Source organism: Kitasatospora sp. NPDC001547 (genome assembly GCF_042894165.1).
GTDB lineage: Bacteria > Actinomycetota > Actinomycetes > Streptomycetales > Streptomycetaceae > Kitasatospora.
Window position 1 is genome coordinate 1 of the sequence record NZ_JBIAVL010000012.1, and the last position, 57,671, is coordinate 57,671.

At 73.5% G+C, this 57,671-nt stretch carries 46 protein-coding genes, 1 other RNA gene and 1 pseudogene (1 of these 48 running past the window's edge); 33 read left to right on the top strand and 15 right to left on the bottom strand.

Annotated features, from left to right (window positions below; translation table 11 throughout):
• Nucleotides 1-248: 248 nt before the first annotated feature.
• Nucleotides 249-656, top strand: a complete 408-nt coding sequence (locus tag ACFY0X_RS21840; protein ID WP_387756832.1) for a YciI family protein — start codon at nucleotides 249-251, stop codon at nucleotides 654-656.
• An 8-nt stretch (nucleotides 657-664) separates the two neighbouring features.
• Nucleotides 665-1,822, top strand: coding sequence for an RNA polymerase sigma factor (locus ACFY0X_RS21845; RefSeq protein ID WP_387757049.1), 1,158 nt, complete (start codon nucleotides 665-667; stop codon nucleotides 1,820-1,822).
• 9 nt (nucleotides 1,823-1,831) lie between these two features.
• On the opposite strand, the gene ACFY0X_RS21850 is transcribed toward ACFY0X_RS21845, so the two are convergent.
• The 5 genes from ACFY0X_RS21850 to ACFY0X_RS21870 form a co-directional block, all read right to left on the bottom strand.
• Nucleotides 1,832-3,142 (bottom strand): DUF58 domain-containing protein, encoded by a 1,311-nt coding sequence (locus ACFY0X_RS21850; protein WP_387756833.1) that lies wholly within the window; start codon nucleotides 3,140-3,142, stop codon nucleotides 1,832-1,834.
• A 111-nt stretch (nucleotides 3,143-3,253) separates the two neighbouring features.
• A complete protein-coding gene (locus ACFY0X_RS21855) occupies nucleotides 3,254-4,264 on the bottom strand; it encodes an AAA family ATPase (RefSeq protein ID WP_387756834.1) in 1,011 nt (336 codons plus the stop codon).
• Nucleotides 4,261-5,499: a DUF4350 domain-containing protein gene (locus ACFY0X_RS21860; RefSeq protein ID WP_387756835.1), complete on the bottom strand. Its 1,239-nt coding sequence runs from the start codon at nucleotides 5,497-5,499 to the stop codon at nucleotides 4,261-4,263. Before ACFY0X_RS21860 ends, ACFY0X_RS21855 begins: the two co-directional genes overlap by 4 nt.
• Nucleotides 5,496-6,197 carry a DUF4129 domain-containing protein gene (locus ACFY0X_RS21865; protein ID WP_387756836.1) on the bottom strand — a complete coding sequence of 234 codons (702 nt, stop codon included), beginning with the start codon at nucleotides 6,195-6,197 and terminating at the stop codon, nucleotides 5,496-5,498. The genes ACFY0X_RS21860 and ACFY0X_RS21865 overlap by 4 nt, the downstream gene beginning before the upstream one ends.
• Nucleotides 6,198-6,202: 5 nt before the next feature.
• Nucleotides 6,203-7,375, bottom strand: a complete 1,173-nt coding sequence (locus ACFY0X_RS21870; RefSeq protein WP_387756837.1) for a hypothetical protein — start codon at nucleotides 7,373-7,375, stop codon at nucleotides 6,203-6,205.
• Nucleotides 7,376-7,672: 297 nt separating this feature from the next.
• On the opposite strand from ACFY0X_RS21870, the gene mtrA reads away from it, so the two are divergent.
• Genes mtrA through ACFY0X_RS21885 form a run of 3 tightly spaced genes read left to right on the top strand, consistent with a single transcriptional unit; the run spans nucleotide 7,673 to nucleotide 12,285 of the window.
• Nucleotides 7,673-8,350 (top strand): MtrAB system response regulator MtrA, encoded by a 678-nt coding sequence (mtrA, locus tag ACFY0X_RS21875; protein WP_030247322.1) that lies wholly within the window; start codon nucleotides 7,673-7,675, stop codon nucleotides 8,348-8,350.
• Nucleotide 8,351: 1 nt separating this feature from the next.
• Nucleotides 8,352-10,451, top strand: a complete 2,100-nt coding sequence (gene mtrB, locus ACFY0X_RS21880; RefSeq protein ID WP_387756838.1) for an MtrAB system histidine kinase MtrB — start codon at nucleotides 8,352-8,354, stop codon at nucleotides 10,449-10,451.
• Complete coding sequence (locus tag ACFY0X_RS21885) at nucleotides 10,426-12,285, top strand: LpqB family beta-propeller domain-containing protein (RefSeq protein WP_387756839.1); 1,860 nt, start codon at nucleotides 10,426-10,428, stop codon at nucleotides 12,283-12,285. Before mtrB ends, ACFY0X_RS21885 begins: the two co-directional genes overlap by 26 nt.
• Nucleotides 12,286-12,330: 45 nt before the next feature.
• Here ACFY0X_RS21885 and ACFY0X_RS21890 read toward each other — a convergent pair whose 3' ends face one another.
• Nucleotides 12,331-13,086 (bottom strand): ComF family protein, encoded by a 756-nt coding sequence (locus ACFY0X_RS21890; protein ID WP_387756840.1) that lies wholly within the window; start codon nucleotides 13,084-13,086, stop codon nucleotides 12,331-12,333.
• Nucleotides 13,087-13,455: 369 nt separating this feature from the next.
• Here ACFY0X_RS21890 and hpf point away from each other — a divergent pair, with 369 nt between their 5' ends.
• Entirely contained in the window at nucleotides 13,456-14,151 is a 696-nt protein-coding gene (hpf, locus tag ACFY0X_RS21895; protein WP_387756841.1) for a ribosome hibernation-promoting factor, HPF/YfiA family, read from the top strand.
• Nucleotides 14,152-14,353: 202 nt separating this feature from the next.
• A complete protein-coding gene (locus tag ACFY0X_RS21900) occupies nucleotides 14,354-15,106 on the top strand; it encodes a response regulator (RefSeq protein ID WP_387756842.1) in 753 nt (250 codons plus the stop codon).
• A 24-nt stretch (nucleotides 15,107-15,130) separates the two neighbouring features.
• Here the strand turns inward: ACFY0X_RS21900 and ACFY0X_RS21905 are convergent, their stop codons facing one another.
• The gene (locus tag ACFY0X_RS21905; RefSeq protein WP_387756843.1) at nucleotides 15,131-16,342 is read right to left on the bottom strand and encodes a winged helix-turn-helix domain-containing protein; all 1,212 of its coding nucleotides are present in this window, start codon (nucleotides 16,340-16,342) and stop codon (nucleotides 15,131-15,133) included.
• A gap of 37 nt (nucleotides 16,343-16,379) precedes the next feature.
• Nucleotides 16,380-16,934, bottom strand: a complete 555-nt coding sequence (locus ACFY0X_RS21910; protein WP_387756844.1) for a GNAT family N-acetyltransferase — start codon at nucleotides 16,932-16,934, stop codon at nucleotides 16,380-16,382.
• A gap of 266 nt (nucleotides 16,935-17,200) precedes the next feature.
• Between ACFY0X_RS21910 and secA the strand changes: the two genes are divergently transcribed.
• The gene (secA, locus tag ACFY0X_RS21915) at nucleotides 17,201-19,963 is read left to right on the top strand and encodes a preprotein translocase subunit SecA (RefSeq protein ID WP_387756845.1); all 2,763 of its coding nucleotides are present in this window, start codon (nucleotides 17,201-17,203) and stop codon (nucleotides 19,961-19,963) included.
• Between the two features lie 101 nt (nucleotides 19,964-20,064).
• Here secA and ACFY0X_RS21920 read toward each other — a convergent pair whose 3' ends face one another.
• Nucleotides 20,065-20,541: an Rv3235 family protein gene (locus tag ACFY0X_RS21920; RefSeq protein WP_387756846.1), complete on the bottom strand. Its 477-nt coding sequence runs from the start codon at nucleotides 20,539-20,541 to the stop codon at nucleotides 20,065-20,067.
• A gap of 335 nt (nucleotides 20,542-20,876) precedes the next feature.
• On the opposite strand from ACFY0X_RS21920, the gene ACFY0X_RS21925 reads away from it, so the two are divergent.
• The 13 genes from ACFY0X_RS21925 to ACFY0X_RS21985 all read left to right on the top strand — a co-directional run bounded on the left by ACFY0X_RS21925 (nucleotide 20,877) and on the right by ACFY0X_RS21985 (nucleotide 38,343).
• Nucleotides 20,877-22,034 (top strand): patatin-like phospholipase family protein, encoded by a 1,158-nt coding sequence (locus ACFY0X_RS21925; RefSeq protein WP_387756847.1) that lies wholly within the window; start codon nucleotides 20,877-20,879, stop codon nucleotides 22,032-22,034.
• Between the two features lie 116 nt (nucleotides 22,035-22,150).
• Nucleotides 22,151-22,660 carry a DUF6912 family protein gene (locus ACFY0X_RS21930; RefSeq protein ID WP_387756848.1) on the top strand — a complete coding sequence of 170 codons (510 nt, stop codon included), beginning with the start codon at nucleotides 22,151-22,153 and terminating at the stop codon, nucleotides 22,658-22,660.
• A 63-nt stretch (nucleotides 22,661-22,723) separates the two neighbouring features.
• Nucleotides 22,724-23,380 (top strand): HAD family hydrolase, encoded by a 657-nt coding sequence (locus ACFY0X_RS21935; RefSeq protein ID WP_387756849.1) that lies wholly within the window; start codon nucleotides 22,724-22,726, stop codon nucleotides 23,378-23,380.
• A gap of 201 nt (nucleotides 23,381-23,581) precedes the next feature.
• Entirely contained in the window at nucleotides 23,582-25,207 is a 1,626-nt protein-coding gene (pruA, locus tag ACFY0X_RS21940) for an L-glutamate gamma-semialdehyde dehydrogenase (protein WP_387757050.1), read from the top strand.
• 284 nt (nucleotides 25,208-25,491) lie between these two features.
• Complete coding sequence (locus tag ACFY0X_RS21945; protein WP_387756850.1) at nucleotides 25,492-30,438, top strand: NAD-glutamate dehydrogenase; 4,947 nt, start codon at nucleotides 25,492-25,494, stop codon at nucleotides 30,436-30,438.
• Nucleotides 30,439-30,847: 409 nt separating this feature from the next.
• Complete coding sequence (locus ACFY0X_RS21950) at nucleotides 30,848-32,134, top strand: ATP-binding protein (RefSeq protein ID WP_387756851.1); 1,287 nt, start codon at nucleotides 30,848-30,850, stop codon at nucleotides 32,132-32,134.
• Nucleotides 32,131-32,532, top strand: coding sequence for a roadblock/LC7 domain-containing protein (locus tag ACFY0X_RS21955; RefSeq protein ID WP_387756852.1), 402 nt, complete (start codon nucleotides 32,131-32,133; stop codon nucleotides 32,530-32,532). The genes ACFY0X_RS21950 and ACFY0X_RS21955 overlap by 4 nt, the downstream gene beginning before the upstream one ends.
• Nucleotides 32,529-32,903 carry a DUF742 domain-containing protein gene (locus tag ACFY0X_RS21960; protein ID WP_387756853.1) on the top strand — a complete coding sequence of 125 codons (375 nt, stop codon included), beginning with the start codon at nucleotides 32,529-32,531 and terminating at the stop codon, nucleotides 32,901-32,903. The genes ACFY0X_RS21955 and ACFY0X_RS21960 overlap by 4 nt, the downstream gene beginning before the upstream one ends.
• Nucleotides 32,878-33,468: an ATP/GTP-binding protein gene (locus ACFY0X_RS21965; RefSeq protein WP_387756854.1), complete on the top strand. Its 591-nt coding sequence runs from the start codon at nucleotides 32,878-32,880 to the stop codon at nucleotides 33,466-33,468. The genes ACFY0X_RS21960 and ACFY0X_RS21965 overlap by 26 nt, the downstream gene beginning before the upstream one ends.
• A gap of 73 nt (nucleotides 33,469-33,541) precedes the next feature.
• The gene (locus ACFY0X_RS21970) at nucleotides 33,542-34,930 is read left to right on the top strand and encodes a cytochrome P450 (RefSeq protein WP_387756855.1); all 1,389 of its coding nucleotides are present in this window, start codon (nucleotides 33,542-33,544) and stop codon (nucleotides 34,928-34,930) included.
• A gap of 345 nt (nucleotides 34,931-35,275) precedes the next feature.
• Nucleotides 35,276-36,478 (top strand): cytochrome P450, encoded by a 1,203-nt coding sequence (locus ACFY0X_RS21975; RefSeq protein ID WP_387757051.1) that lies wholly within the window; start codon nucleotides 35,276-35,278, stop codon nucleotides 36,476-36,478.
• Complete coding sequence (locus ACFY0X_RS21980) at nucleotides 36,475-37,377, top strand: enoyl-CoA hydratase/isomerase family protein (RefSeq protein WP_387756856.1); 903 nt, start codon at nucleotides 36,475-36,477, stop codon at nucleotides 37,375-37,377. Before ACFY0X_RS21975 ends, ACFY0X_RS21980 begins: the two co-directional genes overlap by 4 nt.
• Nucleotides 37,378-37,494: 117 nt before the next feature.
• On the top strand, nucleotides 37,495-38,343 hold the full coding sequence (locus ACFY0X_RS21985; protein ID WP_387756857.1) for a hypothetical protein: 849 nt from the start codon (nucleotides 37,495-37,497) through the stop codon (nucleotides 38,341-38,343).
• On the opposite strand, the gene ACFY0X_RS21990 is transcribed toward ACFY0X_RS21985, so the two are convergent.
• The 4 genes and pseudogenes from ACFY0X_RS21990 to ACFY0X_RS22005 form a co-directional block, all read right to left on the bottom strand.
• On the bottom strand, nucleotides 38,330-39,169 hold the full coding sequence (locus ACFY0X_RS21990; RefSeq protein WP_387756858.1) for a hypothetical protein: 840 nt from the start codon (nucleotides 39,167-39,169) through the stop codon (nucleotides 38,330-38,332). The two genes, ACFY0X_RS21985 and ACFY0X_RS21990, sit on opposite strands and share 14 nt — an antisense overlap.
• Nucleotides 39,170-39,359: 190 nt before the next feature.
• A complete protein-coding gene (gene cyaB, locus ACFY0X_RS21995; protein WP_387756859.1) occupies nucleotides 39,360-39,923 on the bottom strand; it encodes a class IV adenylate cyclase in 564 nt (187 codons plus the stop codon).
• A gap of 16 nt (nucleotides 39,924-39,939) precedes the next feature.
• A pseudogene (locus ACFY0X_RS22000) lies at nucleotides 39,940-40,041 on the bottom strand (NUDIX hydrolase); the annotation flags it as partial.
• A gap of 27 nt (nucleotides 40,042-40,068) precedes the next feature.
• Entirely contained in the window at nucleotides 40,069-40,824 is a 756-nt protein-coding gene (locus ACFY0X_RS22005; RefSeq protein WP_387756860.1) for a helix-turn-helix domain-containing protein, read from the bottom strand.
• Nucleotides 40,825-41,026: 202 nt separating this feature from the next.
• Here ACFY0X_RS22005 and ACFY0X_RS22010 point away from each other — a divergent pair, with 202 nt between their 5' ends.
• The 3 genes from ACFY0X_RS22010 to ACFY0X_RS22020 all read left to right on the top strand — a co-directional run bounded on the left by ACFY0X_RS22010 (nucleotide 41,027) and on the right by ACFY0X_RS22020 (nucleotide 43,025).
• Complete coding sequence (locus ACFY0X_RS22010; protein WP_387756861.1) at nucleotides 41,027-41,449, top strand: ATP-binding protein; 423 nt, start codon at nucleotides 41,027-41,029, stop codon at nucleotides 41,447-41,449.
• 14 nt (nucleotides 41,450-41,463) lie between these two features.
• Entirely contained in the window at nucleotides 41,464-42,015 is a 552-nt protein-coding gene (locus ACFY0X_RS22015; RefSeq protein ID WP_387756862.1) for a hypothetical protein, read from the top strand.
• A gap of 191 nt (nucleotides 42,016-42,206) precedes the next feature.
• The gene (locus tag ACFY0X_RS22020) at nucleotides 42,207-43,025 is read left to right on the top strand and encodes a class I SAM-dependent methyltransferase (protein ID WP_387756863.1); all 819 of its coding nucleotides are present in this window, start codon (nucleotides 42,207-42,209) and stop codon (nucleotides 43,023-43,025) included.
• Between the two features lie 173 nt (nucleotides 43,026-43,198).
• Here ACFY0X_RS22020 and ACFY0X_RS22025 read toward each other — a convergent pair whose 3' ends face one another.
• The gene (locus ACFY0X_RS22025; RefSeq protein WP_387756864.1) at nucleotides 43,199-46,036 is read right to left on the bottom strand and encodes an FtsK/SpoIIIE domain-containing protein; all 2,838 of its coding nucleotides are present in this window, start codon (nucleotides 46,034-46,036) and stop codon (nucleotides 43,199-43,201) included.
• 380 nt (nucleotides 46,037-46,416) lie between these two features.
• Between ACFY0X_RS22025 and ACFY0X_RS22030 the strand changes: the two genes are divergently transcribed.
• The 3 genes from ACFY0X_RS22030 (at nucleotide 46,417) to prfB (ending at nucleotide 51,056) form a co-directional block, all read left to right on the top strand.
• A complete protein-coding gene (locus ACFY0X_RS22030) occupies nucleotides 46,417-48,351 on the top strand; it encodes a protein kinase (protein WP_387756865.1) in 1,935 nt (644 codons plus the stop codon).
• 269 nt (nucleotides 48,352-48,620) lie between these two features.
• The gene (locus ACFY0X_RS22035) at nucleotides 48,621-49,874 is read left to right on the top strand and encodes a serine/threonine-protein kinase (protein ID WP_387756866.1); all 1,254 of its coding nucleotides are present in this window, start codon (nucleotides 48,621-48,623) and stop codon (nucleotides 49,872-49,874) included.
• A gap of 69 nt (nucleotides 49,875-49,943) precedes the next feature.
• Nucleotides 49,944-51,056, top strand: coding sequence for a peptide chain release factor 2 (gene prfB, locus ACFY0X_RS22040; protein ID WP_387756867.1), 1,113 nt, complete (start codon nucleotides 49,944-49,946; stop codon nucleotides 51,054-51,056).
• Between the two features lie 66 nt (nucleotides 51,057-51,122).
• On the opposite strand, the gene ACFY0X_RS22045 is transcribed toward prfB, so the two are convergent.
• A complete protein-coding gene (locus ACFY0X_RS22045) occupies nucleotides 51,123-51,317 on the bottom strand; it encodes a hypothetical protein (RefSeq protein ID WP_387756868.1) in 195 nt (64 codons plus the stop codon).
• A gap of 350 nt (nucleotides 51,318-51,667) precedes the next feature.
• On the opposite strand from ACFY0X_RS22045, the gene ftsE reads away from it, so the two are divergent.
• From ftsE to ACFY0X_RS22075, 6 genes are all read left to right on the top strand, one after another.
• Nucleotides 51,668-52,357, top strand: a complete 690-nt coding sequence (gene ftsE / locus ACFY0X_RS22050; RefSeq protein ID WP_188307673.1) for a cell division ATP-binding protein FtsE — start codon at nucleotides 51,668-51,670, stop codon at nucleotides 52,355-52,357.
• A 79-nt stretch (nucleotides 52,358-52,436) separates the two neighbouring features.
• Nucleotides 52,437-53,348 (top strand): permease-like cell division protein FtsX, encoded by a 912-nt coding sequence (ftsX, locus tag ACFY0X_RS22055; protein ID WP_387756869.1) that lies wholly within the window; start codon nucleotides 52,437-52,439, stop codon nucleotides 53,346-53,348.
• A gap of 113 nt (nucleotides 53,349-53,461) precedes the next feature.
• Entirely contained in the window at nucleotides 53,462-54,598 is a 1,137-nt protein-coding gene (locus ACFY0X_RS22060; protein WP_387756870.1) for a S41 family peptidase, read from the top strand.
• A 44-nt stretch (nucleotides 54,599-54,642) separates the two neighbouring features.
• A complete protein-coding gene (smpB, locus tag ACFY0X_RS22065) occupies nucleotides 54,643-55,119 on the top strand; it encodes an SsrA-binding protein SmpB (RefSeq protein WP_045695776.1) in 477 nt (158 codons plus the stop codon).
• Between the two features lie 86 nt (nucleotides 55,120-55,205).
• Nucleotides 55,206-55,587: a transfer-messenger RNA gene (gene ssrA, locus ACFY0X_RS22070) on the top strand.
• Nucleotides 55,588-55,737: 150 nt separating this feature from the next.
• On the top strand, nucleotides 55,738-57,671 hold the 5' portion of the coding sequence (locus ACFY0X_RS22075) for a HelD family protein (protein WP_387756871.1). 370 nt of this gene lie beyond the right edge of the window; the window shows 1,934 of its 2,304 coding nt (coding positions 1-1,934); the start codon lies at nucleotides 55,738-55,740; its stop codon lies beyond the right edge, outside the window.

Below are 57,671 nucleotides of genomic sequence, written 5' to 3' on the forward strand. Positions count from 1 at the left end.
GCTAAGCCTTACAGCGCCGATGGTACTGCAGGGGGGACCCTGTGGGAGAGTAGGACGCCGCCGAACAATCATTGCTGAAGAACCCCCATCCGGGACCCGGATGGGGGTTCTTCGCGTTTACGGGCCGGCGCGGTCCCGGAGGGTCACCAGAAAAAATCTTGGTCGGTCGTGTCGAGAACCCGTGACCGGCGTCGTCCCCGGGGTGGACGCGGCCACAATGGGTCGCACCAGGCTCCGAGGAGAAGACGATGGCCAAGTACCTGCTGCTGAAGCACTACCGGGGCGCCCCGGAAGCGGTCAACTGCGTGCCGATGGACCAGTGGACGCCGGAGGAGGTCACGGCGCACATCGCGTACATGCAGGAATTCGCGGCCCGGCTGGAGAAGACCGGCGAGTTCGTCGACGGTCAGGCGGTCGCGCCGGAGGGGACCTGGGTCCGGTACGACGGTGAGGGGCGTCCGCCGGTCACCGACGGTCCGTTCGCCGAGACCAAGGACCTGATCGCAGGCTGGATGGTGATCGACGTCGACAGCTACGAGCGCGCCGTCGAGCTGGCCGGGGAGCTGTCGGCGGCCCCCGGCGCCGAGGGGAAGCCGATCCACGAGTGGCTGGAGCTGCGGCCGTTCCTGGCGATGCCGCCGACCGTCACGGAGTGACCTCTCCGATGAACGAGGCCCTGCTGAGGAGCCTCACGCCGAGCGTCATCGGCGTCCTCGTCCGCCGCGGAGCAGACTTCGCGGCGGCCGAGGACGCCGTTCAGGAGGCGCTGGTCGAGGCGATCCGGGTCTGGCCGGCCGACCAGCCGCGCGATCCCAAGGGCTGGCTGATCACCGTGGCCTGGCGCAAGTTCCTGGACGCGACCCGGTCGGACGCCGCCCGCCGGCGCCGTGAGGACGCGGCCGACCAGGAGCCGGAGCCGGGGCCCGCGGCCGCCGTGGACGACACGCTCCAGCTCTACTTCCTTTGCGCCCACCCGTCGTTGACGCCCTCGTCGGCGGTCGCGCTGACCCTGCGCGCGGTGGGCGGGCTGACCACCCGCCAGATCGCCCGGGCCTACCTGGTGCCCGAGGCGACCATGGCGCAGCGGATCAGCCGGGCCAAGCGCACCGTCTCGGCCGTCCGGTTCGATCAGCCGGGGGACGTCGCCACCGTGCTCCGGGTGCTCTACCTGGTCTTCAACGAGGGCTACTCCGGTGACGTCGACCTGGCGGCGGAGGCCGTCCGGCTGACCCGGCAGCTCGCGGCGGTGATCGACCATCCGGAGGTGGCGGGGCTGCTGGCCCTGATGCTGCTGCACCACGCCCGGCGGGCCGGCCGGACCGGGCCGGACGGCGCGCTGGTGCCGCTGGCCGAGCAGGACCGCGGTCGGTGGGACACCGGGATGATCGCCGAGGGCATCGGGATCCTCCAGGCGGCCCTGGCCCGGGACCGGCTGGGGGAGTTCCAGGCGCAGGCGGCCGTGGCGGCGCTGCACGCCGACGCGCCCACCGCCGGGGAGACGGACTGGACGCAGATCGTCGAGTGGTACGACGAGCTCGTCCAGCTGACCGGGAGCCCGGTGGTGCGGCTGAACCGGGCGGTGGCGGTCGGCGAGGCCGACGGTCCGCGCGCCGGGCTGGCGGCGCTCGCGGAGCTGGATGACACCCTGCCCAGGTACGCGGCGGTGGCGGCCTACCTCCACGAGCGTGACGGGGACCTGGCGGCGGCGGCCAGGCTGTACGCGCAGGCGGCGCACCGCGCGCCGAACCTCGCCGAGCGCGAGCATCTGACCCGTCAGGCCGCCCGGCTCAACACGTTGCTGAAGCGCCGTCGGCCGACGTGACGCCTCGGCTCAGAGCCGGCCGGCCGCCTTCAGCGCCAGGTAGGTGTCGGCCAGGGCGGGGGCGATCCGGGTCGGCGGGGCGTCCAGGACGGTGACGCCGTGGCGGGTGAGGCGCTCGGCGGTGGCCCGGCGGTCGGCCCGGGTCTGCTCGGCGGCCGCCGCGCCGTAGACCGCCTCCACGGTGCCCCGCCCGGTGGCGAGGACGTCCAGCCGGGGGTCGGCGACCGAGGCGAGGACGACCTCGTGGCGCTTGGTGAGCATCGGCAGCAGCGGGCGCAGGCCGTCCTCGACCGGGGCCGCGTCGAGGCCGGTGAGCAGCACGATCAGCGAGCGCTGCGGCGCCATCTTGAGGGCCGTGGCGACCAGCGAGCGCATGTCGGTCTCGTGCAGCGCGGGTTCCAGGCCCGCCATCGCGTGGGTGAAGGCGGGCAGCACCTCGTGGGCCGAGCTGCCGGCCACCGCGACCCGCTTGCGGGAGTCGTGGGCGAGCAGGTCGACCCGGTCGCCGGCCCGGGTGGCGAGGGCGGTGAGCAGCAGTGCGGCGTCGAGGGCGGCGTCCAGGCGGGGCGCGTCGCCGACCCGGCCGGCCGAGGTGCGGCCGGTGTCGAGGACGACGAGAATGTGCCGGTCGCGTTCGGGGCGCCAGGTGCGGACGGCGACGGTGTTCCGGCGGGCGCTGGCGCGCCAGTCGATGGAGCGGACGTCGTCGCCGGGCAGGTACTCGCGCAGGGAGTCGAACTCGGTTCCCTGGCCGCGGGTCAGGACCGAGGTGCGGCCGTCGAGTTCGCGCAGCCGGGCGAGCCGGGAGGGCAGGTGCTTGCGGCTGGCGAACGGGGGCAGCGCGCGGACCGTCCAGGGGACGAGGTGGGAGCCCTGGCGGCCGGCCAGGCCGAGCGGGCCGAGGGAGCGGACCGTCACCCGGTGGGCGTGGTGGTCGCCGCGGCGGGTGGGGGTGAGCACGGTGGTGATCCGGCGCCGTTCGCCGCCGGGGAGGGCCAGGGTGTGGCGGGAGGCGGTCTCGGCGGTGCCGGGGCGCCAGGCGGACGGGGCCCAGGCGTCGCGGACCAGGCCCCGGAGCGGTCGGGCGGACGGGTTGGTGACGGTCAGCTCGACCGTGGCGGGTTCGCCGAGCCGGACCGTGGTGTCGCCGCCGCGCGCGAACCGCAGGCCGCGGACCGGGGCGGCGAGCACCAGGTCGACCGCGACGGCGACCAGCACCGCACCGGTGACCAGGCCGATCCCGGTCCGGGACGGCAGCAGCAGGCCCACGACGAGCGCGCCGAGTGCGGCGAGCAGGGCGGTTCGCCCGGTGAGGGCCATGCGGTGCGCTCCTTCGGAAGCCCGTGAGTCGGAGACCGGTGGGTCGGAAGCCCGTGGGCCGGAGGGCCGAACGGGGGCGGTGCGGTGCGGGTGACGGTGCGGTGGGCCGGGTCAGCGGGGGGCGGGCGTCTGGGCGAGGACGGCCTGGATGACGGAGTCGGCGGTGACGCCCTCCATCTCCGCCTCGGCGCGCAGCGCGACCCGGTGCCGCAGGGTGGGCAGGGCCAGCGCCTTGACGTCGTCCGGGGTGACGTAGTCGCGGCCGGCCAGCCAGGCCCAGGCCCGGGAGGCGGCCAGCAGGGCGGTGGCGCCGCGCGGGGAGACGCCGATCGACAGCGACGGGGACTGCCGGGTGGCCCGGCAGAGGTCGACGATGTAGGCGAGGACCTCGGGGGCGACGGTCAGCCGGGCGATCTGCTCGCGGGCGGCGGCGAGGTGCTCGGGCCCGGCGACCGGGCGGACGCCGGCCGCGCCGAGGTCGCGCGGGTCGAAGCCGGCGGCGTGCCGGGAGAGCACCTGGAACTCCTGGTCGCGGTCGGGCAGCGGCAGGATCAGCTTGAGCAGGAAGCGGTCCAGCTGGGCCTCGGGCAGCGGGTAGGTGCCCTCGTACTCGACCGGGTTCTGGGTCGCGGCGACCAGGAACGGGACGGGCAGCGCGCGCGGCTCGCCGTCCACGGTGACCTGGTGCTCCTCCATGGCCTCCAGCAGGGCCGCCTGGGTCTTCGGCGGGGTGCGGTTGATCTCGTCGGCGAGCAGCAGGTTGGTGAAGACCGGGCCGGGCTGGAAGGAGAACTCGGCGGTGCGGGCGTCGTAGACGAGCGAGCCGGTGACGTCGCCGGGCATCAGGTCGGGGGTGAACTGGATGCGCTTGGTCTCCAGGCTCAGGGCGGTGGAGAGGGTGCGCACCAGCAGGGTCTTGGCGACGCCGGGGACGCCCTCCAGCAGCACGTGGCCGCCGCAGAGCAGGGCGACGACCAGGCCGGTGACTGCGGCGTCCTGGCCGACCACGGCCTTGCCGATCTCGGCGCGCAGGGCGGTGAGCGCGGTGCGCGGGTCGGTGGCGGGGGTAGCGGGTGCCGTGCCGGGGACGGGGCGGAGCTGGGCGGTTGCCTGGTCGGTCACGGGTTCCGTACCTGCCTTTCGAGGGCGTCGAGGTCGTCGGCGAGCCGCAGCAGTGCGGCGTCGTCGGTGGGGGGCGGGCCGTACAGCAGGGCCCGGACGTCCCCGGCGGGCCGTTCGGGCAGTCGGCCGGCCACGGCGACGCAGAGCGCGTCGGGGTCGGGGGCGCCGGCCTGGAGCGGGACGCCCAGGGCGGGGGCGAGGCGGTGGGCGGTGGCGCCGCGCAGCGCCTCGGCGGCGCGGCCGCGGGCCCTGGCCCGCCGGTAGAGCCGGGCGCGGCCCTCGGTGGTCTCGGCGGCGCGGACCACCACCGGCAGGTTCTCGCTGACCACCGGGCCGAGCCGGCGTCCGCGCCAGAGGGCGGCGAGCACGGCGGCGACGGCGAGCTGGTAGCCGGCCCAGTGCCAGCCGCTCGGCAGGTAGTCGCCGAAGGTCTTGGTGCGGGCGCCCTCGGGGGCGGGGACGGAGTAGTCGGGCAGGTGCCAGCTGAGGCGGGGCTGCGAGCCGAGCAGGCCGAGCGCGAGGGAGGCGTTGCCGTCCTTGGCCAGCTCGCCGTTGTGCAGGAAGGCGCCGCTGCCGAGCACGATGACGTCGCGGCCGCCGTCGCCGACCGGGAGGCTGACCAGCGGGTAGCCGTGGCCGCGCGGGTAGCAGCCCTGGCCGCGGCTGCCGCTGGTGTAGAGCATGCCGCCCTGCTGGGCGCTGCCGGCCCGGACGGCCTCGGTGAGCGAGCACTCCGCCGTGCTGGAGCGGACGGCGGCGTACGGCAGCCCGCCCGCGTCGTCGGACAGCCGGATGCCGGGGGCGAGCGCGGTGAGCGCGGCCGGGCCGGGGGCGACCAGCACCAGCCGGCGGTGCCGGGCGGCGGCGACGGCGCGCAGCTGGTCCGGGCTGAGCAGGTCGGGTTCGGGCAGCACGAGGGTGTCCGGGCCGTCCGGGGCGGCGGCCGGATCGGTGCTGAACCCGGTCTTCAGGCCCTGGCGTTCGAGCAGGGCGACGACGGCGTGGGCGCCGTCGCGGTCGTACGAGCGCGGGTCGAGCGCCGGGTAGCGGCGGTCCTGGCCGAGCGCGGAGACGGCGGCGGCGCCGATCAGCAGGGCGGCGAGGACGGCCAGGTACCAGCGGGCCCGGCGCCACAGGCCGCGCGTGGTGGGGGCGAGGCTGGTCGGGACGGCGGGCGCGGTCGCGGGTGCCCCGGCGTCGGGCGGGGTCGCGGGGGCGGGGACGGTACCGGTCATGCCGCTCCTCCCGGGGTCGGGGCCGGGACGGGGGCTTCGGCGGCGTCGGGCGCGAGGACCGGGCGGGTGCGCTCCAGCGTCCGGTCGAGTTCGTGCAGCAGCCGGTAGGCGTCCTGGTCGGCGGTGCGCTCGCCGTACGCGATGTCGTCGAAGGTCCGGGCGGCCGCGGCCAGGGTGGCGGCGTGCTCGGGCAGGGCCCGGCCGGCCTCGGCGGCGGCCTCGTCGGCGGTGCGGCCGGGGCGGGTGTCGAGCAGGGTGCGCTCCTCCAGGCTGCGCACCAGGGCGCGCATCTGCTCGCGGACGGCCTCGGTCCAGCGTCCGGCGGCGGCGTGTCCGGCGGCGTCCGCCCGGTACTGGTCGGCGCTGCGCGGGCCCTCGGTGCCGTACACGTCCTGGACGGTGCGGGCGGCGCGGCGGGGCGCGCCGAGGCGCCACCAGAGCGCGGCGCCGATCAGCACCGCGACGATGACGAAGAGGACCAGTCCGGTGGTGCCGGTGGTGCCGTCGCCGGAGATGCTGTCGAGCGCGCCGGCGATGCGGTCGTAGAACCAGTCCGTGATCCGCTGCAGCACGGACGGGTCGTGCTTGTGGTACTCCGCGTCGAGCAGCTCGTCGCGGGCGGCCTCGCGGGCCGGGTCACGTGGCACGGTGACCGGTGCTCCGCCCGCGGCGAGGAGCCTGTCCCCCCAGTCAGACATCCGGCTCAGCGCCTCGCCGCGGTCGGGTCGCCCGGCCCGGCCGGGCCGGTGCCGCCGTGTTCGGGCAGGCCGGCCGCGCGGGCGAGCTCGATGTCCAGGGCCTCGCGGCGGATCCGCTGGTCGATGTAGACCAGCACGCCGACGGCGGCGATGAACGGGGTGGTGAAGGTGCCGGCGATGATCCCGGCGACCGCCAGCAGGAGCAGCATGGCGACGCCCCGGTCGGCGGAGTCGGGCAGGCCCTGGCTGTCGAGGCTTTCGAAGCCCAGCGCCAGGCCGATGAACTGGGCCGGGACGGCGATGACCAGCGCGACGACGAGCGCCAGCACGTGGCCCAGCAGGGTGATGCCGAGGATCCGCCACCAGGCGCCGCGGGCCAGGCGCCGCGCGCGCGACAGCGCCGTCAGCACGCCCTGCTTCTCCAGCATCAGGGCGGGGGCGGCGAGGCTGAAGCGGATCCACAGCCAGACGGCGACCGGCACGATCAGCAGGGCGACCAGCGCCAGCAGGCCCTTGATCGCGGGTGAGCCCGCGCCGCCGGCCTCGTAGCCGAGCAGCGGGACGAAGCCGAGCAGCACCACCCCGGGGCCCATCAGGGCGGTGATCAGGGTCAGCCCGAGCAGCTGCAGCAGCCGGGGGCGGGCGTCGCGCCAGGCCTCCCCGGCGGTCGCCGACCGGCCGAGGACGGCGCGGCTGACCACGATGGTGAGCAGCGCGGTGGCGAACACGTTGAGCAGCAGGTCCAGCGGCAGGCCGGCCAGCAGCCGCAGGACCTGGGTGGCCTCGCCGGTCCTGCCCTTGACCGTCAGGTCGACCAGGACGGTGCCGGCCTGGGAGAGCACGGCGAGGCCGAGCGAGAGGGCGAGCACGGTGCGCCAGTTCCGGCGGACGGTGGTGACGGCACCGTCCAGCAGTTCGCCGGTGTTCAGCGGCCGCAGCGGGATGACGCCGGGCTTGGGGCTCGCGGGGGCGCCCCAGCCGTACGGGCGGTGCCCGCCGGAGGGCTGTCCCCACTGCTGTCCGCCGCGGGGGGCGCCGGCCGGGCCGGTCCAGCCGGGGGCGGCCTGCGGTGGTGCCGACGGCCCGGGCGCGGCGGCGGTCGCGTCGGCCGGGGGCCGGGCGTCGTCGCGGGGCGGCTCGGACGAGCTGGGCGAGGCCCAGCCCGGGGTGTCGGTCATCACTGCTCCTCGGAGGGCGTCACGGGCGCGACTGCGAACGGATCTTCCGCCCGCGCGCAGCGCCCATCGTGCCATGGGCCGGAAACCGGCCCCAGCGCGATCCGGTTGCTGATCGGCAACGGGCGTCCGCGGCGGGGCGGGTGGTGGTCCGCGGTGGGGCGGGAGGGAGTCCGGAGGTGTTCCCGGCGGGGGTATTCGCCCGGTATGGCCGGAATGCACCGGTGGGGGAGTTGGCCGTTCTGGAGCAATGGCACTGCTGTGCGGCAGGTCACAATCCGGTAATGAGAAGATGGACGCATGAAGGGACGCGTCCTCGTCGTTGATGACGACTCCGCACTGGCCGAGATGCTCGGCATCGTGCTGCGTGGTGAGGGTTTTGAGCCGTTTTTCGTCGCGGATGGGGACAGGGCGCTAGCCGCGTTCCGGGAGACCAAGCCCGACCTGGTCCTGCTCGACCTGATGCTGCCCGGCCGGGACGGCATCGACGTGTGCCGGCAGATCCGGGCGGAGTCCGGCATCCCGATCGTCATGCTGACCGCGAAGACCGACACGGTCGACGTCGTGGTGGGCCTGGAGTCGGGTGCCGACGACTACGTCACCAAGCCGTTCAAGCCCAAGGAGCTGGTGGCCCGGGTGCGTGCCCGGCTGCGCCGTGCCGAGGAGCCCACGCCCGAGCAGCTGACCATCGGCGACCTGGTGATCGACGTGGCCGGCCACTCCGTGAAGCGGGACGGGCGGGGCATCCCGCTGACCCCGCTGGAGTTCGACCTGCTGGTCGCGCTGGCCCGCAAGCCCTGGCAGGTGTTCACCCGCGAGGTGCTGCTGGAGCAGGTCTGGGGCTACCGCCACGCGGCGGACACCCGCCTGGTCAACGTCCACGTGCAGCGCCTGCGTTCCAAGATCGAGAAGGACCCGGAGCGCCCCGAGATCGTGGTGACCGTCCGCGGCGTCGGCTACAAGGCCGGACCCAGCTGACGTGACGGACCGGGCAGACGACACCCCGTCGGGTACCGCGACCGACGGGGCCGGGGCCGTGCGCGGCGACGTGCTCAGCTCGACGACCCGCCGCCGGCGCCCGTCCGGCGTGGTCGCGCTGGTGAAGCGTCAGCTGCGCCGCCCCGTGCACCGGACGGCCGCGCTGTACCGCCGGTCGATCCAGCTGCGCGTGGTCGCGGTGTCGCTGCTGGCGTCCATCGCCGTCGTCCTGGTGCTCGGCGTGGTCGTGGTGGCCCAGGTGCGCAACGGCCTGCTCGACACCAAGATGGACGCCGCCCGGGCGCAGGCCAGGATCGGCTTCCAGGTCGAGCAGAAGAAGATCGACGAGGCCCGGGACCAGAAGCTGCGGGGCACCGCGGACCCGACCCTCGACGAGACCGGCACCTGGCTGCTGCGGCAGGTCAACGACCTGGCCGGGAGCGGGCAGACCGTCTACTCGGTGATCGCGATGGCCCCCGGCACCGGCGCCGTCGTCCCGGACACCGCCGGCTTCGCGCCGCGCTACTCGGGCGACATCCAGCCCAGCAGCATCCCCGACTCCCTGCGGGCCAAGCTGCTCGCCGAGCCCAACCAGATGTTCGACCAGCCGACCCGGATCCACCGCTCGCCCGAGAGCAGCGGGAAGTCCGAGCCCGGGCTGGCCCTCGGCATGCAGTTCATGGGCCCGGCCGACAAGAGCTACCAGCTGTTCTACGTGTTCTCCTTCGGGCAGGAGACCGACACCCTCAACCTGGTCACCGGCACCCTGGCGACCGCCGGCGTGTTCGTGGTGATCCTGATGGGCGGCATCGCCTGGGTCGTGGTGCGCCAGGTGGTCACCCCGGTCCGGATGGCCGCCGGGATCTCCGAGCGGCTCGCCGACGGGCACCTGGAAGAGCGGATGAAGGTCACCGGGACGGACGACATCGCCCGCCTCGGGGAGTCCTTCAACCGGATGGCCAACGCCCTCCAGGCGCAGATCCGCCAGCTGGAGGAGCTGTCCCGGGTGCAGCGCCGCTTCGTCTCGGACGTCTCGCACGAGCTGCGCACCCCGCTGACCACGGTCCGGATGGCCGCCGACCTCATCTACGACAGCCGCGAGGACCTGGACCCGATGGCGGCCCGCTCGGCGGAACTGCTCCAGGGCCAGCTGGACCGCTTCGAGTCGCTGCTCGCCGACCTGCTGGAGATCAGCCGCTTCGACGCCGGCGCCGCGATCCTGGACGCCGAGCCGGTCGACCTTCGCGAGATCGTCGCCCGCGTGGTGGAGGCCGCCGAGCCGCTCGCCGAGGCCAAGGGCAGCACCGTGCTGATCCGCGGCGACGGCGAGCCGGTGCTCGCCGAGGTGGACTCCCGCCGGATCGAGCGCATCCTGCGCAACCTGGTGGTCAACGCGCTGGAGCACGGCGAGGGCCGCGACGTGGTGGTCCGGCTGGGCTCCGCGGACGGCGCCGTCGCGGTCGGCGTGCGCGACTACGGCATCGGCCTCAAGCCGGGCGAGGCGTCCCGGGTCTTCCACCGCTTCTGGCGGGCCGACCCGTCCCGGGTGCGGACCACCGGCGGCACCGGCCTCGGCCTGTCCATCGCGGTCGAGGACGCCCATCTGCACGGCGGCTGGCTCCAGGCCTGGGGCGAGCCCGGCGGCGGCTCGCACTTCCGGCTGACCCTGCCGCGCACCCGTGGCGGCGAGATCACCCGGGCGCCGTTCCGGCTGGAGCCGGAGGACTCCCGGAACAACCGGGGCCTGGGCGCGCAGGGCACGCCGTACCGGCGGGCGATCAGCCCGGCCGGCGCGACGGCGACGGCCGCCGTCGACGACCAGGCGGAGACGCCGGAGGCCGTGGGCAACGGCCTCGGCAGCGGGCTCGGCGGAGTGCTGAACATCGGCCCCGGGCTGGGCCGGCGCCGGCTGCCCGAGGGGCCGCGCGCGGACCCCTCGGACGTGTGGACGGCCGCCGGGTACGGGACCACCGGCGCCCAGGTCATGGTGGACCCGACGCCGGGACGGCCGTCGGTGGCACAGCGGACGGCGGAGCCGGACGTGACGGGTGGGACGACGGCGGAGGGGCCGCAGCGTGCGAAGGACGAGCAACAGGACTGAGCCGCGGCTCCTCGCGGCGGTCGGCGGGCTGCTCGGCGCCCTGGTGGCGAGCGGCTGCGCGGCCATGCCGGATTCCGGCGGCATCACCAAGGTGGAGCTGTCCCAGGGCTCGGCCGACAAGAACCTGCAGGCCCGGGTCTACCCGATGGCGCCCGGCCGGGGCGCCAAGCCGCGCGAGCTGCTGACCGGGTTCCTGGACGCGGTGACCGCCGACGAGGGGTACGACACCGCGCGCAAGTACCTCACCGAGAGCGCCGCCGCCACCTGGAACCCGGACGCCGGGACCCAGGTGCTCACCGCCACCGCCACCACGGCCGGCCAGGACGTCACCGACACGGACACCGTGGTCTCCGCGACGGTGACCGGGCAGCTGGTCGCCACCGTCGACGAGCGGCACTCGTACCTGCTGGTGGCCGGGCAGAACAACGTCTCCTCCGACTTCACCTTCGTCCGGGAGGGCGGCGAGTGGCGGATCGACAAGCTGCCGCCCGGCGTGATCATGAACGAGACCAACTTCCGGAACAGCTTCCGGCAGGTCGAGCGGTTCTTCTACACCGCGCCGGACCCGTCCTCGGCGGTCGCCGGGAACACCGGCCAGGAGGTGCTGGTCGCCGACCCGATCTACCTGCGGCGCCGGATAGACCCGCTCGCCTCGGCCGCCCGGGCGCTCGTCCAGGGCCCGTCCACCTGGCTCTCGCCGGTGGTCGGCACGGCGTTCCCGTCCGGCACCACGGTCGAGGAGGTCGGCATCGACGACAACCGGGGCGCCCACGTGCGGCTCGGCGGGGCGGACACCGGCGAGCCGACGGGCTGCCGGCGGATGGCGACCCAGCTCTTCTACACCCTCGCCGACCAGGGCAAGGGGCTCGACCGCCTGGAGCTGAAGGGGCGGCACGGCACCTGCACGGCCAGCCGGAACGACGGACCGGCCACCGGGCCAGGTTCGCTGGCCGGGAGCGCCTCCACCCAGCAGTACTACCAGCGCGCCGACAACGGCGTGCTGATGAAGATCGACGAGGGGCGCACCGGCGACCCGGTCCGCGGCCCCCTCGGCAAGCCGCAGCCGAACGGCACCCCGCCGCTGGGCACCGTCGCCGTCAGCCGGGACGGCGGCTGGGCCGCCGCGGTCAGCGGGGACGGCCGCCAGGTCTTCTCGGTGCCGCTGTCGGACAGCACGGCGAGCATGGGCGAGCCGGTGCTCAGCGCGCCGGCCAAGGGCGGCGACAAGGACGACGGCTTCGCCTCGCCCAGCTGGGACGGCCGCGGCGACCTCTGGGTGGTGGACCGCGGCAAGCAGAACCCGCGGGTGGTGATGGTGCGCGGCAACAAGTCGTACACCGTGCCGGTCGAGGGGCTGACCGGGCAGACCGTGGAGTCGCTCAAGATCGCCTCGGACGGCGCCCGGGTCGCCCTGGTGGTCAAGACCCCGGGCGTGGCCACCAGCTCGCTGGTGTTCGGTCTGGTGGTGCACGGCGGCACCAAGGAGGCGCCGACCGCGAAGATCACCGGGATCCGCCGGGCGGCCCCCACCATCACCGACGTCGCCTCGGTGTCCTGGGTGGAGACCGACCAGCTGCTGGTGCTCGGCAAGGAGGTCGACCGGACCCAGCAGCTGCACTACATCAGCACCGACGGCTCGCAGAGCTCGGACACCCGGCTGGGGATCGGCGAGAGCATGCGGACCGTCTCCGCCTCGGAGTCCCGCGGGGACGTGCTGACCCAGGCGCCGCCGGTGCTCGCGGTGTCGGACACCAAGGTCTACCGGCTGCTCAACAACCAGTGGCGGGAAGCCCAGTTGATCGACAAGCCGCGCTCGTTCTTCTACCCGGGCTGACCGGCGGCCGGTTGACGGCCCGGTGGGTCGGCGCGCGCGCCGGGCTCAGCGGGCCGGGTGCGCCGTGGCCGCGACCGTGGCGCCGGCACGGGCCGGCAGGCCGGCGTCGGCCAGTGCCCGGGCGGCCTCGGCGAGGCTGGCCCCGGTGGTCACCAGGTCGTCCACCAGCACCGGGTGACGGCCCGCCAGGCCTGCCAGGCCCGCCAGACCCGCGAGGCCCGCCCGTCCGGTGCGGGCGCGCGGCAGCACGGTGAGCGCGCCGTGCAGGTTGCGGCGCCGCTCGGCCGCGTTCAGCCCGGCCTGGTCGGCCACCGGCCGGGCGTGCCGCAGCAGCGGCGCGGCCCGGACGTCCAGGCCGGCCCGGCGCAGCGAGCGGGCGGCCGCCCCGGCCAGCCGAAGCGTCGGGTCGTGCCCGCGGGCGCGGACGGCCGGGCGCGCCGAGGGCATCGGGACCAGCAGCAGCGGCGCCGCCCCGGCCCGCGCCCCCAGGGCGGAGCGCACCGCCCGGCCGAGGGCCTCGCCGAGCGGCCCGGCCAGCCGCAGCGCGCCGCGCTCCTTGTGGGCGAGCAGCAGCTGCCGGACCGGACCGGTGTACGGCGCGGCGGCGTGCGCCCAGGGCAGCGGGGTGGGGGCCGGCCGGGCGGTGGCCAGCACGTGCCGGCAGGCCGGGCAGAGCTGGGTGCGTTCGCTGCCGCAGCCCGCGCAGTCGGCGGGCAGCAGGACGTCCAGCAGCCCGGCCAGTGCGTGGCCGAACGGCCCTTGGGCGGACGGCGGAGGAGCGGGGGAGAGGGAGGGCGGCACGGCTGCTCCTGGCGGCGGCAGGCACGGAGAGTCAGCAAAGGATGCGCCGTATGGGGGGCGTTGTCCAGGTATTTACCCTTACTTCACTCGCGGGAGGGTAGACAGGGTGCACCAGCTTGACCGCCCGGTCGCAGTATCGGGTCATACCCTCCTTGTCGCCTGAGGAGGCGAAAAACCCGTGTGAGGTGTTCGATAAGGCCCAGGGGGTTTCAACCGTCCCTGGTGGGGAGGAAGTGAGGTGAGGGCCAGTCGTTTCCCGCCGCTGGCGGCGGGGGCGGGGGGCCGGCAGTGGATGGGCTGGTCCAGCTGGGTCTCAGTCCGGTCCGGTAGCACCCGGATCGGCGTCAGCACGAGGGATCGGAGTTCTGCGTGGACATCGTCGTCAAGGGCCGCAAGACCGAGGTGCCCAAGAGGTTCCGCGAGCACGTGGCCGAGAAGCTGGAGAAGGTCCAGAAGTTCGACGCCAAGGCCATCAGCCTCGACGTCGAGGTGTCCAAGGAGCACAACCCGCGGCAGGCCGACCGGTCCGATCGGGTGGAGATCACTCTCCGCAGCCGCGGCCCCGTGATCCGGGCCGAAGCCGCCGCCGGCGACCCGTACGCGGCGCTCGACCTGGCTTCGGCGAAGCTCGACGCGCAGCTGCGCAAGTCCGCGGACCGGCGTCGGGTGCACAAGGGCGGCGCGAACGGCCGCACCCCGATCAGCGTCGCCGAGGCGACCGCGGCCCTGGCCGCGCTGCCGGACACGACGGCGCCCGAGGGCGAGACGAACGGCGCCGTCCGCAAGACCATGATGGGCTCCCTGGAAGTGGAGGGCGAAGGCCCGCTGGTGGTCCGGGAGAAGACGCACCCGGCCGCCCCCATGGCGCTGGACCAGGCGCTCTACGAGATGGAGCTGGTCGGCCACGACTTCTACCTCTTCGTGGAGAAGGACAGCGGCCTGCCGAGCGTGGTCTACCGCCGGCACGGCTACCACTACGGCGTCATCCACCTGCAGACCGACCTCGCGGCCGGGCCGGGCGGCGGGGCGGGCGGCGCGATCGGCGGGGCCGACGACGAGGACTGACCGTCCGAGCAGCGATGGAGGGGTGACCCCGGCGGCCCGTGGCCGCCGGGGTCACCGGCGTTCGGGGGAAGGGCGGTTCGAACGCGTCGCGTCCCGGGCGAGGGGTCACCCGATGCGGGGGAATCGGCATCGGAGGGTGACCGTGGCGGGGTCGGAGCGTGGAATGATTGGCGTACGACGACCCGCGAAGGGGGAGGAGCGGATGGGGGATCACTTCGGGCTGGGGCCCGGGGCAGGGCCCGGGCTGCCGTTGGGGGCGGAGGACGAGCCCGCGTACGAGCCGCACCGGGGTGAGCCGATCCGCGTGTTGGTGGTGGACGACCACGCGCTGTTCCGCCGGGGGCTGGAGATCGTCCTCGCGGAGGAGCCGGACATCAAGGTCGTCGGCGAGGCGGGGGACGGCGCAGAGGCCGTGCTGAAGGCCGCCGACCTGCTGCCCGACATCATCCTCATGGATGTCCGGATGCCGCGCCGCAGCGGGATCGAGGCCTGTACGGCGATCAAGGACGTGGCGCCCAGCACCAAGATCATCATGTTGACGATAAGCGACGAGGAGGCCGACCTCTACGAGGCGATCAAGGCGGGGGCCACCGGCTACCTGCTCAAGGAGATCTCCACCGACGAGGTCGCCACCGCGATCCGCGCGGTCGCCGACGGGCAGTCCCAGATCAGCCCGTCGATGGCCTCCAAGCTGCTCACCGAGTTCAAGTCGATGATCCAGCGCCGCTCCGACGACCGGGACCTGGTGCCCGCGCCCCGGCTCACCGACCGGGAACTGGAGGTGCTCAAGCTGGTGGCGACCGGGATGAACAACCGGGAGATCGCCAAGGAGCTGTTCATCAGCGAGAACACCGTGAAGAACCACGTGCGCAACATCCTGGAGAAGCTCCAGCTGCACTCCCGGATGGAGGCCGTGGTGTACGCGATGCGCGAGAAGATCCTCGAAATAGGCTGAGCCCTACGGGACTTGGGCCGGCCGCTAGCGGCCGGCCAGCAGCTTCTCCAGGGCCGGGCGCAGCCGCTCGTCGTGCAGCGTCCCGACCCGCACCTCCTCGCAGCCGACCCAGGCGGCCGCCTCGCGCAGGGCCGTCGCCAGGGCCTCCACGTGCCGGGCACCGCCGGCCCGGCCGCCGTCCAGCGAGACCTGCCGGGCGACCAGGGTGCGGCCCTCGCGGGCCGGGTCGACCCGGCCGACCAGCCGGCCGCCGGCCAGCAGCGGCATCGCGAAGTAGCCGTGCACCCGCTTGTGCTTGGGGGTGTAGGCCTCCAGCCGGTGCGTCATGCCGAAGATCCGCTCGGTGCGGGCGCGGTCCCAGATCAGCGAGTCGAACGGCGAGAGCAGCGTGGTGCGGTGGCGCCCGCGCGGGGCGGTGGCGAGGGCCGACGGGTCCGCCCAGGCGGGGGCCGGGGCGCCGTCCGGGCCCCAGCCGGCCACCTCGACCGGGACGAGCCCGCAGTCGGCGAGCACCGGGTCCAACTGCTCGGCGCGCAACCGGTGGTAGTCCAGCAGGTCGGCCCGGGTGGCCACGCCGAGCGCGGCTCCGGCCTGGGCGACCAGGGTGCGCACGCACTCCTCGTCCGGCAGGTCCTGGCCGAACAGGGCGTCCGGGACGGCCTGTTCGGCCAGCGCGTAGACCCGCTTCCAGCTCCGGCGCTCGGTGCAGACCACGTCGCCGAAGGCCAGCGCCCGCTCGACCGCGATCTTGGTGTCGGACCAGTCCCACCACTCGGCGGTCCGCTTGGCGCCGCCCAGCTCGGTGGAGGTCAACGGCCCCTCGGCGCGCAGCTTGTCGAGCACGGCGCGGTAGGTCTCGGGCGCGACCTGGTGGCCCCAGAGGTGGCCGCGGTCGCGGTAGCGGCGGCGCCGGAAGGCGAACAGCGGCCACTCCTCGACCGGCAGGACGCAGGCCGCGTGCGACCAGTACTCGAAGCTCGTGCCGCCGCCCCAGTACGCCGCCTCGACGGCCGGGCGGCCGACCGCGCCGAGGCGGGCGTACGGCACCAGCTCGTGCGAGCGGGCGAGCACCGAGATGGTGTCCAGCTGGACGGCGCCCAGGTGCCGCAGCACCCCGCGCACCCCGCCCCGGCGGTCCGGCGCACCCAGCAGGCCCTGGGCGCGCAGGGCGATCCGGCGGGCGTCGTCCGCGCTGAGGACGGCGACGGGGGCGGGGCGGGCGGCAGCGGCGGTCATGCCGGCGAGCGTAGCCGGGGGCACCGACAGCGCGGACTCAGCCCAGGTCGGAGGGCAGCAGGGAGGCGACCCAGGCGTCGTGGAAGACGCCGCGCTGCTCCGCGTACGAGCGCAGGGTGCCCTCGAAGCGGTAGCCCGCCTTCTCGGCGACCGCGCGGGAGCCCGCGTTGCCGACGTAGGCCAGCCACTCCAGGCGGCGCAGGCCGAGGTCGCGCAGGCCGTAGTGGGAGACGGCGCGGGCGGCCTCGGTGGTGTAGCCGCGGCCGCGGAACTCCTTCACGGCCCACCAGCCGATCTCGGCGGCGCCCGGGTCGTGGGCGCGCAGGACGAGCCCCTGGCTGCCGACCAGGGCGCCGGAATCGCGCTCGAAAACGCACCAGATCCGGTTCGCCCCGGTACGCCAGCCCTCAATCGCGAGATCGCGTACGAAGAACTCCGCGTCCTCGCGCCGGTACGGGGACGGGACGACCGTCCAGCGCTGGATCTCCGGGTCCTGGCAGGCGGCGAAGACCGCGTCGATGTCGGACTCCCGCGGAGCGCGCAGCACGAGCCGCTCGGTGGTGAGGACGACCGGTTCGGGGGTTTCTTCCATGAACGGATTATTTCGCCGGACGAGGAAAGCGGGCACCCGATTATTCCGCCGGTCCGCCGGTTCCGCGGACGGCCAACTCTCGGGCCCGCCGACCGTTTTGTCCCGGTGGACGGTGCTATCGGGCCATGTGCTCGCGCGGGTGACACGGGAATACCGTGCTGACGCACCTCCCGGGGGGTTGGACTCCTCGCATACGATGGCCCGTGCGGTGGGGTGGACCCCCCGTGCAGTCGTCCAGTGCCAATACAGGCAAGGAGCCCGCTCACGTGTCCGTCTTCGACAAGATCTTGCGCGCAGGCGAGGGCAAGATCCTTCGCAAGCTGCAGCGGATTGCTGCCCAGGTCAACTCCATCGAAGAGGACTTCGTCAACCTCACCGACGCCGAGCTGCGCGCACTGACCGACGAGTACAAGCAGCGGCTCGCCGACGGCGAGACCCTGGACGACATCCTCCCCGAGGCGTTCGCCACCGTCCGCGAGGCCGCCAAGCGCGTCCTCGGCCAGCGGCACTACGACGTCCAGCTGATGGGCGGCGCCGCGCTGCACCACGGCTACGTCGCGGAGATGCGCACCGGTGAGGGCAAGACCCTCGTCGGCACCCTGCCGGCGTACCTGAACGCGCTCACCGGCAAGGGCGTCCACCTGATCACCGTCAACGACTACCTCGCCGAGCGCGACTCGGAGTGGATGGGCCGGGTGCACCGCTTCCTCGGCCTCGAAGTCGGCGTGATCCTGGCCAACATGACGCCGGCCGAGCGCAAGCGCCAGTACGCGATGGACATCACGTACGGCACCAACAACGAGTTCGGCTTCGACTACCTGCGCGACAACATGGCCTGGTCGCAGGACGAACTCGTCCAGCGCGGCCACTACTTCGCGGTCGTCGACGAGGTCGACTCGATCCTCATCGACGAGGCCCGCACCCCGCTGATCATCTCCGGCCCGGCCGACCAGGCGACCAAGTGGTACGCCGACTTCGCCAAGCTGGTGCTGCGCCTGAAGATCGACCGCGACTACGAGGTCGACGAGAAGAAGCGCACCGTCGGCATCCTGGAGGAGGGCGTCACCCGGGTCGAGGACTACCTGGGCATCGACAACCTCTACGAGTCGGTGAACACCCCGCTGGTCGGCTTCCTGAACAACGCCATCAAGGCGAAGGAGCTGTACAAGCGGGACAAGGACTACGTCGTGATGAACGGCGAGGTCATGATCGTCGACGAGCACACCGGCCGCATCCTGGCCGGCCGCCGCTACAACGAGGGCATGCACCAGGCGATCGAGGCCAAGGAGGGGGTGGAGGTCCAGAACGAGAACCAGACCCTGGCCACCATCACCCTGCAGAACTTCTTCCGCCTGTACGACAAGCTCGCGGGCATGACCGGTACCGGCACCACCGAGGCCGCCGAGTTCCACCAGATCTACAAGCTCGGCGTGGTGCCGATCCCGACCAACAAGACGCCGCTGCGCATCGACCAGCCCGACCTGATCTACAAGTCGGAGCCGGCCAAGTTCGCCGCCGTGGTCGAGGACATCGCCGAGAAGCACGAGAAGGGCCAGCCGGTGCTGGTCGGCACCGTGTCGGTCGAGAAGTCCGAGTACCTGTCGCAGGAGCTGCGCAAGCGCGGCATCCCGCACGAGGTGCTGAACGCCAAGCACCACGAGCGCGAGGCGCAGATCGTCGCGCAGGCCGGCCGCAAGGGCGCCGTCACCGTCGCCACCAACATGGCCGGCCGCGGCACCGACATCATGCTGGGCGGCAACGCCGACCACCTGGCCGCCGCCGAGCTGGCGCAGCGCGGGCTGACCCCGACGGACACCCCGGAGGAGTACGAGGCCGCCTTCCCGGCCGCGCTGGAGAAGGCCAAGGCCTCGGTGAAGGCCGAGCAGGACGAGGTCAAGGAGGCCGGCGGCCTCTACGTCCTCGGCACCGAGCGGCACGAGTCCCGCCGGATCGACAACCAGCTGCGCGGCCGCTCCGGCCGTCAGGGCGACCCGGGCGAGTCCCGCTTCTACCTGTCGCTGGGCGACGACCTGATGCGCCTGTTCAAGGCCGGCATGGTCGAGCGCGTGCTCTCGATGGCCAACGTGCCCGAGGACGTGCCGATCGAGTCCAAGATGGTCACCCGCGCCATCGCCTCCGCGCAGACCCAGGTCGAGCAGCAGAACTTCGAGATCCGCAAGAACGTCCTCAAGTACGACGAGGTGCTCAACCGCCAGCGCGAGGTCATCTACGGCGAGCGCCGCCGGGTGCTGGAGGGCGAGGACCTCCAGGAGCAGGTCGGCCACTTCATGGACGACACCGTCGAGGCGTACGTCCGGGCGGCCACCGGCGAGGGCTTCGAGGACGACTGGGACCTGGAGAAGCTCTGGACGGCGCTCAAGCAGCTCTACCCGATCACCCTGGACCTGGAGGAGCTGGAGGAGGAGGCCGGCGGCCAGGCCGGGCTGACCCCCGAGTTCCTGATCAAGGTCATCCAGGAGGACATCCAGGCGCAGTACGGCGCCCGTGAGGACCAGCTGGGCGCGGAGATCATGCGCGAGCTGGAGCGCCGGGTCGTGCTGTCGGTGCTGGACCGCCGCTGGCGCGAGCACCTCTACGAGATGGACTACCTCCAGGAGGGCATCGGCCTGCGGGCCATGGCGCAGCGCGACCCGCTGGTCGAGTACCAGCGCGAGGGCTTCGACATGTTCACCGCGATGATGGAGGGCATCAAGGAGGAGTCCGTCGGCTACCTGTTCAACCTGGAGGTCCAGGTCGAGCAGCAGGTCGAGGAGGTCCCGGTCGAGGACGCCCAGGTGGTGCTCGACAAGCTGGAGAAGGACTCCGCCCGCCCGGAGATCAAGGCCAAGGGCCTGGAGGCCCCGAAGCCGCAGCGGCTGCACTACACGGCCCCCTCGGACGAGGTCGGCGGCGGTGTCATCGAGGGCGACTTCGAGGACCTCGCGCCGGAGGACGAGGGCGACGGGCTGACCCGCGCCGAGCGCCGCAAGGCCGCGAAGTCGGCCAAGGGCCGCCGCCGCAAGGCCTGAGCCCGCCGCTGGAGACCAGCCAGGACGCCTCGCAGGGCGCCGCTCCCGGACCGGGGCGGCGCCCTGCGCCGTGGTGTGCCGCCGGGGGCGCGGCAGGGTGTTCACCGGGCCTCCACGGCGGTGCACTGCCACTGCCCGGCCGGGCCGCGCTGCTCCAGCCGGAAGGCCACCATGTGGTGCCGTCGGCCGAGGTCGACCCGGACGCAGGCCTCGACCGCGTCCGGTGAGGGCGAGCGTTCGTGCACCGGGCCGAGCCTGGGCCGGTCGGCGGGGCCGCCGCGGCGCAGCGCGCCGGCTCGGACCAGCGAGGCGAGCTGCCCGTAGCCGTCCAGACTGGTGTGCCGCATCAGCTGGCCGGAGGGCCGTGCACCGGTGAGCACCTCGACCAGCTGGCGGGCGAACCGGCCGGCCAGTGCCCCGGCGTCGGGCCGGGAGCCGGCCCCGGGCCCGACGCCGGGGGCGGCGGTGCAGGCGGCGCGCGGGTGGCGCGGGCGGCGCCCGGCCGGGTCGCAGCCGCCGGCGGCGCGCGGACGGCGGTGCGGGCGGACGGTGGGGTGGGCGCTGCAGCGGACGGTCACGGCGGGGCTCCTCGGGCTGGTGGTGCGGGTACGGACGGGTCCAGGCTGGGGGCGTCCCGCGCAGGGCGGCAACGGGTTTCCGGGGTGGTCCGGACGGGCTGCCGAGTTCACCTATCCGGGTGAACCGGCCAGTGCGGCGCCGGGCCCCAGGGGTCGGGCGAAGGCGTCCGGTTGACGTGTGGGGACGGGCCGTACGGTCCTAAAGGGGACGTTCGGGCTGGGCGGACCGGGTGGCGGCGCCCGCCCGCCGCATTGCGCCGTACCGGCCCGGCGCGCACCATCGGGAGCCTGGTCGGGAGCGGACGGCGGGGCTCCCACGACGAGGGGTGGCCGGTATGACCACACGGGCGGCGCGGGCCGCGGGCGGCGCCCCGCCCGCCGCGGGTGCGCCCCGGCGCGGCCTGGTGCTGGGCGGCGGCGGGATGCTCGGCGCGGCCTGGACGGTCGGCGCGCTGTGCGCCGTCGAGGAGGTGACCGGGCGGCCGCCGGGCGAGGCCGACGTGCTGCTCGGCACCTCGGCCGGTGCGATCCTCGCCGCGATGCTGGCCGGCGGCGTCCGCCCCGACCAACTGCGCGACCACCAGCGCGGCCTGCCGGTCACCGAGGGGCCGCTGGCCGGGGCGGCCTTCGACTACGACACCGCCGTCGGCGGCGCGCTGCCGCCCCGCCCCCGGGCCGGCATCGGGTCGCCCGGCCTGCTGCGCGACGCCGTCCGGCACCCGCGTGCGTACCCGCTGCTGACCATGGTCTCGGCGATCGCGCCGCACGGCCGCGGGTCGCTGACGCCGGTCGGCGAGCTGGTCCGCGGCCTGCTCGGCCCCGGCGCGACGTCCTTCCCCGGCGCGACATCCTTCCCCGGCGCGGCGTCAGGTCCCGGCGCGATGTCCGGTCCCGGTGGGCCGCCCGGTGGCGGGGGTTCGCCGTTGCGGGTGGTGGCCGTGGACTACCGCAGCGGCCGCCGGGTGGTGTTCGGCGACCCGGACGCCCCGGCCGTCCCGGTGCCCGACGCGGTGATGGCCTCCTGCGCGATCCCCGGATGGTTCGCCCCGGTGCGGCTGGGCGGCTCGGCGTACGTGGACGGCGGCTGCTGGTCCGCCACCAACGCCGACCTGATGCTCGGCCGGGGGCTGGACGAGGTGTACGTGCTCGCCCCGATGGCGCTGCGGCTGGACCCCCGGCCGGGGCGGGCCGGGGGCGGGGGCCGGCTCCGGCACGGCGGCGACATCCTGGCCGTCCTGCGCGAGTGGCGTGCCCGGGACCGTCCGCGCGGCGTCCTCGCCCAGCTGGTGAGCCGCTACCGCCGCGCCGTCACCCGGCAGCTGCTGCGCGAGGCCGCGCTGCTGCGGGCGGAGGGCGTCCGGGTGCGGCTGCTGGCGCCGACCCCGGCGGACCTCGCCGTGATGGGCCCGAACATGATGGACCCGGCCCGCCGGGGCGCCGTCCTGGAGAGCGCCCTGCGCACCAGCCGGGAGGCGCTCGGCGCCGGGCGGTGAGCGCCCGGCCCCGCACCGGAGGTGATCACGGCCGGTCCGGCGGCGCTTATTCTGGGGGCGCTGGAGAAGCTGTGCCGCTGGACGAACCCCGCTGGACGAACCGGAGAGTGCCACCGATGCGCGTGTACCTGCCCACCACCCTGACCGGCCTGGCGGCGGCGCACGAGGGCGGCTCCCTGGAGCAGTCCGCCGCGTACGCCGTGACCCCCGCGCTGCGCGAGTGGTACGTCAGCGACGACCTCGAGGAACTGGAGTACGCGGCGCTGAACCGGGCCGCGCAGGCCTCGCTGCGGCAGCTGGCCGCCGATCCGGGGGCCCCGCGCCGCCGGGTCGTGGTGGCGCTGGACGTGGCCGACGCCTCGGTGCGGCCCTTCCCCGGCGACGAGTACCAGGACCAGGCCTCGCTCGGCCGGGTGGTGCTGGCCGGCCCGGTGCGGCTGGCCAAGGCGGCCGCGGTGCACGCCGACGTGGCCGACGAGGAGGTGGTCACGGACGTCGCGGCGGCGGTGGCGGCGGTCGCCGCGGCCGACGCGGGCGACCAGGATGCCCAGTTCACCGTGGACGGCGCCGAGGACCACGACCTGCTCTGGTACGCGACCCAGGAGATCCCCGCCTTGCTGGCCTGAGCCCCGGTCCGCGTGAGTTCCGTCCTACCGGCGTGTCACCCGGCCGGGTTACCGTTTCACCCTGTGCGCACTCACATCGTTTGGGACTGGAACGGCACGCTCTTCCACGACATGGAGGCCGTGCTGGGGGCGAGCAACGCCGCCTTCGCGACCATCGGCGTCGGGCCGATGACCCTCCAGGAGTACCGCGAGCAGTACGAGATCCCGATTCCCCGCTTCTACCAGCGCCTGCTCGGCCGGATGCCCTCCACGGAGGAGTGGCTGAGGCTCGACGACGCGTTCCACGACCGCTACCGGGAGCTCAGCCCGTCCTGCGGGCTGGCCGAGGGCGTGCGCGAGCTGATGGACGGCTGGCGGGAGGCCGGGAACAGCCAGTCGCTGCTGTCGATGTACGAGCACGACCGGCTGGTGCCGCTGGTCGACACCTTCGGCCTGACCGACGGCTTCCTGCGGGTGGACGGCCGCAGCGGCCCGGCCGGCGGCCAGAAGGCGGAGCACCTGGTCAGGCACCTGGCCGCGCTCGGTGAGCTGGTGGACCCGGCCCGTACGGTGCTGATCGGCGACGCCGCGGACGACGCCCTGGCGGCGCTGGGGGCGGGGGCCCACGCGGTGCTCTACACCGGCGGTTCGCACACCAGGGAGAAGCTGGAGCCGGTCGGCGTCCCGGTGGTGGACACCCTGGCCGAGGCGGTCGAGCTGGCCGGCCGGATCGCGGGCTGAACCACGCCCAGGACCGGCCCGACGCGGCGCGGTGAACCACCCCGGGACCAGGCGGTCGGCGCGGGCTGAACCACGCCCCGGACCGGCCGGACGTGGCGGGCGCCACGTCCGCCGTCCGCGTGTCTGAACGGGCGGATCGCGCCCCGGCTGGTCAGGCTGGTGTCACACCCGACCAGCCGCCAGGACGGAGCCGCCATGCCCATCGACGCAGTCACCGAGGTGCCGGTGCCGGTCAACGAGCCGGTGCGCTCGTACGCGCCCGGCACCCCGGAGCGGGACCGGCTGGTCCGGCGGCTGGACGAACTGGCGGCCGAGCAGGTCCCGCTGCCGATGACCATCGGCGGCGAGCAGCGGTTCGGCGGCGGTGAGCGGATCGAGGTGGTCCAGCCGCACCACCACGCCGCCAAGCTGGGCGTGCTCGGCAACGCGACCCGGGAGGACGCCCGGGCGGCGGTGGACGCGGCGCTGGCCGCCGGGCGGCAGTGGCGCTCGCTCTCCTTCGACGACCGCGCGGCGGTCTTCCTGCGCGCCGCCGACCTGCTGGCCGGCCCCTGGCGGGAGACGCTCAACGCGGCCACCATGCTCGGCCAGTCCAAGACCGCGCAGCAGGCCGAGATCGACTCGGCCTGCGAGCTGGTCGACTTCTGGCGGTTCAACGTCCGGTTCGCCCGGCAGATCCTGGCCGACCAGCCGATCTCCTCGCCCGGCGTGTGGAACCGCACCGACCACCGCCCGCTGGAAGGTTTCGTCTACGCGGTCACCCCGTTCAACTTCACCGCGATCGCCGGCAACCTGCCCACCGCCCCCGCGCTGATGGGCAACACCGTGGTCTGGAAGCCCGCGCCGACCCAGACCCTGGCCGCGTACCACCTGATGCGGCTGCTGGAGGCGGCCGGCCTGCCGCCCGGGGTGATCAACCTGGTGACCGGCGACGGCCTGCAGGTCTCCCCGGTGGTGCTGGCCGACCCGGCGTTCGCCGGGCTGCACTTCACCGGCTCCACCGCCACCTTCCAGTCGCTGTGGCAGACCATCGGCGCCAACATCGGCGGCTACCGCGCGTACCCGAGGATCGTCGGCGAGACCGGCGGCAAGGACTTCCTGCTGGCCCACCGCTCGGCCGACCCGGACGTCCTGCGGACCGCGCTGGTCCGCGGCGCCTTCGAGTACCAGGGCCAGAAGTGCTCGGCGCTCTCCCGGGCCTACCTGCCGCGCAGCCTCTGGCAGCGGATCAAGGACGACTTCCTGGCCGAGGTGGACGCGCTCCCGGTGGGCGACGTGACCGACCTGTCCAACTTCATGGGCGCCCTGATCGACCGGCGGGCCTTCGAGAAGAACCGGGACGCCATCGACCGGGCGAAGGCCGATCCGACGATCGAACTGGCGGCCGGCGGGCAGTACGACGACGCGATCGGCTGGTTCGTCCGGCCGACGGTGCTGGTCTCCTCCGACCACCGGGGCGACATCTTCCGGACCGAGTACTTCGGCCCGATCCTCGCCGTCCACGTCTACGAGGACTCCCGCTGGGACGACGTGCTCCGAAGGGTCGACGGCGGCGCCCCGTACGGCCTGACCGGCTCGGTGGTCGCGCAGGATCGTTACGCCATCGCCCAGGCCGTCGAGGAGCTGCGCTTCGCCGCGGGGAACTTCTACATCAACGACAAGCCGACCGGCGCCGTCGTCGGCCAGCAGCCCTTCGGCGGCGGCCGGGCCTCCGGCACCAACGACAAGGCGGGCGCCGCGCAGAACCTGCTCCGCTGGACCTCGGCCCGGTCGATCAAGGAGACCTTCGTACCGCCGACCCACCACGGATACCCGCACATGGGCTGAGAGTGAACACCGGGCTCCGGTTTGGACATGCTGTCCAGGACGGAGCCGACTTCCTGCGGGTTTGCGCCTACCTGTCCCTGTGCACCTTCGATTGATCCGGTTAGGCTGGCTGGCGTCGTCGGGTGGCTGCAGGACGAACGAGTCGTCCTACCCGCTGGGAGGACGTTTCATGCGTGCCATGAGCCCCTTTCAGTCGGATGGTGCGGCAGGATTGCGGTGACCCGTCGGTGTACATCCACACACCACCGAGTCACGCAACGGCGCGCGACAGGAGCCAAGAAGTCATGCAGACCAAGCTGGACGCAGCCAAGGCCGAACTGCTCAAGAAGGCAGCCGCAGCCGCTGAGAACAGCCAGGTGGGGGGAGCGGCGCCGGGGGAGGGTCTGAGCAACGGCGCTCTGACCGCGTACCTGCACCACTACTACCTCCACACCGCGCCCGAGGACCTGGTCGACCTCGACCCGGTCGACGTCTACGGCGCGGCCGCCTCCCACTACCGCCTGGGGCTCAAGCGCCCGCAGGGCACCGCCGAGGTGCGGGTCCACACCCCCTCGGTCGAGGAGAACGGCTGGTCCTGCGGCCACACCGTGGTCGAGGTCGTCACCGACGACATGCCCTTCCTGGTCGACTCCGTCACCAACGAGCTGTCCCGCCAGGACCGCGCGATCCACATCGTGATCCACCCCCAGCTGGTCGTCCGCCGTGACATCACCGGCAAGCTGCTGGAGATCCTGGACGTCGACGCCTGCTCCCGCAGCCAGGCCGCCGGCACCGAGTGGCCCGCCGACGCGACCGTCGAGTCGTGGATGCACATCGAGATCGACCGCGAGACCGACCGCGAGGACCTGCGCTCCATCGAGGCCGACCTGCGCCGGGTGCTCGGCGACGTCCGCGAGGTCGTCGAGGACTGGGGCAAGATGCGCGAGAGCGCCCTGCGCCTGGCCGACGAGCTGGCCGAGGAGCCCCCGACCGGCCTGCCCGAGCAGGAGGTCGGCGAGGCCTGGGAGCTGATGCGCTGGCTCGCCGACGACCACTTCACCTTCCTCGGCTACCGCGAGTACGACCTGGTCGAGCACGAGGGCGAGGAGGTCCTCAAGGCCGTCGCCGGGACCGGCCTCGGCATCCTGCGCTCCGACCCGCACAGCCACGACGACCACCACCACGCGGTCAGCGAGGCCTTCGGCCGGCTCTCCGCGCCGGTGCGCGCCAAGGCCCACGAGAAGAAGCTGCTCGTCCTCACCAAGGCCAACAGCCGTGCCACCGTGCACCGCCCGGCCTACCTGGACTACGTCGGCGTGAAGAAGTTCGACGCCGCCGGCGAGCCGGTCGGCGAGCGCCGCTTCCTCGGCCTGTTCTCCTCCGCCGCCTACACCGAGTCGGTCACCCGCATCCCGGTCGTGCGCCGCAAGGTCCAGGAGGTCCTGGAGGAGTCCGGCTTCTCCAGCGAGAGCCACGACGGCCGCGACCTGCTCCAGATCATGGAGACCTTCCCGCGGGACGAGATCTTCCAGACCCCGGCCTCCGAGCTGCTCTCCATCGCGACGAGCGTGCTCTACCTCCAGGAGCGCCGCAAGCTGCGGCTGTTCCTGCGCCAGGACGAGTACGGGCGCTACTTCTCGGCGTTCATCTACCTGCCGCGCGACCGCTACACCACGCGCATCAGGCTGCTGATCACCGACATCCTCAAGGAGGAGCTGAACGGCGCCACCATCGACTACACGGTGTACGCCACCGAGTCGGTGCTGACCCGTCTGCACTTCGTGGTCCGGGTCGCCCCGGGCACCGAGCTGCCGCAGCTCTCCGAGACGGACATCGAGCGGATCGAGAACCGCCTGGCCGAGGCCGCCCGGTTCTGGATGGACGGCTTCCACGACCAGCTGCACACCGAGCTGGGCGAGGAGAAGGCCGCCGAGCTCGGCCACAAGTACGCCAACGCCTTCCCCGACGGCTACCGCGCCGACTTCCCGCCGCGCACCGCCGTCGCCGACATCAAGCAGATCGAGTCGCTGCACGGCGAGGGCGACTTCCGCCTGAACCTGTACCAGCCGGTCGGCGCCGGCGACGACGAGCGCCGCTTCAAGATCTACCGGGTCGGCGGCCCGATCTCGCTCACCGAGGTCCTGCCGGTGCTCCAGCGCCTGGGCGTCGAGGTGCTGGACGAGCACCCGTACGCGCTGCGCCGCTCCGACGGCACCACCGCGTGGGTCTACGACTTCGGCCTGAAGCTGCGCGAGGCCACCGAGCTCACCGACGAGGCCCGCGAGAGGTTCCAGGAGACCTTCGCCGCCACCTGGACCGGCCGGGCCGAGAACGACGGCTTCAACGAGCTGGTCCTCACCGCCGGGCTGACCTGGCGCCAGGCGATGATGCTGCGCGCGTACGCCAAGTACCTGCGCCAGGCGGGCTCCACGTTCTCCCAGGACTACATGGAGGACGCGCTCCGCAACAACACCCACACCACCCGGCTGCTGGTCAACCTGTTCGAGGCCCGGCTGAGCCCGAGCCACCGTTCGGGCGCCCTGGAGCTGACCGAGGGCATCCTGGAGGAGCTGGCCGGCGCCCTCGACGAGGTCGTCTCGCTGGACGAGGACCGCATCCTGCGCTCCTTCCTGAACCTCATCAGGGCCACCCTGCGGACCAACTTCTTCCAGCGCTCCGGCTCCGGCGAGTGGCACTCCTACGTGTCGATGAAGTTCGACCCGAAGGCCATCCCGGACCTGCCGGCCCCGCGCCCGGCGTTCGAGATCTGGGTCTACTCGCCGCAGGTCGAGGGCGTCCACCTGCGCTTCGGCAAGGTCGCCCGCGGCGGTCTGCGCTGGTCCGACCGGCGCGAGGACTTCCGCACCGAGATCCTGGGCCTGGTCAAGGCGCAGATGGTCAAGAACACCGTCATCGTCCCGGTCGGCGCCAAGGGCGGCTTCGTCGCCAAGCAGCTGCCGGACCCGGCGGTCGACCGCGACGCCTGGCTGGCCGAGGGCGTCTCCTCGTACAAGACCTTCATCTCGGCGCTGCTCGACATCACCGACAACCTGGTCGGCGGCGAGGTCGTGCACCCGGCCGACGTGGTCCGCCACGACGAGGACGACACCTACCTGGTCGTCGCCGCCGACAAGGGCACCGCGACCTTCTCGGACATCGCCAACGGCGTCGCCGAGTCCTACGGCTTCTGGCTGGGCGACGCGTTCGCCTCCGGCGGCTCGGCCGGCTACGACCACAAGGGCATGGGCATCACCGCCCGCGGCGCCTGGGAGTCGGTCAAGCGCAACTTCCGCGAACTCGGCGTCGACACCCAGACCGAGGACTTCACCGTCATCGGCATCGGCGACATGTCGGGCGACGTCTTCGGCAACGGCATGCTGCTCAGCGAGCACATCCGCCTGGTCGCCGCCTTCGACCACCGCCACATCTTCCTCGACCCGAACCCGGACGCGGCCACCTCGTACGCCGAGCGCCGCCGTCTGTTCGAGCTGCCGCGCAGCTCCTGGGACGACTACGACAAGTCGCTGATCTCGGCCGGCGGCGGGGTGCACCCCCGCTCGGCGAAGTCGATCCAGCTGACCCCGCAGGTCCGGGCCGCCCTCGGCGTCGAGGAGACCCGCCTGACCCCGGCCGAGCTGATGAAGGCGATCCTGCAGGCGCCCGTCGACCTGTTCTGGAACGGCGGCATCGGCACCTACGTCAAGGCCTCCACCGAGACCAACGCCGAGGTCGGCGACAAGTCCAACGACGCCATCCGGGTCAACGGCGAGCAGGTCCGGGCCCGGGTCATCGGCGAGGGCGGCAACCTCGGCTGCACCCAGCTCGGCCGCATCGAGTACGCGGCCACCGGCGGCCCGGAGGGCTCCGGCGGCTGGATCGACACCGACGCGATCGACAACTCGGCCGGTGTGGACACCTCGGACCACGAGGTCAACATCAAGATCCTGCTCAACCAGGTCGTCGCCGAGGGCGACATGACGGTCAAGCAGCGCAACGCCCTGCTGGCCGAGATGACCGACGAGGTCGGCCACCTGGTGCTGCGCAACAACTACGCGCAGAACGTGGTGCTGGCCAACGCCGTCGCCCAGGCGCACAGCATGGTCAACGTGCACGCCCGGATGATCAGCCGCTTCGAGTCGGCCGGCCGACTGGACCGGGGGCTGGAGTTCCTGCCCACCGAGCGCCAGATCCGTGAGCGCCAGCAGGGCGGCCGCGGACTCTCGCAGCCCGAGATGTCCGTCCTGCTCGCGTACACCAAGATCATCCTCGCCGAGGAGCTGCTGGCCACCGACCTGCCGGACGACCCGTTCTTCCGCACCGCGCTGCACGAGTACTTCCCGAGCGCGCTGCGGGCGGGGTTCGCCGACGCCATCGACAACCACGCGCTGCGCCGCGAGATCATCACCACGCTGATCGTCAACGACACGATCAACCGCGGTGGCTGCACCTTCGCCTTCCGCCTGAAGGAGGAGACCGGCGCGACCTACGAGGAGATCGCCCGGACGCACACCGCCGCGCGGGCCGTCTTCGACCTGGAGCCGATCTGGGCCGAGATCGAGGACCTGGACAACAAGGTCCCGGCCCGGGTGCAGACCAAGATGCGGCTGCACTCGCGGCGCCTGGTCGAGCGCGCCACCCGGTGGATGCTCAACAACCGCCGCCAGCCGCTCGACATCGCCGGCACCATCGAGTTCTTCCACGACCGCGTCAACCAGGTCTGGGCCTCGCTGCCCAAGCCGCTGCGCGGCGAGGACCTCACCTGGTTCGAGTCGGTGTACGGCGAGCTCGCCGCGGCCGGGGTGCCGGAGGAGCTGGCCACCCGGATCGCCGGCCTCTCCTCGGTCTTCCCGACCCTGGACATCGTCGAGGTCGCCGACCGCTCCGGGAAGGACGTCGCCGAGGTCGCCGACCTCTACTACGACCTGGGCGACCGGCTCCAGATCTCGCACCTGCTCGACCGCATCATCGAGCTGCCCCGCACCGACCGCTGGTCGTCGATGGCCCGGGCCGCGATCCGCGAGGACCTCTTCGCGGCGCACGCGGCGCTGACCGCCGACATCCTGGCCTGCGGGCCCGAGGCGGCCACCCCGGAGGAGCGGTACACCGCCTGGGCCGAGCTCAACTCGACCCTGCTGAACCGCGCCAAGAGCACCCTCGACGACATAAGGGGTTCGGACAACTACGAGCTGTCCAGCCTCTCGGTCGCGATGCGCGTCATCCGCACCCTGCTGCGCACCGGTTCGATGCGCTGACGGACGGCCGCACCGGAAGGGGCCCGCGTCTTCGGACGCGGGCCCCTTCCGCGTTCCCGGACGCCGCCCGGATTCCGGAGCGTGACGGCCGGATCACGCTGTGCGTGAACCGGGACGGGCTCCGGATGTGTCCCTGCGGTTAACGCGGCATCACAAACTCCGCCAATTGCCGTCAGAGTTCCCGGCGGGTCGCGGAATTTCGCCCCAACTGCCCTTTTTGACAGCTGTTCTGACAAGGCATGAGTTGCAGTAGGCTGACTCCGCGATAGGCGTCGCCGCAGGTCTCGTGCCGCAAAGCACTTCGATGTGATGTGACATCAGGTGCCTTTCGGAGAGGCTCGGGCCGCCAGTCCCATTCGCGCTTCGGGGCCCGGACCGGCTCCACGCGATGCCACCTGAAGAGAGTTTCATGACGTCATTTGTGCAGGAACCCTTTTTCTGGGTCTTCATCGTGGTGATGCTCGTGGCCGTCGGAGCGGCCCTCCAAGCACGCAGAACGAACCTCGCCCTGCGGCGGCGCAACGCCGCGCTGGAGGAGGAGAGCGCCCTGGCACAGCGGCAGCGCGACGAGGCCGCCGCGCTGCACGACCACCTGCGGGGGCAGCACGCGTCCGAACTGACCGCCGTCCGCCGGGACGCCGAGGAGGACACCAAGGCCGTCCTCAAGGCGGCGATGCGGACGCTGCAGGGCCTGGCCGACGAGCAGCAGGTCGTCATCGACAAGGTGCAGCGGAAGTACGGCGACAGCCCGCAGATCCTCGCCGACCTGATGACGATCGACCACACCAACAGCCAGTTCGGCCGGCGCGCCCAGGGCATCGCGGTGCTCTGCGGCGGCTGGCTGGGCCGCCGCGAGAGCGTCGCCTCGGTCTACGACGTGGCCCGCAGCGCCCAGGGCCGGATCCGGCACTTCGACCGGGTGCGGATCCACTCCCGGGTCAGCGTCTCGCTCGCCAGCAAGGTCGTCGAGCCGGTCGCCGTCGTGCTGTCCGAGCTGCTCGCCAACGCGACCAACTACTCCGCCCCGGACACCCCGGTGGAGGTCAGCGTCCAGGCCGTCCCGACCGGCGTCTGCCTGATCATCGACGACGCCGGCCTCGGCATGGGCCAGGAGGAGAAGGACCGCGCGGCGCAGCTCCTCAACCCGGGCGCGCCGATCAGCCTCGCCAGCCTGGGCAACCCCCCGAAGTTCGGCTTCGCCGTCTCCGGCATGCTGGCCGCCCGCTACGGCTTCCGGGTCTCCGTCGACTCGGTCTCCCCGTACGGCGGCGTGCGGGCCGTGGTGCTGCTGCCGGCCGAGCTGCTCAGCAGCGAGGTCGCGGCCCCGCCCGTCGCCGAGCGCGCAGACTACCAGCCCGTGCCGGTGGAGCAGCCCGCCCAGGCCTGGGCGCCCGCCGCCGGCCAGCGGCTGGTGTCGCTGTCCGAGCCGGCCGCGCCGCTGGCCCCGGTGCCGGCGCCGCAGCCGGCGCCGCAGCCGGCGCCGACGGCGGCAGCGGAGACGACCGCGGACGGACTGCTGCCCCGGCGGCGCCGCCAGCGCCCCGTGTCCGTCGTCCCCGCCCCGCAGGACCCCGTCCGGGCCGAGGAACCGGTGCGGAGCACCGGCCAGCACACGCCGTCCCGCCTCGGCGCGTTCCAGCGCGGCACGCTGTCCGGGCGCAACACCATGACCACGGAAGGAACCGAGATCCAGTGAGCCGCGATCTTTCCTGGGTGCTCAACGACGTACTCCAGGTACCGGGCGCCCGGCACGCTATCCTCGTCTCCGCCGACGGCCTCCTGCTCGAACGGTCCAGCGAGATCGGCCGCGACGAGGCGGAGACCAACGCCGCCGCGATGAGCTCCATGCAGTCGCTGAGCCGCGCGGTCGCCCCGTTCGTCGGCGGAGGCGGCGGGGCCTGGCGCCAGACCCTCCTGGAGTACGACCACGGCTGGATCTTCCTGATCGCGGCCGGCAGCGGCGCGTACCTGGCCGCCTCCACCGCCCCCGACGTCGACATGGAGGCGATGTCCTTCCGGATGCAGCAGCAGGTGGGCGCACTCGGCCGGGCGATGTCGGCGGCGCCGCGCCAGAGCACGCTCAGCGGCTCATGACGGCCGGCGGCGAGGAACAGCGGGTCACCGGTGGCTTCATCCGCTCCTACGTCATCACCGGTGGACGCGAGTTACCGAACGCGGACGACCTGTCTCTGATCACCCTGGTCACCGTCGCGCCCGAGCAGGGCATGCCCGTCCTGCCGAGCCCGGAGACCCGGGCGATCTGGGAGCTGTGCTCCGGCGGCTACCTCTCGGTGGCCGAGGTCGCGGCACGGCTGGAGCTTCCGGTGGGGGTCGTCAGGCTGCTGCTGACGGACCTGATCCGGGAGGGACGGCTGCTGCGCCGGTCGGCCCCGCCTCCGGCCCAGGCTCCGGACCCGAGACTTCTAGAGAAGGTACTGCATGGACTTCAACGCCGGTTCGCCTGAGGACATCTACGTCCCGGGCGCGGTGACGACCGCCGTCAAGATCCTGGTCGTGGGGCACTTCGCGGTCGGCAAGACGACGCTCATCGGGGCCCTGTCGGAGATCGCCCCGCTGAGCACCGAGGAGAGCATGACGCAGGCGTCCGTCCGCGTCGACGACCTCCGCGGCGTACCGGACAAGAAGACCACGACCGTCGCCCTGGACTTCGGCCGGCTGACGCTCGGCGACGACCTGGTGCTGTACCTGTTCGGCACCCCGGGGCAGCAGCGGTTCATGCAGCTCTGGGAGGACATGGCGAGGGGCGCGCTGGGAGCGCTGCTGCTGGCCGACCCCACCCGCCTGGCGGACACCTTCCCCGTCATCGACCTGATCGAGCAGTACGGCCTGGAGTACGCGGTGGCGGTCAACAGCTTCGACCGGCAGAGCGACTACACCGAGGACCAGCTGCGCGAGGCGCTCGACCTGCTGCCGCACACCCCGGTGGTGTTCTGCGACGCGCGGGACCAGCGCTCCTCGGCCAACGCCCTGCTGACGCTCGTCCGGCACCTGCTCGACCGCGCCTCCTGACCTCCCCCACGCCTTCCTCCCCTCACACCTCCCGGGTCCGCATCCGCCCGGGGCCACCTCCAAGGAACGACCCATGGAATCTCTGCCGCGACCCGTCCCGTCGCCTCCGCCGGGCTGCCCGATGCACGCCGGCGTGAGCACCCCGCTCTACGGGGAGATGTTCTCGGCCGACCCCGGCGCGGTCTACGACAAGCTGCGCGTCCACGGCCCCGCCGCGCCGGTGGAGTTGGCCCCCGGGGTGGACGCCACCCTGGTCACCTCGCACGAGGCCGCGCTGCGGGTGCTGCAGAACCCGGGGATGTTCGCCCGGGACTCGCGGCGCTGGGCGGCGCTGAACGAGGGCCGGGTGCCGATGGACAGCCCCGTCCTGCCGATGATGTTCTACCGGCCCAACTGCCTCTTCACGGACGGCGCCGAGCACCTGCGGCTGCGCAAGGCGGTCACCGAGAGCCTGGAGCGGCTCAACGACAGCCGGCTCAACCGGCACGTCGAGCGGATAGCCGGCTACCTGATCGACCAGTTCAGCCCGCTGGGCCGGGCCGACCTGCTCAACGACTACGCCAGGCTGCTGCCGCTGCTGCTGTTCAACCAGCTGTTCGGCTGCCCGGCCGACATCGGCGACCGGCTGACCCGCAGCATGTCCGCGCTCTTCGACGGCATCGACGTCATCCAGGCCAACGAGGAGCTGACCTCCTGCCTGATGGACCTGGTCGCGCTGAAGCGCCGCCAGCCCGGCGACGACATCACCTCCTGGCTCATCCAGCACCCGGCCGGCCTGCGCGACGAGGAGCTCAAGGACCAGCTGGTCATGCTGATGGGCGCCGGCGTCGAGCCCGAGCGCAACTTGATCGGCAACGCGCTGCTCCTGCTGCTCTCCGGCGAGGGCGGCTCCGGGCTGCGCATCGAGGACGCCCTCGACGACGTGCTGTGGAACAACCCGCCGATCGCCAACTACGCGACGCACTACCCGATGCAGGACCTCAACCTGGGCGGCGTCCCGATGGACGCCGGCAGCCCCGTGGTGATCAGCTTCGCCGCCGCCAACAGCGACCCCGCGCTGACCGACGCCCGGCTGACCCTCAGCAAGGGGGCGCACCTGGCCTGGGGCGCCGGCCCGCACGCCTGCCCGGCCAAGTCCCCGGCCCAGCTGATCGCCCTGAGCGCGATCGAGTGCCTGCTCAACGCGCTGCCGGACGTCACGCTCGCGGTGCCCGCGGAGAGCGTGGAGTGGCGGCCGGGTCCGTTCCAGCGCGGCCTGGTCTCGCTGCCGGTGCGGTTCAGCCCGGCGCCCGCCCGGACCACCGGGCCGGCCGCTGGGGCGGACGCCGCACCGGCCCCGTCGGCGGCGCCGGCCGGCTCCGAGCCGGCGCAGGCGTACCCGCAGGCCACCGCCCCGGCGGCGGGCCGGGCTCCGCAGAAGAAGGGGTGGTGGAGCTCCTTCCTGGACGTCTTCCGGCTCTGAGGCGTCCTCGGGCCCCGGGGTGGCCCGGGGCCCGGGTGTTCGGGGGCCCGAGGTGTCCCGGGCTGGCCCGGGCCCTGGGGTGTCCTGGGGCCCGGCCTCCGGTCGGGGGCGTCGACGGAGGGGCCGTCAAGGGCCCTTCGGTCACCGCGAGGTGAACGGCGTGCGACGCCGGTGCGGTACGTGACGGGGGCAACACTGATCGACGCTTGAGCGCGCTGTTGCTGGGTAGTACGCCGCCGTACTGCCCGCCCGCGCGTTAAGGAGCCCCGTGTGACCGCTGTGTTGGAAGCCCGCCCCGCGCCGGAGCGACCAGACGGGAGGGCCGACCGCCGCGCCGCCGTGCCGCTGCTGCGGAGGCTTCGCTCGCCCGAGGGGCTCGCCGACCCGAGCCCGGTCTACGACGAGCTGCGGGCGCTTGGCGACCTCGTCCCGGCGCCCTGGGGCGGCTACCTGGTCACCGGCTACGAGGCGTGCGACCAGGTCCTGCGCGGCAGGAACTGGCTCGTCCCCGACTTCGCCTGGCAGGAGCGGCAGACCGGCACGGAGCGCTGGGAGGCCGTCGCCACCCAGGAGATGAGCCGGACGCTCTCCCGGCTCAACGCCCCCGAGCACACCCGGCAACGGCGCAGCCTCGGGAGCCTCTTCGACCGCAACACCCTCCGGGACATGGTGCCGGCCGTCGAGGCCGACGCCGCCGGGCTGCTGGACCACCTCGCCGAGCGAATACGGGCGGACGGCGAGGCGGACTTCGCGGCCGTGGTCAGCGAGCAGCTGCCGATCGGCACCGTCGGGCGCTGGCTGGGCATCCGGCCCGCGGACTACCCGCACATCCTGGCGATGACCCACGACCAGGTGCACGCCCAGGAGCTGCTGCCCACCAAGAGCCAGCTGGCGGTCTCCGAGCAGGCCACCATGGAGCTGCGCCGGTACTTCACCCGCCTCGTCCAGGAGCGCCGCGACGGGGACGGCGACGACGTGATCGCCGGCTGGATCCGCACCTGGGACGCGCTGGAGTCCGACCGCGAGACCACCGACCGGATGGTCTACCAGCTCACCATGTTCGTCACCATCGCCTCGCTGGAGACCACGGCGACGATGCTCTCCTCGATGGTGTGGCAGCTGCTGCGGTCGCCCGGCCGGTGGCAGTGGCTGCGGGAGCGGCCCGAGCACGTCGACGGGGTGATCGACGAGGCACTGCGCTACGACCCGCCGATCCGCGTCAACAGCCGCATCGCGGGCGAGGACACCGAGCTGTCCGGGGTGTTCCTGCCCAAGGACACCATGGTCCACGTGATGTACGGCGCCGCCAACCGCGATCCGCGCCGCAACCCCGACCCGCACACCTTCGACCCGCTCCGCCGGGGCGCCCACCTCACCTTCGGCGGCGGCGCCCACTACTGCCTCGGCGCGGGCCTGGCGCGGCTGGAGGCGCGCGCCCTGCTCGGCCAACTGCTGGAGCGCTTCCCGACGTTGCGGGCGGTGAGCCCGCCGGAGCACGCGCCCCGGATGGTCTTCCACCGGGTGACGTCCCTGAGAGTCGCCGCATGAGCGTCACCCCGCGGGCTCCCCAGTACCCCCCGTACGCGATGCAACCCCCGTACATCGCGCACCCCTCGACGCCCGCCGACTGGTACCCGCGGCCCGCTCCCGAACCCGTGGCGGTCCCCGTGCCCGCGCCGGCCCGTACCGTCCGCTCCGAGCTCCGGGGCGCGGTGCTCCACGTCGAGCTGGACAGCCCGGAGACCGGGAACGCCGTCACCATGGCGATGCTGGACGAACTCCTCGCCGTCCTCGCCGTACCCGACCCGGCCGTGCGCGTGATCGTGCTGTCCGCGGCCGGCCGGGACTTCTGCCTCGGCGGCGACCGCGACGAACTCCTCGCGGGCCTGGACGAGGACCCGACCGGCGGCCGGATCCGGGCCTACGGGGACAGGGCGCGCCGGGTCTGCGACGCCCTCACCAACAGCCCCGCCGTCACCGTCGCCCGGGTCCAGGGCCGGGCGACCGGCGCCGGCTTCGCCCTGGCGCTCGCCTGCGACCTGCGGGTCGGCGCCGACAACGCCGTCTTCCGGCTGCCCGAGCTGGCCCTGGGCCTGCCGGTCGCCTGGGGCGGGCTGCTGCCCCGGCTGCTCCACGAGGTCGGCGCGGCCCGGGTCCGCGAGATCATCCTCACCGGCCGTCCGGTCGGCGCGGTGGAGGCGCGGGAGCTGGCCATCCTGCAGCGCGTCGTCGCCGAGGAGGACCTGGACGGGGCGGTGGCCGAGTGGGCCCGGCCCGTCACCCGCCGCCCCGAGGCCGCCCTGCGGGTCACCAAGACCCTGCTCGCCTCCCACGCGTCGGCCACCCGGCTGGCCGACGCCTCGGTGCTGGACTCCGAGCTGATGGCCTCCGTCCTCGCCGCCGCCCACTACTCCCGCGGCCTCGCCGCCCAGCACCCGGCCGACTGACCGGCGGTGCGGAGGAGGGGCCCGGGTCCCTCCTCCGCACGCGCGCGGAAACCGGTTATGGGCCGTGCCCGCGCCCTCGGTACGGTAGCCCTCGAACGATCAAGTGGGGGTTGTGACATGGGGGAGAACCGGGCCTCGGTCCGCGCGGTGGGCGTGGGCATCTCGGTGGTACTGCTGGTCGTCGGAGCGGCGGCCTGCTCGTCCGACGACAAGAAGGACACGGCGAAGGCGGCCCCGGCCGCCACCGGCGCGGCCGCGGGCGCTTCCGCGACCGCGACCGCCACGAAGGGCCCGGAGGCCTTCGCGGCAGCCGGGTACCGGGGGCTGAAGCCCGGGATGGCCAAGGACGCGGGGCTGGCCACCGGCGCCCTGGAGAGCTCGCCGGTCTCGCTGCTCGACGGCTGCACGGACTTCGTCTACAAGGGCGGCCCGGCGCCGGACCAGGCCCGGATGGCCGCAGAGGCGGCCACCGAGGCCCGCTACAAGGACCTGAACGCCCAGGCCGACGCGGCCTCGGGGAAGGCGCCCGCCCCGGGCGGCACCCTGCCGCCGAACGCCTCCGCCAAGGACGCGGCGGCCGCCGCCGCGGGGTCGGCCGCCGCGGCCGCGGACTCGGCGGCCTCCGCGAAGCTGATCGCGGACGCCACGCAGGCCCTGGTCGCCATGAGGTTCGCCCAGGAGGCCAAGGACCAGGCGTACCTGGCCACCGGCCGGGTCTCCTTCGCCGCGACGGGCCTGCGCGAGCTGGCCGCCCCGGCGGACGCGCGGACGGCCGAGGGCATCGGCGCCGGCTCCACCGTGGAGGCGCTCCAGCAGGCGTACGGGGCCAAGGGCCTCCAGCTCGACAAGAGGGGCAGGTACGTGATGCCGGCCGAGGGACAGCAGGGCTGGCAGTACGAGTTCACCGTGGACGGCGGCAAGGTCACCGGGATGGCCGCGGTGAACCGCGACATCAAGTGCAGCTGACGGCCTGACGGTTCGGCAGGGGCAGCCCGCGCAGCGCCGCGCGGGCGCGGGCCGCGCCGCCGGGGGTGGCCCCGGCCCCGGTGCCGACGGCGACGGTTCTCGTGCCGAGGCCCGCGCAGGCGCGGCAGATGCCGGGGCGGGGCACCGGATCGTGGCAGCGGCCGCACTCGGCTCGGGGCGTGGGTGGTGGGGCTTCGGGGCGTTCCGGGGGGAGCTTGCGCCGCAGCCGGTCCCGGAGGACCGCCGCCGGGCAGTGCATCGGCTGCGGCAGCCCGGGGAGCAGGGCGTGGGCCAACCCGGCCTCGTCGCATCCCCGTTCCAGCCACTGCGCGACGAGCGGCGCCAGCGTCCGCGCCTCGGCCTCGCCGATGCGCAGACGCGGCTCGGGCCGGATCACCCGGAACAGGGTGGCCACGGCCGCCCGTGTCCGTTCATCCGGGAGGGTGGATTCTTGCTCCGGGTTCTTTACGGGAGGGGTGACAGCGCCGCCGGTCCCTCCTCCACCGGGAGCCGGACGGGGGACAGCCGGTGCGCGGTGCGGGGTGTCGAAGACGTGGGCCTCGGAGCGGACCGTCCCGTCGGCCATCCGGACGGTGTCGACCCGGTAGTACCCGGCGTCCCTCAGCTCCTTGAGCGCCCGCCGTACGGCGCCCCGCCCCTGCGGACTGGTGTCCGCCATCTGCCGCCCGTCCTCCCGCCAGCCGTCCGGGCGGGAGAGGAGATCGGCGAGCAGGCCGCGAGCGGTGTAGGAAAGCCGACGGTCCTGCAACAGGCCGTTGGGAAGCACGGTGAACGCGCGCGTGTGAACGCTACGATGAATCTGCATCTGGAGTTGCTGCTCCTGGTGCCCGACCCCGGGGTGTCTCACCACCGCCGGGGTCTCCTATGTTCTGTTGATGATGCGGAAAGTAGCACACCCGCTACGCAGAGTGCGAACGGTTGGGCATATCGGCCCCGCCAGCGGGATGGCGCGTGACAGCCCGCAGGCGTGGCACATACGGCCCGCCCGCCCGGGATCAAGTGCGAGCTGCTGCCACCGCGTCCGTGTAGAGCTCCGTCGTCAGGTCGTCCTCGTTGACCCCGAGGTCGGCCAGTACGGCCCGTACGGCGTCGAGTGCCGCCCCAAGGTCGCCCTGGGTGGTCGCAGCGGTCTCGACCTCGATGAATGTCGCGTCGAGCTCCGGCACGCGGACGAGCGTGGCGAGGAAGCGCCGACCGCCGAGTTCGAAATCGTAGTTGCGGCACCGCTTCTCGAACCGGATACGTGGGGTGAAGCCGAGGCCCTGGATGATCTCGTCGGCCGCCTCGGCGTCCTCCACCCGGGTCTCGGCCTCCCACTTCGACCCGGACGCCTCGTCCACCGGGGCGCCTTTGTACGTGAGCACGGTGCGGGTGTCGTCGGGCCCGTGAACGGTGCGGATCCGCAGCTCACGGTCGGCTCCCATCAGGCTGCCATCCGGGGCCTCGTAGTACGTGTCGCGGTACACCTCGGCGCGCCCGGCGCCGTACGACTTCTCCAATCGTGCCAGGACGAGTTCGGGGTCGCGTACGACGGCCTTGAGCTCCGCCTCGATCGCCATGCCGGTTCCTCCTTCAGACCACACGTCGAGCGCCGTCGACTACGACCACCGACGCGGCCGGGACCAGCGAGTTTGCCTCGGGGGCGTTCGGGTCGTCCTTGTAGTCACGCCTGGACATGATCCACCACCTCGATCGAACACGGCGCTACGCCTCGGGCGGCACGCTGTAGCGGCTCAAGACGTCGTCGGTGGTGGCCCTGTCCAGCAGGCGCAGCTCCCAGGGCCCGGTGTTGACGTCGAACTCCTTGCCGAAGCCGACCCACTTGCCGGCCATCCGGCGCCCGGTCGGATCGACCAGCAGCTGAAGGGCGCCGTGGTACCTGGCTCCCTGGTAGTAGCCGTCCTGCGCGGTCTGCTCCACCCATGAGCCCGTCACGACGTTCCGGTCGACGGTGAGGTCGAACGACAGCGGTGAGTCCGGGTTGGACGACGCGCCGGGGAGGGAGCGGCCGGTGATCCGGTTTCCGCTCTGGGACAGCACGACGTGGTGCAGGCCTGTGAACGAGTTCTCCCGGCTGCTGCTGAAGAACTCGTAGTGGCTGATCCAGACCCCCGAGTAATCCTCACCCGGGGAGGTGGATGCGGCCTGCACGGGCACGCCCGGTTCATCGCTGGTCATGTCATGGCCTCCCGTACCGTCCACGCTGACCCTCGGCGGTAGCTGTGGTGATTCGAAGCCGAGGCGGTCCACGGAGAGTTTGGTGACAGCCTCAAGGGCTCGAACGTACACCGGGCGGGGAAACCTGACCTCCCCTGACTCCCAGCGCTGTACGAGACGCTTGCTCGCGTCATTGGGTTCTCCCTGGGTCACCCCGACTGCCCTCAGGCGCTTCGCGAACTCGTCCTGGCTGAGGCGAAGTCCAAGGCGCACGGCCCTCAGAGTTTCGTTCGGCGTCGTCATGACCCCAACGATAGAGGTCAGCCGCCGCTGAAAGACGCCGAAATGACGCCTTGTCGGACACCGGAAAGACGTCCGAGCGGCGTCGCAATGGACTGACCTCGCAGGGCACCATCAAGCACTCCGGTGATGACTGCTCGCTATCGGAGGATCACCAACGGTGGTGCAACCGGCTCCTCTTTCCTCCCCTTCGAGGTGCTCCCCCATGCTCACGTTCCGTCGCCCCCGCATGTTCGTCGCGCGCCTCGACTCCCGTGTCGAATCCACGCCCCTGGCACGCTACTTGCTCCGGGCCTACCTCTCCGGCCTCCCCACCGGTGACCGCTACCGCGACACTGCCGAGCTGCTCCTCGGCGAGCTCTTCGCCAACGCCGTCCAGCACTCCGACGCGCCCGACGACCGGCACATCGAGGTCCGCTTCACTCTCACCCCCGACGACCTCCTGCGCCTCGAAGTGCACGACGCCGACACCACCCGCCCCCTCCTCCGTGCCGCCACTCCCGACGACGAGCACGGACGCGGCCTGCTCCTTGTCGGCGAACTGGCCGAACGCTGGGGCTGCGCGTCCCGCCCGTGCGGCATCGGCAAGTACGTCTGGGCCCTCATCGCCCCCGCCACCACCCCCTGAAAGCCCGATTCCCCATGCACCTCGCCACCCTCGCCCGGCACACCCTCTCCCGTGGCGCCACTCCGGCCGCGACCTACGCCCTGATCGCCCGCCTCGGCCACCAGCCCCTGCCCACCGCCCGCGCCGTCTGCCTCGCCCTCGGCATCCCCCTCGCCGAGACCGTCCGCCGCCTCGCCGACTGCCATGACGCCCTGCTCGCCGACCCCCGCCCCGACTCGGAACACGACACCGGCGAACTCCTCGAAGCCCTCGGCGTCTTCGACGTCCCCAAGTCCCTCACCGACACCGAACTCGCCGTCGTCGACCACTTCCTGGTCGCCATCGAGGCCATGGGCGGCATCCGGCCCGGCCACCAGCACGGCCTCCAGCGCTGGTTCACCACCGGCAACCTCACAGCCGCCTACCTCTCCCTCGCCGCTGCCCGCCCCCTGCCCCGCACCGGCGACCCCACCCGCTACTGGGCCAGCCTCGTCACCGCCGGCGAACTCCTCGCCACCACCCTCCCCTCCGACCGCCGCATCAGGTACGCCCTCACTCACTGCCGCACCCGTGCGACCTGCCTGTGAGCGCAGGAAGTCGGCCAGGCCGACTTCCTGCGCAGAAGACCGGACAACGCAGTCTCGCCGCTTCGGCTCACCGAAGCGGCGACGGGGAGAAGGAGACGCGGGGCGGGCTTCCCAATCGTCCCGAGGCGTCGTGAGAATGGCGGAGAAGCCTGCTCTCGCCCCGCACTCACGAATCCTCCGGAGCTGCCACAGTGACGAGCAACATCGCACAGCAGGACGCCGCCGTCGCCGACAAGGCGATCCTCGCGAACAGCGCCTACGCCGACGGCCGCCACCTGGCCGCCCGGCAGTCCCTCTACCAGTGGCAGCGGCCGCGGTACGACCTGCCGGGGATCGTCGTCGAAGAGCTGGCCGGCACCAGCGGCACCGTGATCGACATCGGCTGCGGCAACGGCACGTACGTCAACCGCCTGCACCGGGACCGACCGGACCTCCAGGTCGTGGGAGTGGACATCTCGGCGGGCATCCTCGCCGACGTCCCGAAGCCGGTCCTGGTGGCCGACGCCCAAGCCCTGCCGTTCGGCGACGGCAGCGCCGACGCGGTGCTGGCCCTGCACATGCTGTACCACGTGGGCGACATCGAGGCCACGATCAAGGAACTGGCCCGGGTCCTCCGGCCTGGCGGTGTGCTCATCGCCTCGACCAACAGCGACACCGACAAGCAGGAACTCGACCGGCTCTGGGCCAGGGCCGCAGGGGACGTCCTCGGGGTTCCCGAGGGCCCGGGGAGGGTCACCCTGAGCTCCCGGTTCTCGTTGGAGAAGGCCTCCGGCTACCTCGGTGCGGTGTTCGAGGACATCAGGGTGCGGGAACTGCCCGGCGTCATCGAGGTCACCGACCCCGCGCCGGTCGTCGCCCACCTGGCCTCCTACGAGGCCTGGGCCGACCGGAGCGGCGTCCCGTTCCACGAGACGGTCGGCCGGGCAGCGGAGATCGTCGCCGCGGTGATCGCCACCGAGGGGGTCTTCGAGATCAACGGCCTCGGCGGCATCCTGATCTGCCGCCGCTGAGGGGAGGTCGGTTCTGCGTTCGGCGGCCCCGGCCACTCATGGCCGGGGCCGCCGTGACTCTCTTCGGGGCGGGGCCGCGTGCGTTCACGCGGCCCCGCCCCCGGCTTCGGCGTGGTACGCCCACCTGCCGCACAGGAAGTCGGACTGGCCGACTTCTCGTGCGGGACGGCCGGTCAGCGGGCGGCGGCGCGCTGGAGGGCGCTGGCGAGGAGGGCGAGGTCGGTGGGGCCGTTGCCGAGTTCGCGGACCGGGCGGCGGGCCGGTGGGGCGCCGAGCTGGAGCGGGTCTATGGCGACGACGGTGGGCCGCAGCGTGGCGGTGCGCGGGATGCGGCCGCTGATCCGGGCGGTCTGGAAGGCGGTGACGCCGCCGTCCGGGAGCCGGAGGTAGCCGCGGCCGGGGGTGTCCTCGGGGAGGGCGGCCGCGTCGCCGAGGTGGATCAGCAGGTCGGAGTCGGCCGGGTCGTCGGTGCGCAGCGCGATCCTCAGCAGCGCGGCCTCGTCCACCTCGGTGCCGGCGCTCTCCTCCGGGCGGCCGGTGGCGACGGCGAGGTGGATGCCGAGCGGCCCGCCGCGGCGGGCGACGGCGGCCAGCGCGCGGGCGAGCGGGCGGCCGGCGGCGGAGGTGGGGGAGAGCAGGGCGTCGTAGTCGTCGACGACGACGACCAGCCGGGCGGGGGGAGCGGCCGGTCCGGTCGGGCGGGGGCCTTCCGCGCTGCGCGGCGGGATGATCCGGGGGGTGGTGGCCGCTCCGCCGCCGACGGCGGCGGGCACCGGGACCTTGGCGTGCTCCGCGTCCTCCTCCGGCCCGTCCAGGCTCTGCTCGTCCAGGATGCGGGCGGCGTGCCAGGAGGCGAAGTCCAGCCCGTCGAACAGCCGCTCCCGGATGGTGAGTTCGTCCTCCAGCGCCTCGGCGGCGAGCAGAGCGGCGCGCGGGTCGGCGGCGGCGTTCACCCGGCCGGTGACGTGCGGCAGCTCGGTGCAGCCGTCCAGCCCGTCCTGCCCGTCCGACACGGCCCGGCCCTCGATGATCGTGACGGCCAGCCGCTCGGGCCGCTCGGAGACGGCGAGCGAGGCGACCAGGGTGCGCAGCAGCTCGGTCTTGCCGGAGCCGCGGGCGCCGCCGATCAGCAGGTGCGGGCCGCCCGGGTCGGGGGAGGGGAGGGTGAGCTCGGGGTCGGCCAGGTCGAGCGTGCAGAGCTCGTCCCGGGTGGTGCCGAGCAGGGCGGTGGCGGCGCCGATGCCGCCGGCGTGGGCGTCCCAGCGGGCGGAGAGCTTGGCCGGGGTGACGGTGTCGAGCTGGAGCAGGTCGAGCAGCCGCAGGACGTCGGGCAGCGGGCCGCGGGCGGCCGGGGTGGCCTCGCGCAGCGGGGCGAGGAGCCGGGCGAGGCGTTCGGCCCAGGCGTCCGAGACGGCGTCCAGCGAGACCTCGTGCAGGGCCTCCCGGCCGCGGGCGACCGGGCGGTCCAGCGAGAACTGGGTGCCGACCTCGCCGGTGATCACGGCGGTGGCGCCGAGGCCCCGGGGGAGCAGTTCGGGCTGTTCGGCGAGGCAGATCGGGAAGATGCCGACGGCGGGGCCCTGGCGCAGCAGCAGGTCGAGCGCCTGCCGGGCGGCCTCGGTGGCCGGGCGGCCGTCCACCACGACCACGGTGGCGGGGTGGCCGCCGAGGCCGCTGGGGCCGCTGAGCCGGGCGGTGAGCTCGGTCAGCCGGGCGGTGGCCTGTTCGTCGTCGAGGCCGATCAGCAGTCGGCAGTCCTGGCCGTCGACCGGGCGCAGGTGGGGCAGCCACAGGGCCCAGGCCCAGGTGTCGGCGCGGTCCTCGGCGGCGCGGGCCGGGTCGGCGTCGACCACGACAAGGCTGAGCCCGGTCGGCGGGTGCAGCGCGGCGAGCTGGGCGACGACGGCGCGGGCGAGCGCGTCCAGGCGCTCGCGCGGGCCGCTGAGGCCGAGGCTGCCGGCGGTCTGGAGGTCGAGGGTGATCGGGACGGCGGGCAGCGTGGTGCCCGGCGTGGTGCCGGGGCCGCCGGGGCGGTCGGCGGTGCCGAGGCGCAGGGTGAGCGCGTCGGGGTGGCCGGGGCCGCGTTCCCAGAGCCGGGGGCCGGGGCCGACGGCGTTGAGCAGCAGGGTGGCGAGGTCGGGCCAGCGTTCGCGCTGGGCGGCGGTCTGGCGCAGCCGTACCGCGGCGTGGTGGCGTTCGGCGCTCTCCTGGCCGGGCGGCTCGGCGGCGCGGCCGGGCAGCAGGGAGAACAGCCCGCGGCCGCGGCCCGGGGCGGGTTCGGGGGCAGCGGGCGGTTCGACCACGGGCGGCGCGGGCCGGACCGGGCCGGGGGCGGCGAGCTGGAGGTGGCCGTGGCCGTCCGGCAGGGCGGCGCGGACGGCTCCGGTGGCTTCGGCCGGTTCGGGGGCGGTCACCTGGAGGGTGGACTCGCCGATCCGCAGCAGGGCGCCGGGCTCCAGCGGGACGGCGGCCTCCGGCGGGCCGGGCGGGACGAGCCGGCCGTCCAGGGCGGTGCCGTTGGTGGAGCCGAGGTCGCGGACGGAGACCCGGCCGTCCTCGGCGAGGTGCAGGGACAGGTGCAGCCGCGAGACGTCCGGGTCGTCGAGCGGGACGTCGGCCTCGGCGGAGCGGCCGACCCGGATCTCCCGGCCGTGCAGCCGGTGCACGCCGCCGGCGTCGGGGCCGCCGACCACCCGCAGTTCGGCGGCGGCGGGGGCGTCGTCGGGGTCGTCGGCGGTGGGGTCGGGCTCGTTCAGGCTGAGCACGGCGCCGTCGAGCAGAGGGGGGTGGCCGAGCAGGGTGTGCTCGTCGACCCGGTGCGCCCCGGCGTAGAGGTGCACGTGGGTGGCGGCCCGCGGCCCGCGGACGCCCACGGCCCCGGCGAGCGCGCCCGCGATGGCGCCGAGTGCGGTGCCGACGGGCGCGGTGACCAGCACGTCCACGTAGGGAATGGCGGAGCCGGCGGCGGACGGGCCGCTGCGCGGTCGGAGGACGGTCAGCCGGATCTGCATCTCGCCCGCGGGTCCCTTCTGCTGATGTGAAGCCTGGTGCCGCTGCCCGGTGCCGTGGGCACCGTTGGGCCACACGAGTGGCGAGTGTCCATCCTGCCATCCGTCGAGGACGGTCCGCGCACCGTACCGGATTTGACGATCTTGCGATCATCGCCGTGGCGCGGGCGACGGAGGGTCAGGTCGACCGGCCCCTCGCGGGGTGCCCGGGACCTTCCCTAGGGGATGTCCCCCAACCCTTCCCCAGACCGTGCGGATGGCCTACCGGCCACCTCAAAAACCCGAACGGACACCGTTAGAGTGGCCGCAGACACGGGCCCGGCAGGCTCACCGCACCAGCGGAGGAGCGCCCCGCGCGGGCGGCACGGCGAGGAGTGCGACAGGTGCGGCCAGTCGGCAGCAAATATCTGCTGGATGAGACCCTCGGGCGGGGTGCGACCGGGACCGTCTGGCGCGGCGTGGTGCGCGAGGACGTCCAGGTGCCGGGCTGCGCGCCCGGCCAGCGGGTGGCGATCAAGGTGCTGCGCGAGGAGCTGGCCGCCGACCCGGACGTGGTGATGCGCTTCCTGCGCGAGCGCTCGCTGCTGCTGCGGCTGACCCACCCCAACATCGTCCGGGTCCGCGACCTGGTCGTCGAGGGCGAGCTGCTGGCCCTGGTGATGGACCTGGTGGAGGGCCCCGACCTGGCCCGCTACCTGCGCGCCAACGGCCCCTTCAGCCCGATCGCGGGCGCCCTGCTGATGGCCCAGGTCGCGGACGCGCTGGCGGCCAGCCACGCGGACGGGATCGTCCACCGCGACCTCAAGCCGGCCAACGTGCTGCTCGCCTCCACCCTGGTGGACGGCGTCGAGCGGATGCACCCGCTGCTGACCGACTTCGGCATCGCCCGGCTGGCCGACTCCCCGGGCGTCACCCGCACCCACGAGTTCGTCGGCACCCCCGCCTACGTCGCGCCGGAGTCCGCCGAGGGCCGTCCGCAGACCTCCGCGGTGGACGTGTACGGCGCCGGGATCATGCTGTACGAGCTGGTCACCGGCCGCCAGCCGTTCCAGGGCGACAGCGCGCTCGCCGTGCTCCAGGCCCACCTGGCCCAGGAGCCGCAGCGGCCCAGCACCATGCCCGAGCCGCTCTGGACGGTGATCGAGCGCTGCCTGCGCAAGGACCCGGCCCAGCGGCCCGGCGCCACCTCGCTGGCCCACGCGCTGCGAGTGGTCGCGGCCGGCGTCGGCGTGCACGCCTCCCCGGCGGCGGTGGACGAGGCGCTGGCGGTCGGCGCCCTGCTGCTGCCGGACCCGCAGCCGACCGCCGTCCCCTCCACCGCGTCGCCGCTGCCGCCCGCGACGGTGCCGGGCGCGATGGGCCCGGGTGCGACGGCCCTGGGCGCCGACGACCGCACCCAGGTGCTGCCGCCGCCCCCGGCCGGACCGCAGTACGACCCGGCCGGGGCGACCCGGGTGATGGGCACCCAGCCGCCGCCGGCGCCCCCGCAGGGCGCCGAGGACCGCACCCGGGTGATGCCGCCCGCCGCCGTGCCGCCGCCCCCGCCCGCCGCGCCGCCCCAGGAGGAGGCGCCGCACCCGTGGCAGACCCAGCTGCGCGCGGCGCGGGACCGCAACCAGCAGACCCAGGTCGGCTACTTCGGCCCGGAGGACTACGAGGACTACCCGGACCCGCAGGTCGCCCCGCCGCCCTACCAGGCCGGCCAGGGCGGCCACCCCGGCCAGGGCCGTCGGCCGGGCCAGGGGGCCCCGGGCGGCCGCCCCGGGCCGCAGCAGCCCGGCGGCTACCGCCAGTCCCCGCCCCCGCCCGGCTACGCCCAGCGCCCGCCGGTGGCCCCGCCGCCGTACCAGGCGGGCCAGGGCGGCCACGGCGGTCCGCAGGGCCAGGGTGGTCAGCGGGGCCAGGGCGGCCAGGGCGGCCGCCCCGGGCCGCAGCAGCCCGGCGGCTACCGGCAGGCCCCGTCCGGGTACGGGCAGCCGCAGGGCGGTTACCCGCCGCCGCCCGCGCCCACCCCGGTGCCGCGCCGGGCCGAGCCGCCCGCGCCGCAGTACCGGGAGGCCCCGCCGCAGCGCCGTGAGGAGCCGCCGGCCCCGGCCCGCCGCGAGCCCGCGCCGGCCCGCGAGCCGCGCCCGCGCAGTCGCAACCGGATGTACATCCCGGGGCTCGGCTGCCTCAAGGGCTGCCTGATGGTCCTGCTGGTGCTGGCCGTGGCCGGGGTGGCGCTGTGGAACTTCACGCCGCTGCCGCAGTACTGGGACAACGTGGTGGGCTGGTTCGACTCGGCGCGCGGCTGGGTGAACAGCGTCCTCGGCAGGTAGCGCCCCGGGAGGGCGCCCGCGCCAGGCCGACTGGGCCGGTGCCCGTGCCGGCTCGGCATCGGGGGCCGGGCCGATCCGGCCCCGGCCCGCCCGGGCGGCGATATTGACGCTATGTCGACAATTCGCGAGATTTCTCGGCCGGGAGTCCCGCCCAGGGCCCCTCAGGCGGCCCGCGCGGGGCCTCCGGGCGCGTAGGTTGGTCGCTGTTGTCCCGCCCCACCGAGCGCGCCGGACCCCCGGAGCGCTCCCGCGCCGCCCACGGAGCAGCATTGGCACGCAAGATCGGCAGCCGGTACACCGTCCACCAGGTGATCGGCCGGGGTTCGGCCGGGACGGTCTGGCTCGGTGAGGGGCCGGACGGCCCGGTGGCGGTCAAGCTGCTGCGCGAGGACCTCGCCGCCGACCAGGTGCTGGTCGGCCGCTTCGTCCAGGAGCGCACCGCGCTGACCAGCCTCGACCACCCCCGGGTGGTCGGCGTGCGCGACATGGTGGTGGACGGCAGCGACCTCGCCCTGGTGATGGAGCTGGTCCAGGGCACCGACCTGCGCTCCCGGCTGGAGCGGGATGGCGCGCTGCCCCCGCAGACTGCTGCCTCGGTCATCGCCGACGTCGCCGACGGCCTGGCCGCCGCGCACGCGGCCGGGATCGTCCACCGCGACGTCAAGCCGGAGAACGTCCTGCTCGACCTCGCCGCCGCCCCCGGCCCGGGCGGCGCCCCGCGCGCCAAGCTCACCGACTTCGGCGTGGCCCGCCTGGTCGACGCCCCCCGCCGCACCCGGGCCACCCGGATCATCGGCACCCCCGACTACCTCGCCCCCGAGATCATCGAGGGCCTGGAGCCGCGCGCCGCCGTCGACATCTACGCCCTCGCCACCGTGCTGTACGAGTTGCTGGCCGGGTCCACCCCGTTCGGCGGCGGCCACACCGGCGCGGTGCTGCGCCGGCACGTCACCGAGCAGGTGCCGCCGATCCCCGGTCTGCCGGACGGGCTGTGGCGGATCATCTCCGAGTGCCTGGCCAAGGCCCCGGCCTCCCGGCTGCGCGCCGCCGAGCTGGCCTCCCGGCTGCGCGAGCAGCTGCCCTCGCTGGCCGGCCTGCCGGTGCTCGCCGTGCCCGTCCAGGGCCGGGCCCCGGCCGAGGAGCAGCTGACTCCCGGCGAGGCCGTCTACGCCGAGGTCGACGCCGGCCCCGGCACCCACAAGCGCCGCCGCGGCCCGGCCGTGCCGCTGGTGCCCGGCGCCGCCCCGGACTCCACCCGGGACACCCACACCAGCCTGCGCCGCCCGTCCGCCGAGGAGCTGGCCGCCTACGCGGTCGAGTCCCGCGCCCAGCGCGTCGCCCCCGGCCACCGCCGGGACCGCCAGGCGCTGCTGCGCCGCCGCCGGCTGCTGGCCGTCCTGATCGCCACCGTGCTGCTGCTGGCGGGCGCCGCCGCGGCCTGGACGGCCTTCGCGGCCACCGTCCCGGACGGCGGCCGCCCCACCCGCCCGGCGGTGTCGGACACGGCCCCGCGGGCGCCCTGACCGCCGTTGTGACGCCTGGGGAACCGGGGGTGTCGTCATGACCACCCCCGGAACCATTACCCTGGGGGCGTGGCAGCCGTCGATCCTTCCGAAGAGCTCAAGAACCTCGATACGACCATGGGGTCGATCGAGGCCGTCATCGACCTGGACAAGATCCGGGCCGACATCGCGGTCCTGGAGGAGGAGGCAGCCGCCCCCACCCTGTGGGACGACGTCGCGAACGCGCAGAAGGTGACCAGCCGGCTCTCCTTCCTGCAGGGCGAACTGCGCCGCGTCGAGGGCCTGCGCGGCCGCATCGACGACCTGGGCGTGATGTTCGAACTGGCCGAGTCCGAGGATGACGCGGACACCCGCGCCGAGGCCGAGGCCGAGCTGGTCGCCCTGCAGAAGGCGGTCGAGGAGCTGGAGGTCCGCACCCTCCTGTCCGGCGAGTACGACGCCCGCGAGGCGCTGATCAACATCCGTGCCGAGGCCGGTGGCGTGGACGCCGCCGACTTCGCCGAGCAGCTCATGCGCATGTACCTGCGCTGGGCCGAGCGGCACGGGTACCCCACCGAGGTGTACGACACCTCGTACGCCGAAGAGGCCGGCATCAAGTCCGCGACCTTCACCGTGAAGGCGCCGTACGCCTACGGCACCCTCTCGGTCGAGCAGGGCACCCACCGCCTGGTCCGCATCTCGCCGTTCGACAACCAGGGCCGCCGGCAGACCTCCTTCGCCGGCGTCGAGGTCCTCCCGGTCGTCGAGCAGTCCGACCACGTCGACATCGACGAGGGCGACCTGCGGGTGGACGTCTACCGCGCGTCCGGCCCCGGCGGCCAGGGCGTCAACACCACCGACTCGGCGGTGCGCATCACCCACCTCCCGACCGGCATCGTGGTCTCCTGCCAGAACGAGCGCTCGCAGATCCAGAACAAGGCGTCCGCGATGAACGTCCTCCAGGCCAAGCTGCTGGAGCGGCGCCGCCAGGAGGAGAAGGCGGCGATGGACGCGCTCAAGGACAGCGGCAGCTCCTGGGGCAACCAGATGCGCTCCTACGTGCTGCACCCGTACCAGATGGTGAAGGACGTCCGCACCGCGTACGAGGCCGGCAACCCGCAGGCCGTGCTGGACGGCGACATCGACGGCTTCATCGAGGCCGGGATCCGCTGGCGCAAGCAGCGCGAGACCAGCGCCGAGTAGGCACCGACACGACGCAGAAGGCCCCCGACCGCAGTGGTCGGGGGCCTTCTCGTACGTCTCGTGGGGTCAGGCCAGTGCCTGCCGGGCGATCAGCGCCACCGCGAGCAGCCCGGCCACCAAAGCCAGCAGCATCGCGGGGGAGAGCGCGGCGAACGGCCCCTGCTGCTCCTGCATCCGGGCCCGGTTGGCCCGGCACACCGGGCAACGCCCGTCGCTGACGCGGCCGTTGCAGTTGGCGCACACCAGATGGTCGCAGGTCATGCGATCTCCTCCTTGCTGCTACAGCCAACGCACCGGACGGGGCTTTGGTTCCACGCACTGCCCTGTACGGGGGAGCGGCCGTGACACGGTCGCCCCCTCCACTCTGCCAGGTTCCGGCGGTTCCGGCTCCCGGGCTGTGAGATGCCTCCCAATATTCGGGGCATAAGCGGACATTCTCTCCCAAGGGGTGGCCGTTGTCACGGGCGGTCCCTGCGGGCCCGTTCCCGATTCGCGTATGGTCCCAGTCCGGGAGCGGCCCTCTGCGTTCCCGTCGCCCGCCCATGGACCGGGCCTCCGGGGCGGACCGACCGAGGACTGGCGCCGCCTAGGATGGCCTCCGTGATGCAGCCGTGATCAGATTCGACAACGTCTCCAAGACCTATCCCAAGCAGAATCGTCCCGCCCTGGACAACGTCTCGCTGGAGATCGAGAAGGGCGAGTTCGTCTTCCTGGTCGGCTCGTCCGGCTCGGGGAAGTCCACCTTCCTGCGCCTGTGCCTGCGCGAGGAGCGCCCCTCCACGGGCGCCGTGCACGTGCTGGGCAAGGACCTCGGCAAGCTGTCCAACTGGAAGGTGCCGCACATGCGCCGCCAGCTGGGCACCGTCTTCCAGGACTTCCGCCTGCTGCCGAACAAGACGGTCGCGCAGAACGTCGCCTTCGCCCTGGAGGTGATCGGCAAGCCCAAGAGCGCCATCGGCAAGGTGGTGCCCGAGGTGCTGGAGCTGGTCGGCCTCGGCGGCAAGGAGGACCGCATGCCGGGCGAGCTGTCCGGTGGTGAGCAGCAGCGCGTGGCGATCGCCCGCGCCTTCGTGAACCGTCCGATGCTGCTCATCGCGGACGAGCCCACCGGCAACCTCGACCCGCAGAACTCGGTCGGCATCATGAAGCTGCTCGACCGCATCAACCGCACCGGCACCACGGTGCTGATGGCCACCCACGACCAGGCCATCGTCGACCAGATGCGCAAGCGCGTCATCGAGCTCGACAAGGGGCTGCTCGTCCGCGACCAGGCCCGCGGCGTCTACGGGTACCAGCACTGACCGACCAGCGCTGACCCGTAGGGCCGTCGGCCCGAACCGCCAGTCCCGGAGCAGTACCGACCCTGGAGTTGTTTCCCGCATGCGTGCCCAGTTCGTCCTGTCGGAGATCGGTGTGGGTCTCCGACGCAACCTGACCATGACCATCGCGGTCGTGGTCAGCGTCGCGCTCTCCCTCGCCCTCGCCGGTTCCTCGCTCCTGGTCCGCGACCAGGTGAACTCCATGAAGGGGTACTGGTACGACAAGGTCGAGGTGAGCATCTACTTCTGCACCAAGGCGGACGCCCGCAACTCGCCCCAGTGCGACAAGGGTGCGGCCACCGACCAGCAGGTCCAGGACATCAAGGACCAGCTGGACAAGATGACGTCGGTGGTCCAGTCGTCCACCTACGAGAGCTCCCCCGAGGCGTACAAGCACTGGAAGGAGATGAACCCGGACAACCCGCTCATCTCCGTCCTGGGCCCGGACGCCATGCCGCAGTCCTGGCGGGTCAAGCTCAACGACCCGACCAAGTACGACGTGATCCAGAGCGCCTTCGCCGGCAAGCCCGGCGTCAAGTCGGTCGAGGACCAGCGGAAGATCCTGGAGAACCTGTTCGGCCTGCTCAACGGCCTCCAGACGGCAGCCTTCGTGATCATGGTGCTGATGCTGTTCGTCGCGCTGCTGCTGATCGTCAACACCGTCCGGGTGTCGGCGTACAGCCGACGGCGCGAAACCGGGATCATGCGCCTGGTCGGTGCCTCGAACTTCTACGTCCAGATGCCCTTCATCGCCGAGGCGGCCTTCTCGGCGCTGCTCGGCGCGATGATGGCCTCCGGACTGCTGATCGGCGGGCACTTCTTCGTCCAGAACTGGCTGGCCGACCGGGTGCAGTTCATCCACTTCATCGGCCTCGGGTCGGTGCTCGCGGTGATACCGCTGCTGATCGTGGTGGGTATGGGCATGGCCGGCGTCGCGGCGTTCTTCACGCTGCGCAAGTACCTCAAGGTCTGATCCCCGGACGCCCCGACGGCCCCGGACGGCACTGCGCCGTCCGGGGCCGTCGGCCTTCCGCGGTCCACCGTTCCGGCCCGCCCCGCGCGGAGCGGTGTCTACACTCCGATGCCATGCTGCAAACTCCGCGCAGGGGCCGCCAGGTGGCCGCCCTCAGCCTGGTGTTCGGCGCCGTGCTGCTGACCGGCGCGGCGACCGGCGCCTGGGGCGACCCGGCCGACCCGCCGCACCGGCCCTCCGCCGACACCGTCCGGGCCGCCGCCGGGCTCCCGGCCGACCCGGCCGGCGCCGCCCTGTCCGAGCAGCAGGCCGAGCACCTGCTGGCGGCCGGCGGCGACCGCTGGGGCGCGTACTACAGCGCCCAGGAGTACGCCGAGTTCAGCCAGGGCCTGGACGGCCGGTACCCGGGCGTCGGCGTGTCGGTCGGCCGCGGCCAGGACGGCGTCACCGAGGTCTCCCAGGTCGCGCCGGGCGGACCGGCCGCCGAGGCCGGGATCGCCCCCGGCGACCGGCTGGTGCGGATCGGCCGGGACCAGGCCGACCACCTGCCGGTCACCGAGGTGGTCGCGCGGCTGCGCGGCCAGGGCGAGGAGCGCCGGGCGGGGTCCGAGGTCACCGTGGCGGTCCGGCGCGGCGGGGGTGACGAACGCGAACTGCGGCTGCGGCGCGTGCTGCTGGACAGCCGCCAGGTCACCGCCGAGCAGCTGGGCAAGGGCGTGCTGCGGGTGACCGTGCGCGCCTTCACCAGCGGCGTGGCCGACCAGGTGCGCGCCGCGCTGCGCGCCCCGCACACCGGCGTGGTGCTCGATCTGCGCGGCAACTCCGGCGGGTTGGTCGACGAGGCGGCCGGCACCGCCGGGATCTTCCTGGACGGCGGACCGGTCGGCTCGTACCAGGAGCGCGGCGGGACCAGGGAGTTGACCGCCCCGCCCGGCGGGGACCAGCGCACCCCGCTGGTGCTGCTGGTGGACGGCGGCACGATGAGCGCCGCCGAACTGCTCGCCGGAGCCCTCCAGGACCGCAGCCGCGCCGTGGTGGTGGGTTCGCGGACCTTCGGCAAGGGCACCGTCCAGCAGCCCAGCCGGCTCGCCGACGGCGCCGTGCTGGAACTGACCGTCGGCCGCTACTACACCCCGGCCGGACGCTCCCCCGACGGCACCGGCCTGGCCCCCGACGTCCAGGCCGGCTCGGGCGAGGAGGCCGACGAGCTCGCCCTGCGGGTCCTCGCGGGGCTCGGCACCCGCGCCTAAAGCAGCTGCCCCGCCGGGCGTCGAAGTGCGAGAATGACCGGGCTATGGCAAAGGAAACCGGACAGAAGCTGATCGCGCAGAACAAGAAGGCGCGACACGAGTACACGATCCTCGACACCTACGAGTGCGGCCTCGTACTCACCGGCACCGAGGTCAAGTCGCTGCGCGAGGGGAGGGCCAACCTGGTCGACGGCTACGCGTACATCCAGAACCACGAGGCGTGGATCGACAACGTCTTCATCCCCGAGTACACCCAGGGGACGTGGACCAACCACGCGGCCCGGCGCAAGCGCAAGCTGCTGCTGCACAAGCTGGAGATCCGCAAGATCGAGACCAAGGTCCGCGACGCGGGCCACACCCTGGTCCCGCTCTCGCTGTACTTCAAGGACGGCCGGGTGAAGCTCGAACTGGCGCTGGCCGTCGGCAAGAAGCTGTACGACAAGCGCCAGACGCTGCGCGAGAAGCAGGACACCCGCGAGACGGCCCGCGCGGTGGCGGCGGCCCGCCGACGCCAGGGCTAATCCGCTGGACCCTCGCCCGTCGCCTCGCGTACTATGGCGCAAGCAACACGGACGATGACCGTCCGAGCTGTTTCTCAACAAAACATGGGGATGATCGGTTTCGACAGGGGATGTTGAAACAGGGGAAGCGAGCCGAGGAACGCGGCAATGATCTCGTAAACCACGTGTCGCAAAAAAATAATCGCCAACTCTAAGCGCGATTCCCAGCAGTTCGCTCTCGCTGCCTAATAAGCACCGATAGCGCTTGGGTGTCAGACCGGGGAGTTCCCGACCCGGACCCTGGCATAATCTAGGGAACTCAACCGTCCGCCCGGGCTGCGAGGGCGGATGGGAAACCAAACAGCAGCTGGGCCTGTTGGCGGCTTGTCCGCGTGACCGCCAGGGCCGAGAAAAGCACAGCGGACTGCGCTCGGAGAAGCCCTGAATTGACTCCACTGGACCCGGGTTCGATTCCCGGCATCTCCACCACCCCATGTTGACTCGAAGGCCGTCCTCCGCTCCGCGGAGGGCGGCCTTCGATTTTTGTGCGTTCCGGAGCAGCGCGGCCGGGGGGTCGCGGCGTAGGATCATCCGTCCGCTCGTTTTCCGGAGCCGGATTCCGTCGCTACCACCGAGGCCATGCAGAGCAACACGCCCACCACCCCCGCCACCGACCACGAGACCGTCCGCACGCGCGAGATCGCCGGTGAGCAGCAGCACCTCGACACCGTCTACCACCGGTTGGAGGAGAAGCTCGCCGAGGCCGAGTACATCCTGGAGGACGCCGCCAAGCGGGTCCAGGTCGGCACTCCCGGCGCGCTCGCCGAGCGCGACGCGCAGGTCTACCGGGCCGGCGCCCACCTCCAGCGTCTGAACAGCGAGTTCGAGGACTTCCTGTTCGGCCGGATCGACCTCCAGCGGGCGGACGCCCCGGAGGAGCACGGGATCCCGTCGAACACCCCGCTCGACCCGGCCGACCCGGCCGTCGCCGAGACCCTCCACATCGGCCGGCTGGGCGTGCTGGACGCCGAGTACGGCCCGCTGGTGATCGACTGGCGCGCGCCCGCCGCCGCCCCGTTCTACCGCGCCACCCCGGTCGAGCCGGGCCGGGTGATCCGCCGCCGCGTCATCCGGTCCAAGGGCCGCAAGGTGATCGGCGTCGAGGACGACCTGCTGCGCCCGGACCTCACCCCGACCCTGGACGGCGAGGAGCTGGCGGTGGTCGGCGACGGCGCGCTGATGGCCTCGCTGGGCCGCGCCCGCAGCCACTCGATGCGCGACATCGTCTCCTCCATCCAGCGGGAGCAGGACGAGGTGATCCGCGCCGCCGCCGCGGGCGCCACCCTGGTCACCGGCGGCCCCGGCACCGGCAAGACCGCCGTCGCCCTGCACCGCGCCGCCTACCTGCTCTACCAGGACCGCCGCCGCTACGCCGGGGGCATCCTGGTGGTCTCGCCGACCCCGCTGCTGGTCTCCTACACCGAGGGCGTGCTGCCCGCGCTGGGGGAGGAGGGCCAGGTCGCCATCCGGGCGATCGGCTCGCTGGTGGACGGCATCGAGGCGGACACCTACGACACCCCCGAGGCGGCCCGGGTCAAGGGCTCGGCCCGGATGGTGCAGCTGCTGCGCCGGGCCGCCCGCGCGGCCCTGGAGCTGGGCGCGCCGCAGGAGCTGAAGGTGGTCGCCCGCGGCGAGGTGCTGAAGCTGGACGCCTCCCGGCTGAAGGCCGTGCGCGGCAACGTGGTGGGCTCCGGCGGCACCCCGCTGAACCTGCTGCGCCCGCGCGCCCGCCGGCTGCTGCTGGACGCCCTGTGGCAGCAGGCCACCAGGGACCTGCCGAAGCCCGCCGACCACTACGCCCGCGAGCAGCGCCAGGAGGAGAAGGAGTCCTTCGACGAGTACGTCTCGGACGAGGCGTCCTTCCTGGACTTCCTGGACGCCTGGTGGCCGGCGCTGACCCCGCGCCGGGTGCTCGCCACGCTGCGCCAGCACCGGCACACCAACCGGATCGCCCGCCGCGCCGTCACCCCGGACGAGGCCAGGCTGCTGGCCGCCTCCTGGCGCCACCTGTCGGCGGAGGGCGAGGGCGCGCTGTCCGCGCACGACGTCGCGCTGATCGACGAGCTCCAGGTGCTGCTCGGCGAGCCGGCCCGCCCGAAGGTCCGCGAGGTGGACGCGGTGGACCTGCTGAGCGGCCTGGACGAGGTCACCACCTTCGCCGACCGCAGCGCCCGCCAGCGCGACCGCCGGCCGGTGGAGCGCACGGAGTACGCCCACGTCATCGTGGACGAGGCGCAGGACCTCACCCCGATGCAGTGGCGGATGATCGGCCGCCGGTCCCGGACGGCCACCTGGACGATCGTCGGGGACCCGGCGCAGTCCTCCTGGCCGTTCCCGCAGGAGGCCCAGGCCGCGATGGACGAGGTGCTCTCCGGCAAGCCGCGCCGCCGCTTCACGCTGACCGTGAACTACCGCAACCCGGCCGAGATCGCCGAGGTCGCGGCCAAGGTGCTGGCGCTGGCCGCGCCGGGCACCCCGTCGCCGAGCGCGGTGCGCCACGTCGGTGTGGAGCC

Coding starts and splice junctions, on each gene's coding strand:
- ACFY0X_RS21980 (WP_387756856.1), top strand. CDS start 36,475: ATGAGCGTCACCCCGCGGGCTCCCCAGTACCCCCCGTACGCGATGCAA.
- ACFY0X_RS21985 (WP_387756857.1), top strand. CDS start 37,495: ATGGGGGAGAACCGGGCCTCGGTCCGCGCGGTGGGCGTGGGCATCTCG.
- ACFY0X_RS21905 (WP_387756843.1), bottom strand. CDS start 16,342: ATGACCGCCGCTGCCGCCCGCCCCGCCCCCGTCGCCGTCCTCAGCGCG.
- ACFY0X_RS21930 (WP_387756848.1), top strand. CDS start 22,151: ATGCGCGTGTACCTGCCCACCACCCTGACCGGCCTGGCGGCGGCGCAC.
- mtrA (WP_030247322.1), top strand. CDS start 7,673: ATGAAGGGACGCGTCCTCGTCGTTGATGACGACTCCGCACTGGCCGAG.
- ACFY0X_RS22005 (WP_387756860.1), bottom strand. CDS start 40,824: ATGACGACGCCGAACGAAACTCTGAGGGCCGTGCGCCTTGGACTTCGC.
- ACFY0X_RS21925 (WP_387756847.1), top strand. CDS start 20,877: ATGACCACACGGGCGGCGCGGGCCGCGGGCGGCGCCCCGCCCGCCGCG.
- ACFY0X_RS21990 (WP_387756858.1), bottom strand. CDS start 39,169: ATGCAGATTCATCGTAGCGTTCACACGCGCGCGTTCACCGTGCTTCCC.
- ACFY0X_RS22010 (WP_387756861.1), top strand. CDS start 41,027: ATGCTCACGTTCCGTCGCCCCCGCATGTTCGTCGCGCGCCTCGACTCC.
- ACFY0X_RS21960 (WP_387756853.1), top strand. CDS start 32,529: ATGACGGCCGGCGGCGAGGAACAGCGGGTCACCGGTGGCTTCATCCGC.
- ACFY0X_RS22025 (WP_387756864.1), bottom strand. CDS start 46,036: ATGCAGATCCGGCTGACCGTCCTCCGACCGCGCAGCGGCCCGTCCGCC.
- cyaB (WP_387756859.1), bottom strand. CDS start 39,923: ATGGCGATCGAGGCGGAGCTCAAGGCCGTCGTACGCGACCCCGAACTC.
- ACFY0X_RS21840 (WP_387756832.1), top strand. CDS start 249: ATGGCCAAGTACCTGCTGCTGAAGCACTACCGGGGCGCCCCGGAAGCG.
- ACFY0X_RS21900 (WP_387756842.1), top strand. CDS start 14,354: ATGGGGGATCACTTCGGGCTGGGGCCCGGGGCAGGGCCCGGGCTGCCG.
- ACFY0X_RS21965 (WP_387756854.1), top strand. CDS start 32,878: ATGGACTTCAACGCCGGTTCGCCTGAGGACATCTACGTCCCGGGCGCG.
- ACFY0X_RS22045 (WP_387756868.1), bottom strand. CDS start 51,317: ATGACCTGCGACCATCTGGTGTGCGCCAACTGCAACGGCCGCGTCAGC.
- ACFY0X_RS22060 (WP_387756870.1), top strand. CDS start 53,462: ATGCTGCAAACTCCGCGCAGGGGCCGCCAGGTGGCCGCCCTCAGCCTG.
- ACFY0X_RS21910 (WP_387756844.1), bottom strand. CDS start 16,934: ATGGAAGAAACCCCCGAACCGGTCGTCCTCACCACCGAGCGGCTCGTG.
- ACFY0X_RS21945 (WP_387756850.1), top strand. CDS start 25,492: ATGCAGACCAAGCTGGACGCAGCCAAGGCCGAACTGCTCAAGAAGGCA.
- ACFY0X_RS21950 (WP_387756851.1), top strand. CDS start 30,848: ATGACGTCATTTGTGCAGGAACCCTTTTTCTGGGTCTTCATCGTGGTG.
- ACFY0X_RS21860 (WP_387756835.1), bottom strand. CDS start 5,499: ATGACCGGTACCGTCCCCGCCCCCGCGACCCCGCCCGACGCCGGGGCA.
- ACFY0X_RS21870 (WP_387756837.1), bottom strand. CDS start 7,375: ATGACCGACACCCCGGGCTGGGCCTCGCCCAGCTCGTCCGAGCCGCCC.
- ACFY0X_RS21845 (WP_387757049.1), top strand. CDS start 665: ATGAACGAGGCCCTGCTGAGGAGCCTCACGCCGAGCGTCATCGGCGTC.
- smpB (WP_045695776.1), top strand. CDS start 54,643: ATGGCAAAGGAAACCGGACAGAAGCTGATCGCGCAGAACAAGAAGGCG.
- ACFY0X_RS22015 (WP_387756862.1), top strand. CDS start 41,464: ATGCACCTCGCCACCCTCGCCCGGCACACCCTCTCCCGTGGCGCCACT.
- ACFY0X_RS21850 (WP_387756833.1), bottom strand. CDS start 3,142: ATGGCCCTCACCGGGCGAACCGCCCTGCTCGCCGCACTCGGCGCGCTC.
- ACFY0X_RS21865 (WP_387756836.1), bottom strand. CDS start 6,197: ATGTCTGACTGGGGGGACAGGCTCCTCGCCGCGGGCGGAGCACCGGTC.
- ACFY0X_RS21970 (WP_387756855.1), top strand. CDS start 33,542: ATGGAATCTCTGCCGCGACCCGTCCCGTCGCCTCCGCCGGGCTGCCCG.
- ftsX (WP_387756869.1), top strand. CDS start 52,437: ATGCGTGCCCAGTTCGTCCTGTCGGAGATCGGTGTGGGTCTCCGACGC.